The 57,671-nt window shown below is 36.0% G+C and carries 40 protein-coding genes and 15 pseudogenes (2 of these 55 running past the window's edge); 48 read left to right on the forward strand and 7 right to left on the reverse strand.

All coding sequences use genetic code 11. From position 1 onward, the window contains the following. The 19 genes and pseudogenes from ACEWFJ_RS09770 to ACEWFJ_RS09860 form a co-directional block, all read left to right on the forward strand. Window positions 1–797, forward strand: the 3' portion of a protein-coding gene (locus tag ACEWFJ_RS09770; RefSeq protein WP_440602750.1) for a helix-turn-helix domain-containing protein. The gene continues 91 nt to the left of window position 1, outside the view; the window shows 797 of its 888 coding nt (coding positions 92–888); its start codon lies off the left edge, out of view; its stop codon occupies window positions 795–797. Window positions 798–861: 64 nt separating this feature from the next. Further along, entirely contained in the window at window positions 862–1,440 is a 579-nt protein-coding gene (gene pgsA, locus ACEWFJ_RS09775) for a CDP-diacylglycerol--glycerol-3-phosphate 3-phosphatidyltransferase (RefSeq protein ID WP_429714076.1), read from the forward strand. A 21-nt stretch (window positions 1,441–1,461) separates the two neighbouring features. Continuing rightward, entirely contained in the window at window positions 1,462–2,700 is a 1,239-nt protein-coding gene (locus ACEWFJ_RS09780) for a competence/damage-inducible protein A (protein WP_473691852.1), read from the forward strand. Window positions 2,701–3,000: 300 nt separating this feature from the next. Continuing rightward, on the forward strand, window positions 3,001–4,038 hold the full coding sequence (gene recA, locus ACEWFJ_RS09785) for a recombinase RecA (RefSeq protein WP_429707472.1): 1,038 nt from the start codon (window positions 3,001–3,003) through the stop codon (window positions 4,036–4,038). Between the two features lie 316 nt (window positions 4,039–4,354). Next, a pseudogene (gene rny, locus ACEWFJ_RS09790) lies at window positions 4,355–5,916 on the forward strand (ribonuclease Y). Between the two features lie 183 nt (window positions 5,917–6,099). Next, window positions 6,100–6,894 (forward strand): TIGR00282 family metallophosphoesterase, encoded by a 795-nt coding sequence (locus tag ACEWFJ_RS09795; RefSeq protein WP_429716043.1) that lies wholly within the window; start codon window positions 6,100–6,102, stop codon window positions 6,892–6,894. A 149-nt stretch (window positions 6,895–7,043) separates the two neighbouring features. Next, window positions 7,044–7,304, forward strand: coding sequence for a stage V sporulation protein SpoVS (gene spoVS / locus ACEWFJ_RS09800; protein WP_020059065.1), 261 nt, complete (start codon window positions 7,044–7,046; stop codon window positions 7,302–7,304). A 266-nt stretch (window positions 7,305–7,570) separates the two neighbouring features. Next, a pseudogene (locus ACEWFJ_RS09805) lies at window positions 7,571–8,493 on the forward strand (dipeptidase). Between the two features lie 256 nt (window positions 8,494–8,749). After that, window positions 8,750–10,507, forward strand: coding sequence for a 2-oxoacid:acceptor oxidoreductase subunit alpha (locus tag ACEWFJ_RS09810; RefSeq protein WP_473691854.1), 1,758 nt, complete (start codon window positions 8,750–8,752; stop codon window positions 10,505–10,507). Next, complete coding sequence (locus ACEWFJ_RS09815) at window positions 10,494–11,360, forward strand: 2-oxoacid:ferredoxin oxidoreductase subunit beta (protein ID WP_473691856.1); 867 nt, start codon at window positions 10,494–10,496, stop codon at window positions 11,358–11,360. The genes ACEWFJ_RS09810 and ACEWFJ_RS09815 overlap by 14 nt, the downstream gene beginning before the upstream one ends. 328 nt (window positions 11,361–11,688) lie before the next feature. Further along, window positions 11,689–13,218: a tRNA (N6-isopentenyl adenosine(37)-C2)-methylthiotransferase MiaB gene (gene miaB, locus ACEWFJ_RS09820; RefSeq protein WP_473691858.1), complete on the forward strand. Its 1,530-nt coding sequence runs from the start codon at window positions 11,689–11,691 to the stop codon at window positions 13,216–13,218. A 3-nt stretch (window positions 13,219–13,221) separates the two neighbouring features. After that, window positions 13,222–13,653, forward strand: a complete 432-nt coding sequence (locus ACEWFJ_RS09825; protein ID WP_098309735.1) for a YlbF/YmcA family competence regulator — start codon at window positions 13,222–13,224, stop codon at window positions 13,651–13,653. Window positions 13,654–13,859: 206 nt separating this feature from the next. Next, window positions 13,860–14,258, forward strand: a complete 399-nt coding sequence (tnpA, locus tag ACEWFJ_RS09830; RefSeq protein ID WP_230576261.1) for an IS200/IS605 family transposase — start codon at window positions 13,860–13,862, stop codon at window positions 14,256–14,258. An 11-nt stretch (window positions 14,259–14,269) separates the two neighbouring features. Then, window positions 14,270–15,382, forward strand: a complete 1,113-nt coding sequence (locus ACEWFJ_RS09835) for an RNA-guided endonuclease TnpB family protein (protein ID WP_473691860.1) — start codon at window positions 14,270–14,272, stop codon at window positions 15,380–15,382. A gap of 282 nt (window positions 15,383–15,664) precedes the next feature. Next, on the forward strand, window positions 15,665–16,216 hold the full coding sequence (gene cotE / locus ACEWFJ_RS09840; RefSeq protein ID WP_473691862.1) for an outer spore coat protein CotE: 552 nt from the start codon (window positions 15,665–15,667) through the stop codon (window positions 16,214–16,216). Between the two features lie 128 nt (window positions 16,217–16,344). Beyond that, window positions 16,345–19,013 (forward strand): annotated as a pseudogene (gene mutS / locus ACEWFJ_RS09845) (DNA mismatch repair protein MutS). 8 nt (window positions 19,014–19,021) lie between these two features. Then, a pseudogene (gene mutL / locus ACEWFJ_RS09850) lies at window positions 19,022–20,943 on the forward strand (DNA mismatch repair endonuclease MutL). A gap of 277 nt (window positions 20,944–21,220) precedes the next feature. Beyond that, window positions 21,221–21,773, forward strand: a pseudogene (locus ACEWFJ_RS09855) (IS6 family transposase); the annotation flags it as partial. Between the two features lie 240 nt (window positions 21,774–22,013). Beyond that, window positions 22,014–23,563: pseudogene (locus tag ACEWFJ_RS09860) on the forward strand (class I adenylate-forming enzyme family protein). 449 nt (window positions 23,564–24,012) lie between these two features. On the opposite strand, the pseudogene ACEWFJ_RS09865 reads toward ACEWFJ_RS09860, so the two are convergent. Further along, window positions 24,013–24,719, reverse strand: a pseudogene (locus ACEWFJ_RS09865) (IS6 family transposase). Between the two features lie 195 nt (window positions 24,720–24,914). Here ACEWFJ_RS09865 and ACEWFJ_RS09870 point away from each other — a divergent pair. Continuing rightward, a pseudogene (locus ACEWFJ_RS09870) lies at window positions 24,915–25,486 on the forward strand (hypothetical protein). Window positions 25,487–25,607: 121 nt separating this feature from the next. Here ACEWFJ_RS09870 and ACEWFJ_RS09875 read toward each other — a convergent pair. Beyond that, complete coding sequence (locus ACEWFJ_RS09875) at window positions 25,608–26,630, reverse strand: endonuclease/exonuclease/phosphatase family protein (RefSeq protein WP_473691864.1); 1,023 nt, start codon at window positions 26,628–26,630, stop codon at window positions 25,608–25,610. Between the two features lie 519 nt (window positions 26,631–27,149). Between ACEWFJ_RS09875 and ACEWFJ_RS09880 the strand changes: the two are divergent. The 3 genes and pseudogenes from ACEWFJ_RS09880 to ACEWFJ_RS09890 all read left to right on the forward strand — a co-directional run. Continuing rightward, window positions 27,150–27,551: pseudogene (locus ACEWFJ_RS09880) on the forward strand (LytS/YhcK type 5TM receptor domain-containing protein); the annotation flags it as partial. After that, window positions 27,549–28,403: pseudogene (locus ACEWFJ_RS09885) on the forward strand (ATP-binding protein); the annotation flags it as partial. The pseudogenes ACEWFJ_RS09880 and ACEWFJ_RS09885, both read left to right, overlap by 3 nt. 34 nt (window positions 28,404–28,437) lie before the next feature. Continuing rightward, the gene (locus ACEWFJ_RS09890; protein WP_473691867.1) at window positions 28,438–29,025 is read left to right on the forward strand and encodes a DinB family protein; all 588 of its coding nucleotides are present in this window, start codon (window positions 28,438–28,440) and stop codon (window positions 29,023–29,025) included. 255 nt (window positions 29,026–29,280) lie between these two features. On the opposite strand, the gene ACEWFJ_RS09895 is transcribed toward ACEWFJ_RS09890, so the two are convergent. Continuing rightward, window positions 29,281–30,630, reverse strand: coding sequence for an APC family permease (locus tag ACEWFJ_RS09895; RefSeq protein ID WP_473691869.1), 1,350 nt, complete (start codon window positions 30,628–30,630; stop codon window positions 29,281–29,283). Window positions 30,631–31,134: 504 nt separating this feature from the next. Here ACEWFJ_RS09895 and ald point away from each other — a divergent pair. The 21 genes and pseudogenes from ald (at window position 31,135) to modB (ending at window position 49,667) form a co-directional block, all read left to right on the forward strand. Next, complete coding sequence (ald, locus tag ACEWFJ_RS09900; RefSeq protein WP_473691871.1) at window positions 31,135–32,247, forward strand: alanine dehydrogenase; 1,113 nt, start codon at window positions 31,135–31,137, stop codon at window positions 32,245–32,247. Further along, window positions 32,244–33,242 carry a bifunctional threonine ammonia-lyase/L-serine ammonia-lyase TdcB gene (tdcB, locus tag ACEWFJ_RS09905; RefSeq protein WP_473691873.1) on the forward strand — a complete coding sequence of 333 codons (999 nt, stop codon included), beginning with the start codon at window positions 32,244–32,246 and terminating at the stop codon, window positions 33,240–33,242. The genes ald and tdcB overlap by 4 nt, the downstream gene beginning before the upstream one ends. Window positions 33,243–33,584: 342 nt before the next feature. Further along, window positions 33,585–34,304 (forward strand): YebC/PmpR family DNA-binding transcriptional regulator, encoded by a 720-nt coding sequence (locus tag ACEWFJ_RS09910; RefSeq protein ID WP_440603750.1) that lies wholly within the window; start codon window positions 33,585–33,587, stop codon window positions 34,302–34,304. Window positions 34,305–34,796: 492 nt separating this feature from the next. Further along, a pseudogene (locus ACEWFJ_RS09915) lies at window positions 34,797–35,009 on the forward strand (hypothetical protein). Continuing rightward, window positions 34,957–37,896, forward strand: coding sequence for a formate dehydrogenase subunit alpha (gene fdhF / locus ACEWFJ_RS09920; protein WP_473691876.1), 2,940 nt, complete (start codon window positions 34,957–34,959; stop codon window positions 37,894–37,896). Before ACEWFJ_RS09915 ends, fdhF begins: the two are co-directional and overlap by 53 nt. Window positions 37,897–37,910: 14 nt before the next feature. Then, entirely contained in the window at window positions 37,911–38,393 is a 483-nt protein-coding gene (locus ACEWFJ_RS09925) for a helical membrane plugin domain-containing protein (RefSeq protein ID WP_473691878.1), read from the forward strand. Between the two features lie 181 nt (window positions 38,394–38,574). Further along, window positions 38,575–38,919: a Na-translocating system protein MpsC family protein gene (locus ACEWFJ_RS09930; RefSeq protein ID WP_002168730.1), complete on the forward strand. Its 345-nt coding sequence runs from the start codon at window positions 38,575–38,577 to the stop codon at window positions 38,917–38,919. Between the two features lie 16 nt (window positions 38,920–38,935). Beyond that, window positions 38,936–39,733, forward strand: coding sequence for a formate dehydrogenase accessory sulfurtransferase FdhD (gene fdhD / locus ACEWFJ_RS09935; protein ID WP_473691881.1), 798 nt, complete (start codon window positions 38,936–38,938; stop codon window positions 39,731–39,733). Between the two features lie 65 nt (window positions 39,734–39,798). Continuing rightward, complete coding sequence (gene moaA / locus ACEWFJ_RS09940) at window positions 39,799–40,815, forward strand: GTP 3',8-cyclase MoaA (protein WP_473691883.1); 1,017 nt, start codon at window positions 39,799–39,801, stop codon at window positions 40,813–40,815. Between the two features lie 261 nt (window positions 40,816–41,076). After that, entirely contained in the window at window positions 41,077–41,859 is a 783-nt protein-coding gene (locus ACEWFJ_RS09945) for a formate/nitrite transporter family protein (protein WP_473691885.1), read from the forward strand. Window positions 41,860–41,944: 85 nt separating this feature from the next. Next, the gene (locus tag ACEWFJ_RS09950; protein ID WP_473691887.1) at window positions 41,945–42,961 is read left to right on the forward strand and encodes a molybdopterin-synthase adenylyltransferase MoeB; all 1,017 of its coding nucleotides are present in this window, start codon (window positions 41,945–41,947) and stop codon (window positions 42,959–42,961) included. Window positions 42,962–42,981: 20 nt separating this feature from the next. Further along, a complete protein-coding gene (locus tag ACEWFJ_RS09955) occupies window positions 42,982–44,268 on the forward strand; it encodes a molybdopterin molybdotransferase MoeA (RefSeq protein WP_473692417.1) in 1,287 nt (428 codons plus the stop codon). A gap of 32 nt (window positions 44,269–44,300) precedes the next feature. After that, window positions 44,301–44,764: pseudogene (locus ACEWFJ_RS09960) on the forward strand (molybdenum cofactor biosynthesis protein MoaE). 4 nt (window positions 44,765–44,768) lie between these two features. Next, window positions 44,769–45,004: pseudogene (moaD, locus tag ACEWFJ_RS09965) on the forward strand (molybdopterin converting factor subunit 1). 71 nt (window positions 45,005–45,075) lie between these two features. After that, on the forward strand, window positions 45,076–45,561 hold the full coding sequence (gene moaC, locus ACEWFJ_RS09970; RefSeq protein ID WP_473691889.1) for a cyclic pyranopterin monophosphate synthase MoaC: 486 nt from the start codon (window positions 45,076–45,078) through the stop codon (window positions 45,559–45,561). 193 nt (window positions 45,562–45,754) lie between these two features. Then, window positions 45,755–46,804 (forward strand): P-loop NTPase, encoded by a 1,050-nt coding sequence (locus tag ACEWFJ_RS09975; protein ID WP_473691891.1) that lies wholly within the window; start codon window positions 45,755–45,757, stop codon window positions 46,802–46,804. A gap of 136 nt (window positions 46,805–46,940) precedes the next feature. Continuing rightward, on the forward strand, window positions 46,941–47,468 hold the full coding sequence (gene mobB / locus ACEWFJ_RS09980) for a molybdopterin-guanine dinucleotide biosynthesis protein B (RefSeq protein WP_473691893.1): 528 nt from the start codon (window positions 46,941–46,943) through the stop codon (window positions 47,466–47,468). Next, window positions 47,461–47,682, forward strand: coding sequence for a hypothetical protein (locus tag ACEWFJ_RS09985; protein WP_473692419.1), 222 nt, complete (start codon window positions 47,461–47,463; stop codon window positions 47,680–47,682). Before mobB ends, ACEWFJ_RS09985 begins: the two co-directional genes overlap by 8 nt. A gap of 68 nt (window positions 47,683–47,750) precedes the next feature. Then, entirely contained in the window at window positions 47,751–48,116 is a 366-nt protein-coding gene (locus ACEWFJ_RS09990) for a hypothetical protein (RefSeq protein ID WP_098309762.1), read from the forward strand. A 67-nt stretch (window positions 48,117–48,183) separates the two neighbouring features. After that, window positions 48,184–49,001, forward strand: a pseudogene (modA, locus tag ACEWFJ_RS09995) (molybdate ABC transporter substrate-binding protein). 9 nt (window positions 49,002–49,010) lie between these two features. After that, on the forward strand, window positions 49,011–49,667 hold the full coding sequence (modB, locus tag ACEWFJ_RS10000) for a molybdate ABC transporter permease subunit (protein ID WP_473691895.1): 657 nt from the start codon (window positions 49,011–49,013) through the stop codon (window positions 49,665–49,667). 253 nt (window positions 49,668–49,920) lie between these two features. Here modB and ACEWFJ_RS10005 read toward each other — a convergent pair. Beyond that, window positions 49,921–50,396: pseudogene (locus tag ACEWFJ_RS10005) on the reverse strand (hypothetical protein). 330 nt (window positions 50,397–50,726) lie between these two features. On the opposite strand from ACEWFJ_RS10005, the gene pepT reads away from it, so the two are divergent. The 3 genes from pepT to ACEWFJ_RS10020 all read left to right on the forward strand — a co-directional run bounded on the left by pepT (window position 50,727) and on the right by ACEWFJ_RS10020 (window position 53,816). Continuing rightward, window positions 50,727–51,959, forward strand: a complete 1,233-nt coding sequence (pepT, locus tag ACEWFJ_RS10010) for a peptidase T (RefSeq protein WP_473691897.1) — start codon at window positions 50,727–50,729, stop codon at window positions 51,957–51,959. A gap of 614 nt (window positions 51,960–52,573) precedes the next feature. Beyond that, window positions 52,574–53,020, forward strand: a complete 447-nt coding sequence (locus ACEWFJ_RS10015; RefSeq protein ID WP_429719601.1) for a GNAT family N-acetyltransferase — start codon at window positions 52,574–52,576, stop codon at window positions 53,018–53,020. A gap of 370 nt (window positions 53,021–53,390) precedes the next feature. Beyond that, the gene (locus ACEWFJ_RS10020; protein WP_473691899.1) at window positions 53,391–53,816 is read left to right on the forward strand and encodes a GNAT family N-acetyltransferase; all 426 of its coding nucleotides are present in this window, start codon (window positions 53,391–53,393) and stop codon (window positions 53,814–53,816) included. 272 nt (window positions 53,817–54,088) lie between these two features. Here ACEWFJ_RS10020 and ACEWFJ_RS10025 read toward each other — a convergent pair whose 3' ends face one another. Then, window positions 54,089–54,994 carry a DMT family transporter gene (locus ACEWFJ_RS10025; protein ID WP_336480803.1) on the reverse strand — a complete coding sequence of 302 codons (906 nt, stop codon included), beginning with the start codon at window positions 54,992–54,994 and terminating at the stop codon, window positions 54,089–54,091. A gap of 110 nt (window positions 54,995–55,104) precedes the next feature. Between ACEWFJ_RS10025 and pdxR the strand changes: the two genes are divergently transcribed. After that, a complete protein-coding gene (pdxR, locus tag ACEWFJ_RS10030) occupies window positions 55,105–56,496 on the forward strand; it encodes a MocR-like pyridoxine biosynthesis transcription factor PdxR (RefSeq protein WP_473692421.1) in 1,392 nt (463 codons plus the stop codon). A 268-nt stretch (window positions 56,497–56,764) separates the two neighbouring features. Here pdxR and ACEWFJ_RS10035 read toward each other — a convergent pair whose 3' ends face one another. Next, a complete protein-coding gene (locus tag ACEWFJ_RS10035) occupies window positions 56,765–57,277 on the reverse strand; it encodes a methylated-DNA--[protein]-cysteine S-methyltransferase (protein ID WP_473691902.1) in 513 nt (170 codons plus the stop codon). A 1-nt stretch (window position 57,278) separates the two neighbouring features. Beyond that, window positions 57,279–57,671 carry the 3' portion of a bifunctional transcriptional activator/DNA repair enzyme AdaA gene (locus ACEWFJ_RS10040; RefSeq protein WP_473692423.1) on the reverse strand. It continues 162 nt past the right edge of the window, so only the last 393 of its 555 coding nucleotides appear in the window; its start codon lies off the right edge, out of view — the gene reads right to left on this strand; it ends in the stop codon at window positions 57,279–57,281.

Raw genomic sequence — 57,671 nt, forward strand, 5'->3', positions numbered from 1 at the left:
GCTATTTGATTAGTATCGAAGAAGGAAATTACAGCATATTGCCTGGGGATTTTTACGCACGTGCCTTTATAAAGCAATATGCAGAAGCGGTTGGTCTAAATGGAGAGGCAGTGTTAGAAGAGTATAAACATGAGTTACCGCAGTCAGTTTCTCAAGATGTTCCGCAAATTTCAAGAGGACAAAAAACGCAGGAAACTGTACAAAGAGCAACTTCATCACCGATTGCAGATCATATGCCTAAAATTTTAATTACAGTGCTTATTATTGCGATTGGTGTTGCAATTTGGTTTGTTTTTCAATTTGTGCTAGGGAAAGATGACGGCCATGTAAAGCAAACAGAAAGTGCACAAACAGAAGTAGAGAAAGCGAAAAATTCACCTCTTGATCAAAAGAAAGAAGAAAAGAAAGAAGATAAAAAAGAAGAAGCACCTCAACAACCTCAGTCACAACCAACTGCATCTCAAGAAGATGTTAAATTTGTTGAGACAAATAAGAACGTATCTACATTGGAAATTCACAATAACAAAGAGTTCAAATTAGAAGTTATTGCAAAAGGTACAAGTTATGTAGATATTAAAGACGAAAATAATAATGTACTCTATACGGGTACTTTAACGGAAGGGCAAACACAACAACAGGATTTAGGGTCAAAAAATGTTGTGCGGTTAAACATTGGTAGTGCGCCAAATGTTGAAATTAAAATTAATGGGCAAACTGTTGCTTTCCCAGTTAATCCAGAAGAAATGTATCATCAAATTTGGGTGATTAAAAACTTAGGAGAACAACCTGCGCAATAATAGTCATCGTTCCGATGACTTTTTTCAATGCACAAACCGTTTTTGACATGATGGAGGAATAGCTGTGAATTTACCAAATAAAATTACTGTATCAAGAATTTGCTTAATTCCTATATTTTTAATTATTATGCTCGTTCCATTTGATTGGGGTGCATACACAATTGGAAATGTAGAATTACCAATTCAGCACTTAGCTGGAGCTATCGTTTTTATTATTGCTTCTGCTACAGATTGGATTGATGGGCATTTAGCAAGAAAACATAATCTTGTAACGAACCTAGGAAAATTTTTAGATCCTTTGGCGGATAAATTATTGGTATCTGCAGCATTAATTACGCTTGTAGATTTACATTTTGTATCAACTTGGATAGCAGTTGTTATTATTAGTAGAGAATTTGCCGTTACAGGCTTGCGTCTCGTATTAGCTGGCACTGGGGAAGTGGCGGCTGCAAAAATGCCTGGGAAAATTAAAATGTGGATGCAAGTTATTGCAATTTCTGCGTACTTATTACATGATGTTCCATTCAATTTAATTCATATTCCAATTGCAGAAATTTCAATATGGATTGCGCTTATTTTTACGATTATTTCAGGATGGGATTATTTCTGGAAAAATAGAGAGGTTTTTGTCAATTCGAAATAACGGCTTATGGGGGAATGGCAGATGAATGCAGAGATTATCGCGGTTGGTACAGAGTTATTGCTTGGACAAATTGCGAATACGAATGCCAAATTTTTATCAGAAAAGCTGGCAGCTATCGGAATTGATGTATACTATCACACTGTTGTAGGAGATAACAATAATCGCTTGCGTCAGGCAATTGAAATTGCTCAAAAACGCGCGGATATATTGATTTTCACAGGTGGATTAGGACCAACAAAAGACGATTTAACGAAAGAAACAATTGCTTCTTCTCTGCAGGAAGAGCTTGTATATGATGAAGTAGCGCTCGCTTCAATTGCTGACTATTATAAACGAACAGGAAGAGAGTTTACGGAAAATAATAAAAAACAAGCTCTTGTTTTAAAGGGTTCAACTGTGTTTGCCAATGATCATGGTATGGCTCCAGGGATGGGATTATGTAAAGATAACAAGGTGTATATTTTACTTCCGGGACCACCTAAAGAAATGAATCCAATGTATATAAGTTATGTAGAGAATTGGCTACTCCCTTTCACATCTGGTGAGAATCTATATTCTCGTACTCTTCGATTCTTTGGAATTGGGGAATCGCAATTAGAAGCAACGATTCAAGACTTAATAGATGCTCAAACGAATCCAACGATTGCTCCCCTTGCTTCTGAAGGAGAAGTAACGCTTCGTTTAACTGCAAAGCACCATGATGCAAAAGAGGCGGAAACGCTAATAAATGACATAGAAGAATTGATTTTACAAAGAGTAGGACAATTTTTTTACGGATATAATCAAGATCTTCTTCATAAAAAAGCAATTACCTTGTTAAAACAAAAAAGTTTGACGATTGCATGTGCTGAAAGTTTAACAGGCGGATTATTTGGTGATCGTATTACCGAAGTTGCTGGTGCGTCTTCTGTGTTTACAGGCGGCATAATTTGTTATAACAACGATGTAAAGCAACATATTTTACATGTTCCAGAAGAGATTTTACAAACGGATGGAGCCGTTAGTGAAGCCTGTGCTCGCTATCTTGCAGAAAATGTGAAAAAACTTATGCAAGCCAATATCGGAATTAGTTTTACTGGAGTAGCTGGGCCAGATGCCTCCGAAGGGAAAGAGCCAGGGACAGTATTTATTGGATTAGCAATAGATGAACAGCAAACGATTGTTATTCCGCTTGCATTAAGTGGAAGTCGCCAGCAAATTCGTGAACGAACTGTCAAATATGGATTTTATCATCTGTATAAGAAGCTAGAAGAGATATAAGTCTCTTCTAGCTTCTGCTATTTTATCCCGCTATTTGTGGACAGTAAGACCTCACCTCAAGATTCAGAGAAAGCGAAGAAGATAGGCGGGGTCTCACTGTCCGTAAAAGCACGATTGGATGTGCTTTCCATCAGTGGGGGATGAAGAAAAAACATTGATGGAAGTCTCACTTTATATAGAAAAATAAAGGTTTTCATCTACTGGAAAATAAAAAAACGAATAAACGTTCGATTTTTGTTGGCATAATGAAAAGAAACTATTATAATAAGGTTAGCATTTAAGTTAAGGAGGAATTTTTGAATGAGTGATCGTCAAGCGGCATTAGATATGGCGTTAAAACAAATAGAAAAACAATTCGGTAAAGGCTCTATTATGAAACTAGGAGAGCAAGCGGAACGAAAGATTTCTACTATATCAAGTGGTTCGTTAGCACTTGATGTTGCCCTTGGAGTTGGTGGTTATCCACGTGGCCGTGTTATTGAAATTTACGGACCTGAAAGTTCAGGTAAAACGACGGTTTCCTTACATGCAATTGCAGAAGTACAACGTAAAGGCGGACAAGCGGCATTTATTGATGCAGAACATGCAATGGATCCTGTATATGCCCAAAAATTAGGTGTTAACATTGATGAATTACTATTATCTCAGCCAGACACAGGAGAACAAGGATTAGAAATTGCAGAGGCATTAGTACGAAGCGGTGCGATTGATATTATTGTTATTGACTCTGTAGCAGCACTTGTTCCAAAAGCAGAGATTGAAGGAGAAATGGGTGACTCTCACGTCGGTTTACAAGCACGTTTAATGTCACAAGCTCTTCGTAAATTATCTGGTGCGATTAACAAGTCAAAAACAATTGCAATCTTTATTAACCAAATTCGTGAAAAAGTTGGGGTTATGTTTGGAAATCCAGAAACAACTCCAGGTGGTCGTGCGTTGAAATTCTATTCAACAGTACGTCTTGAAGTGCGTCGTGCTGAGCAGTTAAAGCAAGGTAATGACATTGTTGGTAATAAAACAAAAGTGAAAGTAGTAAAAAATAAAGTAGCACCTCCTTTCCGCGTAGCAGAAGTTGATATTATGTACGGAGAAGGGATTTCAAGAGAAGGCGAAATTTTAGATATGGCTTCTGAACTTGATATCGTTCAAAAGAGCGGAGCTTGGTATTCTTATAATGAAGAACGCTTAGGACAAGGCCGTGAAAATGCGAAGCAATTCCTAAAAGAAAATCCAGAAGTTACAGATGAAATTGCATTCTTTATTCGTGAGCATCATGGCATTGGTGAAGAAGCGGCATCTGGAAGTGGAGAAGATATGAATCTTCTTGATGAAAAATAAAAGACACGGTTTCGTGTCTTTTATTTTTTCATAGGTAAAGAAAGTAAAAGTAGACAACGCTTGACAATGAAAATAGCGGTAGATACAATGATAATGTATATTTTTTCTTATATTATATACGATACACTCTTCTCAAGAAGAGAAGTGACATTCGGATAGGACTGATACTTTCCGAAATAAGCATATGTCTATTTTAATTGTGAAATGAAGAAAGTCCCTTGAAAAGGCGGGACGACAGTCATTGCTGTACGTTGCAAGCGCAAACAATGTACATCCATGCAGTCTTTTTTCATTCATAGCAAGAGGAGGTGAAATTATGAGTAATGTAGTTTGGATACTCATCTCCATTTTGCTGGCCATCATCAGTGCAGTTGTTGGATTTTTTGTTCGAAAGTCCATTGCAGAAGCGAAGATTAACGGTGCGGCCAATGAAGCGAAGCGTATTGTAGAAGATGCAAATCGTCAAGCAGAAGCACTGAAAAAGAAGCGCTGTTAGAAGCAAAGGATGAAATTCATACACTTCGTACAGAAGCGGAATTAGAAATTCGTGACCGAAGAAACGAGTTACAAAAACAAGAAAATCGTTTAATGCAAAAAGAAGAGAACCTTGATCGAAAAGACGAATCGCTTGAGAAAAGTCAACAATTGTTAGAGAAGAAAGAGGAATCTCTTGTAGTAAGACAACAGCAGATTGAAGATTTGGAAAGCAAAGTGGGAGAGTTAGTACAAAAACAGCAAGATGAATTAGAGCGTATTTCTAGCCTAACACGTGATCAAGCAAGAGCCATTATCCTAGAAAAAGTTGAAAATGAAGTTTCGCATGAAATCGCTGTTATGGTAAAAGAAACTGAAGTACGTGCAAAAGAAGAAGCAGACAAGAAAGCGAAAGAGATTTTATCTTTAGCTATGCAAAGATGTGCTGCTGATCACGTTGCTGAAACTACGGTTTCAGTTGTAAATCTTCCAAATGACGAGATGAAGGGACGTATTATCGGACGTGAAGGTCGTAATATTCGTACGCTAGAAACGTTAACAGGTATTGATTTAATCATCGATGATACACCAGAAGCGGTAATCTTATCAGGCTTTGACCCAATTCGTCGTGAAACTGCTCGTATTGCTCTTGATAAACTTGTACAAGACGGACGTATTCACCCAGCACGTATTGAAGAAATGGTTGAAAAATCAAGACGTGAAGTGGATGAGTATATTCGTGAAGTTGGAGAACAAACGACTTTTGAAGTAGGAGTACACGGGTTACATCCAGATTTAATTAAGATTTTAGGTCGTTTGAAATTTAGAACAAGCTACGGTCAAAATGTCTTAAAGCACTCTATGGAAGTTGCTTATTTAGCTGGACTAATGGCAGCTGAACTTGGTGAAGACGAAAAGCTTGCTCGTCGTGCTGGCTTATTACATGACATCGGAAAAGCAATCGACCATGAGGTTGAGGGCAGCCACGTTGAAATTGGTGTTGAGCTGGCGACAAAATATAAAGAGCATCCTGTTGTTATCAATAGTATTGCATCTCACCATGGCGATACTGAACCGACTTCTATCATCGCAGTTCTTGTGGCAGCGGCAGATGCACTGTCAGCAGCAAGGCCTGGAGCGCGAAGTGAGACGCTTGAAAATTATATTCGTCGTCTTGAAAAGCTTGAAGAGATTTCTGAGTCTTATGAAGGTGTTGAGAAATCCTATGCAATTCAAGCTGGACGTGAAGTTCGTATCTTAGTGAAACCAGATACAATTGATGATTTAGAGGCTCATCGTTTAGCGCGTGATATTCGAAAACGTATTGAAAATGAACTTGATTATCCAGGTCATATTAAAGTTACTGTTATTCGTGAAACACGTGCAGTTGAATACGCAAAATAAAGTGGTGGTGTTACACCACTTTATTTTTTTGTGCCGGGAATGGACACAATATAGAAAAGCATGTAGAATCGGAAACGATTCATGAAATAGAATAATGTAAGTAAATTCGTATTTTTCATAAGTAGAGATTGCTACTTATAAAACTAAACTACGAGGAAAGCATAGATGGAAAGGGTAAACACAATGAGAATTTTATTTGTTGGGGATGTAGTAGGCTCGCCAGGAAGAAGTATGATTCAAGATTACGTGCCTGCATTAAAGAAAAAATATACACCTACAGTTACGATTATTAATGGAGAAAATGCTGCAGGTGGACGTGGAATTACAGAGAAAATTTATCGTAACTTCTTAGAGTGCGGTGCACAGGCAGTTACACTTGGAAACCATGCATGGGATAACCGCGAAATTTTTGAGTTTATTGATGATGCAAAGTACCTTGCAAGACCAGCAAATTTCCCGGAAGGAACACCAGGAAAAGGGCTTATTTTTGTAAATTGTAATGGTATAGAAGTTGCAGTGATTAATTTACAAGGTCGCACATTCCTTCCACCAATTGATTGTCCATTCCGTAAAGTGGATGAATTGATTAAGATTGCGAAAAAGCGTACGAATATTATTTTTATTGATTTTCATGCTGAAACAACGAGTGAAAAGCAAGCGCTTGGCTGGTATGTAGATGGACGCGCTACAGCGGTTGTTGGAACGCATACGCATGTTCCAACTGCGGATAATCGTATTTTACCAAAGGGAACAGCTTATATTACGGATGTTGGTATGACAGGTCCATATGATGGGATTTTAGGGATGGATCGCGAAGCGGTATTGAAAAAGTTTTTAACAAATCTTCCAGTACGATTTGAAGTAACGAATGGAAGAACACAGTTAAGCGCTGTGTTAATTGATGTGGATCCAAATACAGGAAAAGCTAAAAAAATTAATCGTATTTTAATTAATGATGACCAGCCATTTTTTGAATAAAAAACAAAAAAGTTAGAAAAGAAAATATATTTTAATTTTTAGAAAAATTACAGAATTTTAGCAGGAATATGAATCATTGCTCGTGAATATAAGTTAAAAGTGAATTCAATCGCTAATACTTTTTTTAAGAAACGAGGAGGAAACGAGCAATGGAAATATTAAAAGTTAAAGCAACTTCGGTACCTAACTCTGTAGCTGGTGCACTTGCTGGAGTTATTCGTGAGCGTGGTTCAGCAGAAATGCAAGCAATCGGTGCTGGTGCATTGAATCAAGCCGTGAAGGCAGTAGCAATTGCGAGAGGATTTGTAGCGCCGAGTGGTGTGGACTTGATTTGTATCCCAGCTTTCACAGATATTATGATTGATGGTGAAGAACGCACAGCGATTAAATTAATTGTAGAACCTCGTTAAATTGGATGACCTGTTTGCATTTGCAAACAGGTCATTTTTATCCCACATTAACGGGCGGTAAGACGCCCACCTCAAGATTCAGAGAAAATCGAAGAAGATAGATGGGGGATAACTGCTGGCATGCGCCCGATTGGTTTAACTAATAATCAGTGGGGCTGAAAAAATCCTCACTGATTAAAGTTTCACTTTATCATTTTCTGTAAGAAGAGCTTCGCTTCAAATTGAATAGTAAATGAGGCTGGTTCTAGAAGAAGGGATGAAGAACATTGAAAATTTTTGATGCGCATTGTGATGTATTATGGCAGTTATGGATGGGAAAAGGAAAAAAATCTTTTCAAAATGATTCATCTTTACATATTACGTACGATCAGTTAAAACAAAATGGCGGCAGTGTTCAATGTTTTGCGATTTATGTGCCGGAAGAAGTGCCATATGGAAAACGATTTGCAGTTGCATTAGAGATGATAAATATATTTCACGAACAAATCTTGGCACTGCCGAATATAAAATGGATCAGGACAAAAGAAGATATTCAGCAATTAGGAAAAGATGAAATTGGAGCGCTTTTAACTTTAGAAGGATGCGATGCAATTGGAAATGAATTAGAGAAGCTGAAAACGTTGTATTATCTTGGGGTTCGTTCTGTTGGACTTACTTGGAACTATGCGAATTTAGTTGCTGACGGAGCATTAGAGTCTCGAGGCGGTGGTCTAACACTGTTTGGAAAAAAGCAGTGGACGAGTTAAACCGTTACAAAGTATGGACAGATGTTTCACATCTGTCAGAGAAAGGATTTTGGGATGTGATAGAACTTGCAAATCATCTCATTGCTTCTCATTCGAATAGCTACGAGTTATGTCAGCATCCAAGAAACTTAACGAATGAACAAATAAAAGCATTAATCCAAAAAGATGGAATGATTGGGATAACATTTGTACCGATGTTTTTAGCTGCAAATAAGTCTGTTTGTATGGATGATATATTGCGCCATGTTGAGCATGTATGTATGCTTGGTGGAGAAAAGAATGTTGGATTTGGATCAGATTTTGATGGAATAACAGAAACAGTGGTACATGTAGAACGGTATGAACATTATGAATATGTTATAAATGAACTATTAAAACGATATAAAGAAGAACAAGTAAACAATTTCACATATCGTAATTTTATACACCACATTTCATTCTAAGTCATCCTTATACAAGAGGTTATAGAGGAAAATTAAATATTAGAAAATTTGAAAAATATTCGATAAAATTGTATCAAATTCTTGCATTTTTACAGTGGTAGAGCTAGAATTGTAAACGAATTAAGATTATGCAAAACATTTACTGAAATCAGAAGAGGTATAATTTGTGTCCATTGTAGTTTCTTGGCTCAAAAAGTGCTAAACTAGTACTGTAAAAAAATACACTACAATGTATGAAGCTAAAGGGGTGTAGGAGATGATTAGTCAACTTTCATGGAAAGTTGGAGGACAACAAGGTGAAGGAATTGAAAGTACAGGAGAAATCTTTTGTATTGCATTAAACCGATTAGGTTATTATCTATATGGTTATCGCCACTTTTCATCACGAATTAAAGGTGGTCATACAAACAATAAAATTCGCGTAAGTACAACAGAAGTACGCGCAATATCAGATGATTTAGATATCTTAATTGCGTTTGATCAAGAAACAATTGACTTTAACTTCCACGAACTACGTCCAGGTGGGATTGTTGTTGCAGATGCAAAATTCAATCCAAGCATTCCAGAGGGAGCAGATGCAACTTTATATGCGATTCCGTTTACGGATATTGCTTCTGAACTTGGTACATCTTTAATGAAAAACATGGTTGCGGTAGGAGCGTCTAGTGCTGTATTAGGATTAGACGAAAATGTATATTTAGAAGTTGTTGATGAGATTTTTGGTCGTAAAGGAGAGCAAGTTGTTGAGAAAAACATGGAAGCAATTAAACGCGGCTCTCAATATATGAAAGAATTGCTAGGCGAAAAAGTAAATATGATGCAACTTGAAAAAGCAGATGGAAAACAACGCATGTTTATGATTGGAAACGATGCAATCGCATTTGGCGCAGTAGCTGGTGGTGCTCGTTTTATGTCTGCTTATCCAATTACGCCTGCTTCTGAGATTATGGAATACTTAATTAAGAAGCTTCCAAAAGTAGGAGGAACTGTTATTCAAACTGAAGATGAAATCGCTGCTTGTACGATGGCAATCGGTGCAAACTATGCTGGTGTACGTACATTAACAGCGTCAGCAGGTCCTGGTTTATCTCTAATGATGGAAGCAATTGGTTTAGCTGGGATTACAGAAACACCTCTTGTTATCATTGATACACAACGTGGTGGGCCAAGTACTGGTTTGCCAACAAAACAAGAACAATCTGATTTAATGGCAATGATTTACGGTACGCATGGCGAGATTCCGAAAATCGTCATGGCACCAAGTACTGCTGAAGAAGCGTTCTATGATATTGTAGAAGCATTTAACTTAGCGGAAGAATATCAAGTTCCTGTAATCTTTTTAACAGATTTACAACTTTCTTTAGGCAAACAAACAGTAGAACCACTTCAATTAGAACAGGTTGAAATTCGCCGTGGTAAACTTGATTTACATGCGGAGTTACCAGAGCGTGAAAATAAAGCATACTTCAAACGTTATGAAGTAACAGAAGATGGCATTTCACCACGTGTTGTACCTGGTATGAAAAATGGTATTCACCATGTAACAGGCGTAGAGCACGATGAAACAGGTAAACCATCAGAGTCAGCACTTAATCGCAATGCACAAATGGATAAACGTTTCCGAAAAGTGGAAAATATTAAATTCAATACCCCTGTATATAAAAATGCTAAATATGATGACGCTGATGTATTATTAGTAGGCTTTAACTCAACTCGTGGTGCAATTGAAGAAGCGATGGAACGTTTAGAGCAAGAAGGGTTAAAAGTAAACCATGCTCATGTTCGCCTAATTCATCCGTTCCCAACAGCTGAAATGCTGCCACTTGTGAAGAGTGCAAAACGTGTTGTCGTTGTAGAAAACAATGCAACTGGACAGCTTGCTAATATTATGAAGATGAATCTTGGCCACGGTGAGAAAATTTCTAACCTATTGAAATATGACGGAAATCCATTCTTACCGAAAGAAATTTACAACGAATGCAAAAAAGGGGTTGTTTTAAATGGCAACATTTAAGGACTTTCGTAATAGTGTAAAGCCAAACTGGTGTCCAGGTTGTGGGGACTTCTCAGTGCAAGCGGCAATTCAACGTGCGGCTGCAAATGTAGGCTTGAATCCTGATGAATTAGCGGTTATTTCTGGTATCGGATGTTCCGGTCGTATCTCTGGTTATATTAACTCTTACGGTGTTCATAGTATTCATGGACGTGCCCTTCCAATTGCACAAGGTGTAAAAATGGCAAATCGTGATTTAACAGTTATTGCCTCTGGTGGTGACGGTGACGGTTTTGCAATCGGTATGGGACATACAATTCATTCTATTCGTCGTAATATTGATATTACGTACATTGTTATGGATAACCAAATTTACGGTTTAACAAAAGGCCAAACTTCTCCTCGTAGTGAAGCGGGCTTTAAAACAAAAAGTACGCCGCAAGGGTCGATTGAGCCAGCACTATCTGTAATGGAAATGGCATTAACTGCTGGAGCAACGTTCGTAGCACAAAGTTTCTCTAGTGACTTAAAAGAATTAACACAGCTAATTGAAGCTGGTATTCAACATAAAGGGTTCTCACTTATTAACGTATATAGCCCATGTGTAACTTACAACAAGGTAAATACGTATGATTGGTTTAAAGAGAATTTAACAAAGCTTAGCGAAGTAGAAGGATATGATCCATCTAATCGTATGGTTGCTATGCAAACATTAATGGAAAACAAAGGTTTAGTAACAGGTTTAATTTATCAAAATACAGAGCAACCTTCTTACCAAGAGCTTGTAAAAGGATATAGTGAAAAACCATTAGTTCATGCTGATTTGCAAATGGACCAAAAAATGTTTGATGAACTTGTAGCAGAATTTATGTAATATATGAAGGCTATCGGAATTTCGATAGCCTTTTCTAATGCAAAGTTATGATAAAGTATCTTTGTGATGGGGTATACTTCCTTTACTAAGAAAATTCAGAATGATAAAATAATAAATAAGAGTTACATTATATACGAGCTCTTCACCTCCCTTTAGTATCAGGTAAAATCGTTCATGAATGCAAGGCCTCTCTATTGTTTAATTTGACTGAACGCTTTATACTATAATAATGTGTATAGGAATGAAGCGATAGGCTTTTTATAAAGACAAAATAAACAACAACTAAAAGTCAAAACTGTGTATATGTAAGGTTGAAAGGAGATTATTCATGAACGAAGAGCAACGATTAGCAGGTCAACAAGCAACTTCAACTACTAAAAAAGCAGAAAAAGATTACAGTAAATATTTTGAAAGTGTATATCAGCCACCTTCTTTAAAGGATGCGAAAACACGCGGAAAAGAAGAAATTAAAATTGAGCGTGATTTTGGCTTACCTGAAGAGTTTCGCAATTTTGGTACAGGAAGAAAGTTCTATATCCGTACTTATGGATGTCAAATGAATGAGCATGATACGGAAGTAATGGCCGGTATCTTTACAACTCTTGGATATGAACCAACATTCTCTACAGAAGATGCAGATGTGATTTTATTAAATACATGTGCAATTCGTGAAAACGCTGAAAATAAAGTATTCGGGGAACTTGGTCATTTAAAATCTTTAAAACAAAGAAATCCTGATCTTTTAGTCGGTGTTTGCGGTTGTATGTCACAAGAAGAATCTGTCGTAAACAAAATTATGCAAAAACATCAGCATGTAGATATGGTATTCGGTACACATAACATTCACCGTTTACCATACATTTTAAAAGATGCTATGTTCTCGAAAGCGACAGTTGTTGAAGTATGGTCAAAAGAAGGAGATGTCATTGAGAATCTTCCGAAAGTACGCCGTGGGGATATTAAAGCGTGGGTAAACATTATGTACGGATGTGACAAATTCTGCACATATTGTATTGTACCGTATACTCGCGGTAAAGAGCGTAGCCGTCGTCCAGAGGACATTATTAAAGAAGTGCGTCATTTAGCAGCAAATGGTTATAAAGAAATTACACTACTTGGTCAAAACGTAAATGCATACGGAAAAGACTTTGAAGATATGGAATATGGTTTAGGAGATCTTATGGATGAACTTCGTAAGATTGACGTAGCACGTATTCGTTTTACAACAAGCCATCCGCGCGACTTTGATGATCGTTTAATTGAAGTACTTGGAAAAGGCGGCAATTTAGTTGAACACATTCACTTACCAGTACAATCTGGAAGTACGGATATGTTGAAAATTATGGCACGTAAATACTCACGTGAGCATTATTTAGAACTTGTACGTAAAATTAAAGAAGCGATTCCAAATGTAGTACTAACGACTGATATTATCGTCGGTTTCCCAAATGAAACAGATGAACAATTTGAAGAAACGATGTCGTTATATCACGAAGTAGGTTTCGATAGTGCATATACATTTATTTATTCACCACGTGAAGGCACACCAGCTGCTAAAATGCAGGATAATGTACCGATGGAAGTGAAAAAAGAACGCTTGCAACGTTTAAATGCGTTAGTAAATGAATTTTCTGCGAAGAAGAATAAAGGGTATGAAGGACAAATTGTTGAAGTGCTTGTTGATGGAGAGAGTAAAAATAATCCTGATGTACTTGCAGGTTATACACGTGCCAATAAACTTGTAAACTTCGTAGCTCCAAAATCTGTAATCGGTCAGCTTGTAAAAGTGAAAATAACAGAAGCAAAAACTTGGTCTCTAAACGGGGAATTGGTTGAGGAGCCGATCGAGGTGAAATAATAGATGAAAATCTTTACAAAAGATGAAATTGTAGAGCAAGCGAAGGAATTAGCAAAAATGATTTCTGAAACAGAAGAAGTTGATTTCTTTAAACGTGCAGAAGCGCAGATTCATAAAAATGAGAATGTAAAACGCACGATTGATGAAATTAAAGCTTTGCAAAAACAAGCAGTGAATCTACAACATTATGGGAAATGGGAAGCGCTAAAAAAAGTAGAATCAGAAATTGATGCGTTGCAAGATAAACTGGATGAAATTCCAGTTGTACAGCAGTTTAAATCTTCTCAAACATATGTAAATGATTTATTGCAGCTTGTCGCAAGTACAATTTCAAACAAGGTCACAGATGAAATTTTAATTTCAACTGGCGGCGATGTATTAAAAGGAGAAACAGGTGCTGAAGTAGCAAATAAAAAAGGCACATGTGGCTGTTAAAAGAGATGTCGAATTCGACATCTCTTTTTGTTTCATTTTAACGCTTTACCCGAAAGAATTCTCCTTCCTCAAGCGTGTGCAGGGCGATGGCTCAACGGTAGGTGGGAGATGAATTTCGGTTTGGCATTAGCCAAAAAGTACTTGCTATTATTTTTATTTTCACTCTGATATAATCAGCCTTATAAAGCATAAAGGTTGGTATATCAATGAAGTTAGATAGTAATAACCATTCAGTATTCTCACTTTATTATCATCTTATATTAGTTGTGAAATATAGAAGAAATGTATTTGATGATGATATGTCTAACTATGCAAAAGATATGTTTATAAGGCTTTCAGAAAGCTATAACATAACTTTAGTTGAGTGGAATCATGACAATGACCATGTTCATATTTTATTCAAAGCACATCCAAATACAGAAATAACAAAGTTCATCAATGCGTATAAAAGTGCCAGTTCTCGACTAATCAAGAGAGACTTTCCACAAGTGAAAAAGAAACTTTGGAAAGAGATGTTTTGGTCAAGAAGTTTTTGCTTACTCACTACTGGTGGTTCACCAATAGAAGTAGTAAAAAAGTATATCGAAAATCAAGGTGAAAAGTGAGGTGAAATGATATGACAATACATAATAAAGCGTACAAATTTCGTTTGTATCCAACAGAACAACAAGCACATCTTATAAATAAAACTTTTGGGTGTGTGCGATTTGTATACAATAAGATGTTAGCTGAACGAAAAGAAGTGTATGAGAAGCACAAAGGGAATAAAGAAGAACTAAAGAAACAAAAATTTCCTACTCCTGCAAAGTACAAGGCAGAGTTTGAATGGTTGAAAGAAGTGGATTCATTAGCATTAGCGAATGCTCAATTAAACTTGCAAACTGCTTATAAAAATTTCTTTAGTGGTCAAAATGACTTCCCAACGTTCAAAAGCAAAAAGGATAGAAAATCTTATACAACGAATATGGTCAACGGAAATATTATGTTGCTGAATGGTCATATCAAATTACCGAAATTGAAGCTTGTAAAGATCAAACAACATAGAGGAATACCCCAAGACCATGTGATTAAATCATGCACGATTTCCATGACACCCACTGGGAAATACTATGTATCTATCTTGACTGAGTATGAAAAAGAAATCGTGCAGAAAAAAGTGGAAACTGTTGTTGGATTAGACTTTGCTATGTCTGAATTATATGTTAGTAGTGAGAATGAGAAAGCCAATTATCCTCGCTTCTACCGTCAAGTATTAGAAAGATTAGCAGAGGCCCAACGAGTATTATCAAGACGTACAAAAGGCTCAGAGCGTTGGAATAGGCAACGTATTCGTGTAGCTAAATTGCATGAAAAAGTAGCAAATCAACGTAAGAACTTCCTTCATCATAAGTCGAAAGAATTAGTTAACAACTTTGATGTTGTAGCAATCGAAGACTTGAACATGAAACGAATGTCACGAGCACTTAGCTTTGGAAAAAGTGTTACTGATAATGGGTGGGGGATGTTCACGGCTTTTTTAGCCTATAAGTTACAAGAACAAGGCAAACAACTTGTGAAAATTGATAAATGGTTTCCTTCTACAAAGACATGTAGTAGTTGTGGAAGCGTAAAGGATTTAGCACTATCTGAACGAGTGTATGTTTGTGATTGTGGTACATCAATAGATAGAGATTATAATTCTGCAATCAACATCAAAAATGAAGCGATACGCTTGTTAGCATTATCATAAATCGTATCAAAAAACCTATGGAACATGGGAGATAGCTCGCGGTCTTACGACTAATTCGTTAGCTAATAAAAGTAACGACTAACCGAGAAGCCCCCACTTCAAACAGCTCGTAAGAGCATTAAGTGGCGGGTAGTTCACTAGGCAATAATGTATTATCTCCTTCTAGAAAGTAGAAGTTTCACGTTACATAATGAGCAGGACAGAGCATTTGCAAAAAAGAATAACACATTCCGCATTTGTCCCGCATATAATGAATTGAACATTCATTGAGGAGGGGTTCGTATGTCTGAATTTAGAGAAATTATTACGAAAGCAGTTGTGGGAAAAGGGCGTAAGTATATGAAAACAACCCACACTGTTACACCGAATCATCCGCCGACAAGTATTTTGGGGTGTTGGGTTATTAACCATGCATATGAAGCAAATAAAAATGGAAAGCATGTAGAAATCGAAGGATTCTACGATATTAACACATGGTATTCGTATGAAGAAAATACGAAAACAGAAGTCGTGACAGAGCGTGTGCATTACACAGATGATGTGAACATTGGTTATCGTGATAAGAACTTTTCTGGGGAAGATTTAGAAATTGTTGCACGTGTCGTACAACATCCAAATTGTTTAGAAGCTGTTATTTCACCAAATGGAAACAAAATGGCTGTCACTGTGGAACGGGAATTTGTAATAGAAGTCGTGGGTGAAACAAAAATTTGTGTGAGTGTGAATCCGGAGGGCTGTCAAGAAGATGATCAGCAATTTGAAGTTGAAGTTGAAGTAGATGATGATGAGTTTGAAGAACTTGATCCGAACTTTATCATAGAGGAAGAAGAATAAGTTGAAGCTAGGGAGAATCTCTTCCTAGCTTTTTGTATATGTTTCAGATGATGGAACAAAATCATTCGTGTATAATTGTGTTATAATATATTTTTAAAGTGAAAAAGAAAGACGTATGGGGGATCAAAATGGCACAGTACACGCCGATGATGCAGCAATATTTAAAGATCAAGGCAGATTATCAAGATGCCTTTTTATTTTTTCGATTAGGCGATTTTTATGAGATGTTTTTTGAGGATGCTGTAAAAGCAGCACATGAACTTGAAATTACATTGACGAGTCGTGATGGGGGCGGGAGCGAACGGATTCCGATGTGCGGTGTACCGTATCACGCTGCGAAAAACTACATTGAACAACTGATTGAAAAAGGATATAAAGTAGCAATTTGTGAACAAGTTGAAGATCCAAAAACAGCAAAAGGTGTTGTGCGCCGTGAAGTTGTTCAGTTAATTACGCCAGGAACGATGATGGAAGGTCGTACAATAGATGAAAAGGAAAATAATTTTCTCGCAGCACTAGCACATTTTGAAGATGGTTCCTATGCATTAGCATGTAATGACTTAACAACAGGTCAAAATACAGTAACATTGTTAACTGGAACACTTGAAGATGTATTACTAGAAGTATATGCAACGGGTGCGAAAGAGATTGTCGTATCTTCCACGTTCTCTAAGGAAGAATTGGACAAGATGTTAGCAACATTAAAAATGACAGTTTCATATGAGGAAGAAACGAAAATTCCAGAGAGTCTTATACACCTCGTTCAAAATGTAACGCAAACGAAATTAATTGCAGCAGTTGGACGTTTATTTAACTATGTTTTACGAACACAAAAACGTTCACTAGATCACCTGCAACCGGTTGAAATTTATTATACAAATCAATTTATGAAGATTGATGTTCACTCTAAACGTAATTTGGAGCTAACAGAAACCATTCGAACAAAAGAAAAAACAGGCTCCCTATTATGGTTGTTAGATAAAACAAAAACAGCAATGGGTGGACGAATGTTAAAACAGTGGATGGAACGTCCACTCATTCAAAAAGAAAAATTGAAGAACGTTTAGAGATGGTTGAAACGTTTGTGAACGATTATTTCTTACGTGAAGATTTAAAAGAAAAATTAAAAGAAGTATACGACTTAGAACGGTTAGCAGGAAAAGTTTCATATGGAAATGTCAATGCGCGTGATTTACTGCAATTAAAGCGTTCCTTAATGCAAGTTCCGGCTATTTTAGAGGCAGTTAGTCTGTTAGATAATTCTTATGCTGCAAACTTAATTCAAGGTGCTGATCCTTGTGAAAGCTTAACGGCGTTATTAGATAGAAGTATTCAAGAAAATCCGCCACTTTCTATAAAAGATGGTGACATTATAAAAGACGGTTATAGTGAGAAATTAGATCAATATCGCTATGTAAGTAAAAACGGAAAAACATGGATTGCAGAGCTTGAAAAACGTGAGCGTGATATAACAGGAATTAAATCATTAAAGATTGGTTACAACCGTATTTTTGGTTATTATATTGAAGTTACAAAAGCAAACCTTACCGCACTTCCAGAAGGACGCTATGAACGAAAACAAACACTTGCGAATGCAGAGCGTTTTATTACAGACGAATTAAAAGAAAAAGAAACATTGATTTTAGAAGCAGAAGAAAAAATCGTTCAGTTAGAATATGATTTATTCACGGCTCTTCGCGAAGAAGTGAAAGTGTTTATTCCGAAGTTACAGCAATTAGCGAAAATTATTAGTGAACTAGATGTCCTTCAAAGCTTTGCAACTGTAAGTGAAGAAGAACAATTTGTAAAACCAATATTAACGAGTAAACGAGAAATCTTTATTAAAGATGGCCGTCATCCGGTCGTTGAAAAAGTATTAAACGGCAAGTTGTATGTTCCAAATGATTGTATAATGCCTGAAAATATGGATGTTTTTTTAATTACTGGTCCAAATATGTCCGGTAAAAGTACGTATATGCGTCAATTAGCACTTATTACTGTTATGTCGCAAATCGGTTGCTTTGTACCAGCAGCAGAAGCTGTACTCCCTGTGTTTGACCAAATCTTTACGAGAATTGGGGCAGCAGATGATTTAATTTCAGGCCAAAGTACGTTTATGGTTGAAATGTTAGAAGCAAAAAATGCGATTGCGAATGCATCGGAAAGAAGCTTAATTTTATTTGATGAAATTGGTCGTGGTACATCTACGTATGACGGTATGGCATTAGCGCAAGCAATCATTGAGCATATTCATGATCAAATTGGTGCGAAAACGTTATTTTCAACACACTATCATGAATTAACAGTGTTAGAAGAAAGTTTAGATCAACTAAAAAATGTACATGTTTCAGCAATTGAGGAAAACGGAAAAGTTGTCTTCTTGCATAAAATTCAAGAAGGAGCAGCAGATAAGAGTTACGGAATTCACGTTGCTCAGCTTGCAGAGCTGCCAGATAGCTTAATCGCTCGTGCCAAAGAAGTATTAGCGCAGCTTGAAGGTCAAGAGGAAGTAACCATTCCAAAACGAACGGAAGTCAAAGTTCCAGAAGAAATCGTACAAGAACCTGTAGTCGTGAAAGAAGAACTAGAGGCATTGCCGCAAGAAGAAGTGGAAGAAGAATCACAGCTATCCTTCTTTGCGGTGGAACAAACAGCGGAAAAAGAAGACAAGTTTGTACTCGATTCAAAAGAAGCGGCAGTATTAACACAAATCAAAAAAATAGATTTACTAGATATGACACCGCTAGAAGCATTAAATGAACTGTACCGTTTACAGAAAAAGTTGAAGAAAGGATGAGTAAGTAGATGGGGAAAATTCGCAAACTCGATGATCAACTTTCTAACTTAATTGCAGCGGGAGAAGTAGTAGAACGACCTGCTTCAGTTGTAAAAGAACTTGTCGAAAATTCCATCGATGCGAATAGTACATCTATTGAAATCCACTTAGAAGAAGCTGGATTATCGAAAATTCGCATCATCGATAATGGAGATGGAATTGCTGAAGAAGACTGTATCGTTGCTTTTGAACGACATGCAACAAGTAAAATTAAAGATGAAAATGATTTGTTTCGTATTCGGACGCTTGGTTTTCGCGGTGAAGCATTGCCGAGTATTGCATCTGTTAGTGAATTAGAGTTAGTAACGAGCACAGGGGATGCGCCAGGAACACACCTTGTTATTAAAGGTGGCGAGATTTTGAAACAAGAAAAAACAGCGAGCCGTAAAGGAACAGATATTACGGTTCAAAACCTGTTTTTTAACACACCAGCACGTTTAAAATATATGAAAACGATTCATACAGAGCTTGGAAACATAACGGATATTGTATACCGCATTGCTCTATCACATCCAGAGGTCTCTCTGCGTTTGTTTCACAATGAGAAAAACTGCTTCATACATCAGGAAATGGTGATGTAAGACAAGTTCTTGCTGCAATTTACAGCATTCAAGTCGCGAAAAAACTAATTCCAATTGAAGCAGAATCGCTAGACTTTACGATTCGTGGTTATGTAACGTTGCCAGAAGTAACGCGTGCATCTCGTAACTATATGTCAACGATTGTAAATGGTCGTTACGTTCGAAATTATGTCTTAATGAAAGCTGTGCAGCAAGGCTATCACACATTGCTACCTGTCGGACGCTATCCAATTGGCTTTTTATCAATTGAAATGGATCCGATGTTAGTTGATGTGAACGTTCATCCAGCAAAACTAGAGGTTCGATTTAGTAAAGAGCAGGAGCTATTACAGCTTATTGAAAAAACATTGCAAGATGCTTTTAAAAAGATTCAACTCATTCCTGATGCTGGTGTTACGACAAAGAAAAAAGAAAAAGATGAAAGTGTTCAGGAACAGTTTCAATTTGAGCATACAAAACCGAAAGAACCATCGATGCCAAATATTGTTTTACCAAGTGGAATGGATGAGCAAGAAGAAGAAAAGCCAAAGCAACAGTCACCGCTTTGGAATCCACCAAAGCAAGAATGGCAGCCACCACAATCTCTCGTAAAAGAAGAAAACAATTGGCAACCGTCCAAGCCAATTGTAGAAGAACCGCTTCCACAAGAGAATGAGTGGGAAGAGCGTAAGGAAGATTTTGAGTTGGAAGAACTGGAAGAAGTGCAAGAAATCGAAATGAACGGAAACGATTTACCACCGCTTTATCCAATTGGACAAATGCACGGAACATATATTTTTGCTCAAAACGATAAAGGGTTATATATGATTGATCAGCATGCAGCTCAGGAGCGCATTAACTATGAATATTTCCGTGATAAGGTAGGACAAGTTGCACCAGAGGTACAAGAATTACTTGTTCCATATAGAATTGATCTATCACTCAATGAATTTTTACGAGTAGAAGAACAACTAGAAGAACTGAAAAAAGTAGGATTATTCCTAGAACAATTCGGCCATCAATCGTTCATTGTACGTTCACATCCAACATGGTTTCCAAAAGGACAAGAAATGGAAATCATTGATGAAATGATGCAGCAAGTATTGAAATTGAAAAAAGTTGATATTAAAAAACTGCGCGAAGAAGCAGCCATTATGATGAGCTGCAAGGCATCTATTAAAGCAAATCAATATTTAACGAACGATCAAATTTTCGCCTTATTAGAAGAACTGCGAACAACAACAAATCCTTATACATGTCCGCATGGCAGACCGATTATTGTGCATCATTCGACTTATGAACTGGAGAAGATGTTTAAGAGGGTAATGTAGGGGATTTGTTCAAATGGAGAAAAGTCCGCTACTAGGTGTTGATAAGATAAATTTGAATCCATATAATGAAAAAACGCTTCAGACTACTGAAGCGTTTTTTATTTGAATCCAGATAGTTATTTAGTACTACTGAATCATCATTTAAATAAATTTGTTATAGGAGAGGCTAATGCTTCATTAATAAACCAAGAATTAGAGGATAATTCTTCATAAAGTGAATATTGCCAAGTGTTTTTAGCTAGCCTTTTGAAGTTATTAGCTTCTTTTTCTAATTCTGTCTTTAAAGCGTTGGGTTCATCAGTATGGTCCTGAGTTGGACAAACGAATCCGTCGTCACCTCAAACAAACAAATGACTCTTGGAGAGTCGATGAAACATATATCAAAGTAAAAGGATCTGTATCGTGCTGTTGATTCGAAAGGAAACACAATCGATTTTTGCCTAGGCAAAACAAGAGACCAGAAGGCTGCAAAGCGCTTTTTCAAGAAAGCTTTGCGTTCTTTTCATGTTTCGCAGCCTCGTTTTATAACAGTCGATAAGAATCCAGCTTATCCTATAGCAATTGAACAGTTGAAAAAAGAGAAAAGCATACCTGATGGTATGCAACTTAGACAACAAAAATACTTGAATAACATAGTAGAACAAGATCATCGCTTTATAAAGAAGCGAATCCGTTCTATGCTAGGGTTCAAATGTTTTGACACAGCTACATCCATTCTTTCTGGAGTAGAAGCCATGCATATGATTAAAAAAGAACAGATTGATTTACGGGACCAGTCTGTCCAAAATCAGAAAGAATTCATCCATCAATTGTTTGGACTTGCAGCATAAGATACGATTCCGTTAGGAATATATGCGCTTTATTCTCTTTTATTTTATTTTATTTTATTTTTGCACCAGAACCCTTTTTAATGTGTTTTTAAATTAAAGCAAGGGTCTCAGTCAATAACTAATGCTGGGCATAAGATGCACGATAATAGATATGAGGTAAAATTAATTTTTACCAGATTGTTTTAAAATGATATAATTTTCTTAAAATTATATTTATTTAAGTGAGGACTGGTGAAGAGTATGCTGACATTTGGTACAGTTATAAAGCAAAATGCAAGTAAGTACAAAAATAAGCCTGCTGTTATTTTTCAAGATACAATCAAGACATATGAAGAGTTAAACATTCGCGCTAACAAAATCGGAAACGCTTTCTTGGATCGTGGCTTTCGAAAAGGCGATAAAGTAGCTGTCATGTTAAAGAATCATGCTGCTTATGTCGAGATCATGGCCGGGCTGTCCAAAATCGGAGTCATCATTGTACCGATAAACTATCGCCTGGTTGAACCGGAAGTAGAATATATACTAAGAAACTCTGAAAGCCGGGGATTCATTATTTCAAAAGAATATGAAGGGATTGCCCAAGAGTTGCTTCCAAAAAACTCTCAATTAGACACTATACTGGTAGTGGGTGGTGCGTCCAATGAAAATATGGAAGGGTATGTAGATTTTCTTGCTTCAGGCTGTGATGCGGAACCGAACATTGAGGTTCATGAGAAAGATACTTTCTATCTGGGCTACACTTCCGGTACGACCGGAAAGCCAAAAGGAGTGGTCATTTCCCATCGATCCCGAATACTGACAGGAATGGCCGCAGCTTATGAATACAAGATCGACGAATCAGATATTCACCTTGTTGCCGGGCCCGTTTATCATGCAGCCCCATGGATTTTTCTTGTTATGCAGCTGCTCGTGGGCGGCACCCTTGTCATTCATGAATCATTTAATGCAGAACAAGTGCTTGAAGACATTGAGCGATACCAGATCACAAACACGTTCCTTGCACCAACGATGTACAATTTCTTGATCAACACGAAGGAAGAAACAAAAGCAAAGCATGACATTTCTTCTATGCGTGTGTTGATTTCAGCAGGCTCGCCGCTGCCGACACAAACAAAACTGGATATTCTGGACTTTTTCAAAAAGGCCGATTTGAACGAATTTTACGGTTCGACAGAAAGTGCGATTACACTGAACATTAAACCGGGTGACATTTGCCGGAAAGAACGTTCAGTGGGACATCCTTTCCCGCTTGTGGAATGTGTAATTTTGGATGACGAGAAGAACCCGATTTCGAACGGTGAAGTAGGGGAGCTGTATTTTAAATCACCGTACAACTTAGACGGCTATTATAACAATCCGGATGCTGACGCCGCTTCGTTTTATCATGGTTTTTTTACAGTGGGAGATATGGCGCTGCAGGATGAAGATGGATTTTACTATATTGTAGACCGAAAGAAAGACATGCTGATCAGCGGCGGTGTTAATATTTATCCGCGTGAAATTGAGGAAGTCCTTTATTCACATCCCGGGATTCTCGATGTTGCGGTGATCGGTGTACCGGATGCCGTGTGGGGGAATCGGTTAAAGCCATTGTTGTACAAAGAGAAGGGGCTAATCTCATAGCAGAAGATATCATTGGTTACTGCGAAGGGAAATTAGCCGGCTATAAGAAACCAAAATCGGTAGACTTTGTCCATGAACTCCCACGCAACCCATCGGGGAAAATATTAAAAACAACATTGCGGGATTCCTTTGCAAATGATAGAAAAGGAATCTTTCATATTAATTAATTTTTTCTATTACGGAAACAAGTTGAAAAGCAACTGCGTTGATTAAGCAGTTGCTATTTTTTTATAAAATGGCTCTGTTAAATTTTAATGTTGAAAAATTGCCTTATATTAAGGAAAACCCCATTTATCAGGGTTTTCCCCAATCTTGTTAAAACCAACGTACCTGTTTGTTTAATAATTTCTATCCAAAATTTCTATCTAAAAAAAGGAGTAGATAACTACCCGCCCAAAGAAAATATGCAAGTTTAATTATTATAAACATCGAAAATTCAAATGAAGAAAGTTTTCTTTCACGCTTGGTCTTTTTCAAGTGCCAATAATAAAAGAATGAACATAGAAGTAGCAATAACATAGATAATTCGTTTATGTTTTCTAATAGGTTAATAATGGTTCTGGTGCAAAAATGTTAGTTAGAAACATAGAGTAGCAATTTCTTCTACATTTCTAGCTTATGAAGCTAAACCAAACAATTTATGAATAAATTGTTTTTGATTTTGGGCAGACTTGTCCAGTAAAACAAGTTGTCCTTTTTTCATCATATGCATGGCTTCAACACCACTCAATATAGAAATTGCTGTTTTAAATGACTTGAATCCTAACATAGAGCGAACTCGCCTTTTAATAAACCGGTGATCTTGTTCCACTATATTATTGAGATACTTCACTTGCCTAATTTGGATGCCTTCTGGCATCTTTTTTCTTCTTTTAACTCCTCAATTGCTACTGGATAAGCTGGATTCTTGTCTACAGTAATGACACGAGGAGTGGACACATGCGAAAAAGCCAAGGCCTTTTTGAAAAAGCGCTTGGCTGATTTAGCATTTCTATTCTTGCTCAGATAAAAATCAATCGTGTTTCCTTCTGAATCGACTGCACGGTATAAATACATCCATTGCCCTTTTACCTTAATATAGGTTTCATCGACTCTCCACGAATCATTTGTTGATTTAAGATGATGTCGTACTTTCTCTTCTAATTGAGATTCATATTGATGAACCCAGCGCATAATCGTTGTGTGAGCAATGGATACACCTCTTTCTTCCATCATTTCCACTAGGTTTCGAAAGCTCAAATTGTACCGTAGGTACCACCTTACTATTAATAAGATGAGTTCAGGCTGATAATGCTTCCATTTGAACAAATTTTCCTTTTCCATACTGGTCACGCACCTTTTCTAGAGTAGTAATATCAGTATGTCCAAGTTTAAGAGATTTTTTGCACCAGAACCCTATTTTTAATTATTCATAGAGGAGTAGTCCTCATTCCGACTGATTGACAAGTAATACTGCATAAAACACAAGGCAATGAATAGTATAGGAAGTGGCAAATGGGATATTTGAGGGGGATTTCAATGAAACGGTTTGTTCGTTATTGGTGTCAATCAATGATAGGGACAGGTTCACATTTTCTTCATGTAAGAAAGATGGCCCTTGCAACTCAGTTGGTAATCATAGCCTTATTAAGTACATTTGCTACCATATTTCAATCAGCAGGGGGCATTATGCCGGGGATAGGATTTCTAATTAGTTGTCTAGCGACATTACCTATTTTTTAGCTACTTGCTTTTCTATCCGTCAAGGAATCCTTTCTTATATCCTTACGATTTTCCTCTTATTTATTATCCAGCCGAGTGAACTTATTATCTTTCCCTTTACAACAGGTTTATTAGGTGTAACGCTGAGTGTGGCTTTTTTACAATTAAAGAGGAGAATGATGGTCGTTTCTTTTTCAGCAGCATGTTTACTCGTGGGGATTATGATTATCCTGTACGTATTCCGTTTTCCGGTGTTAGGTCCTACGGTTGATACAACTATGGATCCAAAGGTTATTGCATTAATATTTATATTAAGTTTTCTTTACTGCTGGATGTTCGCAGAGATTTGTAGAATGTTCATAAATAGGTTGTATCAGGTGCTGTCTTGAAATTGGGGTGGAGGTCTTTTCAAATGAATAAGCGTTGTAATAACTTAGAAAAGTCCCTTCAGAAATCTGAGGGGACTTTTCATTCACGTAATCAATGTTATCGGTAGTTCCTTATTAGAGGTTAGTTTTTGCCTACTCCATTATTAAACGGCGTTTTTTTTGTCAGTACGAGCTCTGCAGTGATTGGTAAATGATCAGATGCAAGAGTGTCTATGACTTCCCCAGTACGAATTTTGACATCTTCAGAAGTAAAAATATAGTCGATGCGACTTGTTGGTTTATCTGCAGGAATAGTATAGTCCTCATTTTGACCGAGTTCGGCAAATACGTCTTTATATTGTGCAGTCATCTTCAGAATTTCCGTGCTTTTAGGGGCGGCATTGAAGTCTCCCGCAAAGATTTTTGTTCCTTCTTTTTGTTTTGCAATGTCGAGTATTTCTCTTATCTGCAGATCCCTTTGTTCTGATCTCCTATGATCAAGGTGAGTGTTGTAGAAATGAATGTGGTTTCCTTTCACGTTAATCACAGTTTCCAAAAGACCGCGCTGCTCTGTCGGGTTTACTGGATATGGAATATTAGTGAGCAGATGATTTTGAGAAGAAAGGATAGGATATTTGCTTAACACGGCCGTTCCATATTGCCGACGGTGTTCTCCTTCCTGTAAAGGTTCATAGTCAAGATTTGCAGCATATGCATAGTGCATTCCTAAATAATTTGCTAACCATTTTGCTTGATCTTCGAAATTACTGCGCTTCGAAAAATGATTATCTATTTCTTGCAAACCGATAATATCAGCATCTGATTGTTTAATAACTTCTGCAATTCTTTTCAAGTCCAAAATAGCATCTGTACCTTCTCCATGATGAATATTATAAGACATGACTTTAATTCCAACCTCGTTGCCTCTTTCAAATACGGGCGGTTCTGCCGCAAGCGTTTTACTGTTGTACGAGAACATAGGAATCAGCAATAAAATAAAAGCAAAAATAAATGATTTCTTAAACAAGTCTAACACCCTCTCAAAGTTTTCTATTAACTTACTTTTAAAGAGTAAAATATTTTTATTGTCAAAATATAAGAATTTTGTAAAAACTACGTAAAAATCCCTTGAATTTGAGAGACTGAAAAACTCATATGTAAACAAAAACAATATTATCCTTTAACAGAAATTTTCATAATGAATACTATATACATGTGAGATTTACATAGCATTTCATTATCAGTAGTCAATCTATCTAGAAAAATAGAAAATCCCCCTCAGAAAATCTGAAGGGAATTTCTATTTTTTATATGAAAAATAAAATATTCTACAATTTAATACAAAAAACGACTAAAAAGATAGAATTTTCTGTTTTTTTGTTGCAACATGACGATTTTCATGTTATTATAAGAGCAATCACAAGATAGGTGGTGATATCCTCTTAAAATTAACAGAATATTCAAAAAGTGCGTGATTGTCGGTCGTTATCGTTATTTGCTTCTTCTTGCATTTCCCTACAAAAAGAGTATTTTTAAGGTTATTTTTGTAGGGAAATAAAAACATTCCCTTTAGAGAATGTTTTACTACCATCAATTCTAATATAAGCAGTAAAAAAGCACTTGAAAGAGTGCTTTTTTACCTTTTCTTTCACTTTTTTTACAAAGAATTAGGGAGGGATAAAACATGTGGATCTCTACACTACTATTAAATGCATTTATTATTATAATTTGTATCCTTAGTTATCAAGTGTTTTGGTTAGACAAAACTGAAAAAAAAGCACGCAACAATATATTAATTTCTTTTCTTGCATCCATTGCAATTATTCTTTGTATGACCTTCCCAATTCATTTTCACGCTGGGTATATTTATGATCTGCGCTTTATTCCTATTCTTTTAGTTTTACTATATGGAAACACAAGAAGTATAATTTTTATCAGTATTGTATATTTTTCATATAGATTTTACTTAGGTGGAACTGGCTTTTTTTCATCAGTTATTATATATGGTATTTTTATAATTACTATTACAATATTTCATCATTTTCTCCGCATTCATTTCGAAAGAAAAAAAACAGTATTCAACATACTACTTATTTTAATTTGTACCAGTTTTCTTTCGGTTTTTGCTGTAATAAATCAAATTGAAATAATTGGTAAAATACAATTTGATTTTATTAAATTATTAGCTAATTATATAATAATTAATATTTTCACAGGATTATTATCTATTTATTTGGTAGAAGGAATGATAGAAAAGTTTAAGATGAAAGAAAAAATTCAAAGAGCAGAGAAATTTTGTCTAATTAGTGAGTTAGCTGCATCTATTGCACATGAAATCAACAACCCAATCACTACTGTATACGGATTCGCTCAATTACTTCATAGAAGTGAAACCTTAAAAGCATCTCAAGATAACTACTTGGAAATTATGTTAGTCGAACTAGAAAAAGTACAGTGCATTATTAATAATTATTTATCTTTAACAAAACCACAAAATATAATAAAAGAATCGATAAATATTAAGCAACTTTTTCATCAAGTAAAAAATAGTATTTTACCACTTGCACTCTCACATAATGTTGAAATAAAAAGCAATATCACAAATTCTGTATACATAAATGCTAATCCAGAAAAATTAAAACAATGTTTAATTAACATTGCACAAAACGGAATTGAAGCTATGCAAAATGGTGGAGTATTACAAATTAATATACAAAAAATAAAAAATAATATTGTAATTGATATTATTGATTCAGGAATAGGAATGTCTTCTCAAGAAATTAAAAGAATTGCCATGCCATTTTATTCAACTAAAGAAAAAGGAACCGGACTTGGCACTATGGTCGCTTATAGCATCATTAAAGAATTAAACGGAGATATAGAAATAAAGAGTAAAAAAGGAAAAGGAACACATTTTTCTATCATTATACCTTGCTAATAATTCTTATGAAATAAAATGGAGGAGTTAATAGATGAAATCTGAAAGTATGACACACCATTTTCAAACATTAAGACAGCAACGACATTGTTTTTTTCAAAAAATACAATTTATCTCAAATGATAAACTATGGGATCAAAAAGAAGGAAAATGGTCTATTGGCGAGCACATATACCATCTATATTTAATTTTAAGAATGGTTAAAGTTGCAACAAAATTTTCTTTTGTTCTTATTCCGTATGCAAAAATGAGAAGAAAGAAATCATTTGCTAATCAAATACATGATATTTATGCAGAATATAAAGAGAAGCATGGAAGAGGGATGAGAGCGCCTTTCATTTTAGTGCCACGGAAAAAAGTGATTCATACTATGGATAAAGAAGAGTTAAAGAGATTGCTGTTAAATGAGACGGATAAATTGAGAGAATTAGTTATAAATATTGAAGAAGATATTGCTGGACATATTGTGTTCTTGGATCCAATGGCCAACTATCCTAACTTAATTCAGGCTATTCAACTTTTAGCAATACATGAAGAGCACCATTATAAAATTATCGAAAAATATTATAGCGACATGATTAATGAATCTGGTGCTGAAGATAAGAAAAAGGTACAATTTTGAGATGTTCCCCAAGAAGTAACATAAGTGACGTATGTGTATGACGTCAATTGCGAAAGCGAATTTTTTTGCACCAGCTTTTTTAATTGCTTTAGAAAAATGATTGTGCACATAACTTGGATTGAGAGGATTACTTTTTTTATTTGTTGTAAAATATACAAAACAGCATGACAGTAAAATGTCATGCTGTTTTGTATGTTCTTTAATTGTATGTCTCTACATATTTTTCTAGATGATTTTGTATGAGATAAAGCACTACTAGTCATTATTTTTAACTTGAACGTGCTTGTTCCGCATTGCAAAGTAAATTGGAAGACCTAAAGCAGTTAAGCCTATACCACATAATGCTAGCGACGTTTGTGTGAAAAGAGTATTAATAACGATAAATGATCCGCCGATAATAGATATTAACGGTATAATGGGATATAGAGGTACTTTGTAAGGACGCACAAGTTCTGGTTCTCTTTTACGCAAAATGAATACTGCTATAAATGTCATTGTATAGAATATCCATATAACAAACACTAGCATATCTGTTAAAGTATTAAATCCACCGATCACCATCATGATGATAGAAACGCATAAGATAAATAATCCAGAATTATAAGGAACTCGACTATTGCTAGATAATGTAGCAAACCATTTACTAAAAGGTAGTTTGTTTTCTAATGCCATTGCATAAGGAATGCGCATTCCTGTCATGATATATCCATTGATTGTTCCAAATACGGAAATTAAAATACCGATTGTAACTAATTTTCCTCCCATTGCTCCAAACAGAATTGTCGCTACTTCAGATGCAGGTGTATCAGTTCCTGCAAGCGATGTTGCAGACATAACCATAAGGAAAGCAATATTAATAAGTAAGTAAACAACCATAACAGTAGATAATCCGATTACGATTGCTTTAGGCAAGTCTTTTTTAGGATTTTTCATTTCCCCAGCGATATTTCCTACATGAATCCATCCATCATAAGCAAACATTGTTGCAAGTAAGCCAGACCCAAGCGCGGATATAACTGATTTACCTGGTCCTGCTTCCACTGGAAACAGTTGAAGAGTCACGTCGCCTTTGTGTAGTAACCCAAAAATAATAAGTAATGCTAAAGGTAGTAGTTTACATATAGTCGATACGGTTTGAATTCCTCCAGCTGCTTTCGCACCTAAGAAGTTCATCAGCGTTACAAATGTTGCGGTAACAACAGCAATTCCAATAATCATCATTTTATGTTCATTTGCATTTAATCCAAATAAACTAACTGCTTGTGTTCCAAATATAATAGCAAGTGCTGCAATATTGGCTGGGAAGTAAATGACTGTTTGTGCCCAGCCTAGTAGGAAAGCAGTTAAGTTTCCATAAGTACGCTTTAAATATGCCATCATTCCACCTGTTTCAGGAATAGCTGCCGATAATTCAGCAGCAGTTAAACCTGCGCAAACAGTGAGTATTCCACCGATTACCCATGCGAGTAATCCTAAACTCGCTGTTCCGGTTGCACCGTATAATGCAGTAGGCTTAAAAAATACACCTGCCCCAATAACGGTACCAATAACAGTGGTTAATGCTGCAAAGAAGCCAATTTCTTTTTTTAGTTGTGCTTGTGACATAATAATCACTCCTGTTTGGAAAAATACATACAATCTCTGATGAATTCATTTTTATTTCAATTTTAATAGTATATCCTCTCATTTTTTTAATAGTGCTTTATAAAAATTTAATTTCGTTTGTGATATAATTCACAATTTTATAGAAATTAATACAAAGTATTTCTATATTTATATGTGAAAAAATTCACAAAAATAATTAAAAAAATAAAATTGCATTTCATTTGAATTCATAAGAGATGTTACTCGTGACAAAGTCTAGCACAGGTTGAAAACGGATTCAATGCCTATTTGAATGAAAAAAATTATTTCAAAATAAATAAAAACATTTTGTGAAATATTTCACAAAATGTTGACTCATCATTTTTCTGAGTGCTATCTTGTAGGTGTAAACAGGCGATTCAGACAAATGAGGAAATATAGAAACGTTTGATATATTCCGCAATTTTATTTGGGTCGTATAACAAATAATGTAATTTACATTACATTTAATAAGGATGTGTCAACATGAAAATTGGCGTAGTAAAAGAAATTAAAAAAGGTGAAGCACGTGTTGGGATGACACCAGAAAATGCCCAGAAATTAATTAAAGCTGGACATAAAGTCTTAGTCGAAAAAGATGCTGGTGTGGGATCAGGTTATACAAATGAAGAATATACGAATGCAGGTGCTACTTTAGTAAATCAAGAGCAGGCCTGGGATGTTGATATGGTAGTAAAAGTAAAAGAACCTTTAGCGGAGGAATATAAATATTTTAAGAAAGATTTAATTGTTTGGGGATTTTTACATCTAGCAGCTTCAAAAGAATGTGTTGAAGCGATGAGAAAGGCGGGAACAACCGCAATTGCTGGAGAAACAATTAGTGAAAATGGAGTTTTAACGTTATTAAAACCGATGAGTGCCATTGCTGGGCGCCGGGCAGTATTTATGGGAGCTTATTATTTAGAAAAACAACATCAGGGAGAAGGTATTTTATTATCAGGAATAGATGGTATTCCTGCTGGTAATGTTGTCATTTTAGGCGGAGGCAATGCGGCAATTAATGCTTGTGATATGGCTGTTGGAATTGGTTGTCATGTAACGATTTTAGAGTTAAATAAAACACAGATTACTTATTTACAAGAAAAATATGCAAATGCTCCAGTTGAAATCATGGAATCTAATACTGAGAACTTAGAGAAAACAATTAAAAATGCAGACTTATTTATTTCAACCATTTTAATTCCAGGTTCTAGACCACCAAAAATTGTGAAAGAGTATATGGTTCAGTCTATGAAACCGGGAAGTATTATTGTTGATATTGCAATCGATCAAGGCGGGACAGTTGAAACGATTGATCACTATACAACACATAATGATCCTATATTTATTAAGCACGATGTCATACACTATGCTGTGCCAAATATGCCTGGAGCGACTCCACGTACTTCTACTATGGCATTAGCGAATGGAAATATTGATTATTTATTAGCGATTGCTAACAATGGTTTAGAAGAGACAATCCAAAACAAACCTGCATTAGCATATGGTATCAATATTTATAAAGGAACCATTACTTATGAGAATTTAGGAACAACGTTAGGGTTAGATTATAAACAATTGAAAGAAGTGTTAATATGATTACTAAAACTTTACCACTAACCATTGTTGATATAAAAAAAGCCAAACAAGTTCTTGATAGAAATGCTCGTAAAACACCGCTTGTTAAATCGTTTTATTTAACAAGCAAAACAGGTGGGGAAATATATTTAAAATTAGAAAATATGCAATTAACAGGATCATTTAAATTTCGCGGGGCGTTTAATAAAATTTCTAATTTAACAGAAGAAGAAAAAGCTCGTGGAGTTATTGCTTGTTCAGCTGGAAACCATGCACAAGGTGTTGCACTATCTTCACACTTACTTGGAATTAAAAGTAAAATTGTGATGCCAACTTCTGCTCCAAAGGCGAAAGTTGAAGCGACGAAAGGATATGGTTCAGAAGTCATTTTATATGGTGATACGTTTGATGATGCGAAAGCGAAATGTGAAGAAATTATAAAAGAAACGGGAGAAACATATTTACATCCATATGATGATGTAGAAGTAATGGCAGGTCAAGGAACAATTGGCTTGGATATTCTTGATGATATGTGGGATGTTGATACAGTACTTGTACCGATTGGCGGCGGCGGAATTATTGCTGGAATCGCGGTAGCACTTAAATCTTTTAATCCTTCTATCAATATAATTGGTGTTCAAGCTGATAATGTTCATGGAATGAAAGCTTCGTATGATAAAGGCGAAATCGTAGAGCACTATGAAGCACCTACTATAGCTGATGGGTGCGCAGTAAAAATTCCAGGAACCTTAACTTTTAAAATTGTGAGAGAGTTAGTAGATGATATTGTAACTGTATCAGAAGAAGAATTAGAAGTAGCTATGAAAGATTTATTACAACGTGGAAAAGCTGTTGTAGAAGGTGCTGGAGCATTAGCGACAGCTGCTCTCCTTGCAGGGAAAGTTGATCCATATATAAAAGGGAAAAAAGTAGCTGCGATTATTTCTGGTGGAAATGTTGATTTAACTCGTATTTCTAGTGTTTGTGAGCATTTCTTTGCAAATGAAGTAAAGTAGTGGTACGAAAATTGTAAAATACAAAATGAGACTGAACGATAGGTTCATAGAATACGAGAAGAGCTAAGAGATAGAACCTCTTAGCTCTTCTTCGTAAAAGGGGCACGTTCAATGTTTTTACATCAACGGATGAGAACTATCTGTCTTTCTTTGATTATTAAACTTGTAATGAGGTATAATACAATATAGTGAATAAATGCGACTTCTTCAATTCATATTGTTTGTCAGTAATGTGAAATATAAATAACTTTTTATATTTAGTTTGAAAAAGTGTTGAAGAAGCAGCATATTTCATATTACTATTTTTATGTAGATTCAAAGCTGAAAGAGAGTGAAACAAGTATGGGCCGTAAGTGGAACAATATTAAAGACAAAAAAGCGTCAAAGGATGCAAATACAAGTCGTATCTATGCAAAATTTGGACGTGAAATTTATGTAGCAGCAAAACAAGGTGAACCAGATCCAGAATCCAATCAGAATTTAAGAGTGGTACTTGAGCGTGCAAAAACGTACAGCGTACCGAAAACAATTATTGACCGTGCGATTGAAAAAGCAAAAGGTGGTTCAGAAGAAAGCTATGACGAACTTCGTTATGAAGGCTTTGGACCAAATGGATCAATGGTAATTGTAGATACATTAACAAATAACGTAAATCGTACTGCAGCAGATGTGCGTGCTGCGTTTAGTAAAAACGCTGGTAACATGGGAGTAAACGGATCAGTAGCGTATATGTTTGATGCAACAGCTGTAATTGGTCTTGAAGGCAAAACAGCAGATGAAGCGCTTGAACTTTTAATGGAAGCAGATGTAGATGTGCGTGATATTTTAGAAGAAGAGGAAGCAGTTATCGTTTATGCAGAACCGGATCAGTTCCATGCGGTACAAGAAGTATTTAAAAATGCTGGTATAACGGAATTTACAGTTGCAGAACTAACAATGCTTGCGCAAAATGAAGTAACACTTCCAGAAGATGCACAAGTGAAATTTGAGAAAATGGTTGATGCATTAGAAGATTTAGAAGATGTTCAGCAAGTGTACCACAATGTTGATTTAGGTGAATAATATAGAAAAACAGACCTTTGTTTTGTAACAAAGGTCTGTTTTTTTAGAGTGTTCATTGAAATTTAAAGGCTCTTTTCGTATAGATTGTTGTTTTTTTGCGATAAAAATAAGACTTCAGATTAAATCCAGTTCTTAGGTATTTATGAATGCTTTCTTCGTATGGCTGTTCAAGAATAATAAAGTTATTTAAAAGATAATAAAATAGCAGTGCACATTGATTTTGATATAAAACAACGTGTGATATGAAGTATAACTTTGCATAAAATGCAGATTTATGCTTTCTTTCTCCTATGTTGAAACGGATGGAGGCTGCAAAGTTAATTAACCAAAAGCTCAGCAGCATGCGGTGCAATTATGCTTGTCAACGCATAGTTTCGTGATTAAACGAATATATCCAAAAAAGTATTAAGTACTGTGACTCTTTTATGATTTTTATATTGTGTATTTTTGGATTAAACGCTATAATTACAGTGTTAAAGATGGAAACGTGATATGACCTGTTACGACTCTATCATTTTATTTACAAATAAATGGATTGGTATTTTAGCAAGATGTGCTAATGAACTACTCCACCATGATGATAGCGTACCTATTAATTCGGTGCGTATATTTTCGTGGTGGAGTTTTTTTATTCTCAAAAGGGGGAACGACCATGAACGACAGCATGGTTCATATTACAATCGACGGCAAAGAATATACAGCTGAGCCCGGTTCAACTATATTGGGTATCATTAATCAGAACGGGATTGAACATCCACAAATCTGTCACGTGCCTGAAGTGGATCCTATTCAAACGTGTGATACTTGTATTGTAGAAGTTGATGGAAAACTTGTGCGATCCTGCGGGGCAGTAGCGACGAACGGTATGAATATTGAGTTGTCCTCTATTAGTGCAAAGGCAGCACAAACGGAGGCGATGGACCGCTTATTGGAAAATCATTTACTTTATTGTACGGTCTGTGACAACAATAATGGGAACTGCAAATTGCATAATACGGCAGAATTAATGGAAATTGAGCATCAAAAATATCCTTACAAACCAAAAGTAGATGTAGGCGAGGTTGATATGTCTCATCCATTCTATCGCTATGACCCTAATCAGTGTATCGCGTGCGGTCAATGTGTAGAGGTCTGTCAGAACTTGCAAGTAAATGAAACATTGTCTATTGATTGGGAGGCAGAGCGTCCTCGTGTTATTTGGGACGACGGAGTGGATATTAACGATTCTTCATGTGTTAGTTGCGGTCAATGTGTAACTATTTGTCCTTGTAATGCTTTGATGGAGAAATCAATGCTTGGAGAAGCTGGATTTATGACTGGGCTGAAGCCGGACATTCTTGAGCCTATGGTTGATCTTATAAAAGAAGTTGAACCTGGATACAGCGGTATTTTCGCTATATCAGAAGTAGAAGCTGCCATGCGTGAAACTCGTACGAAGAAAACGAAAACTGTATGTACGTTCTGTGGTGTAGGGTGCTCATTTGAAGTGTGGACGAAGGGACGTAAAATTCTTAAAGTACAACCAACTTCTGAGGCACCGGTTAATGCAATTTCTACTTGCGTAAAAGGAAAATTTGGTTGGGATTTCGTAAATTCTGAAGAACGACTCACTAAGCCTTTAATTCGTAAAAATGGAACATTTGTTGAATCAACTTGGGAAGAAGCACTTGAATTAGTGGCAAATAAATTAGGATCCATTAAAGAACAATACGGTAAAGGATCTGTAGGCTTTATTTCTTCTTCTAAAATTACGAATGAAGACAACTATGTCATTCAAAAATTAGCTCGACAAGTGTTCGAAACGAACAACGTGGATAACTGCTCTCGTTATTGTCAATCACCAGCAACAGATGGATTGTTCCGTACAATTGGTATGGGTGGAGATGCAGGAACGATTAAAGATATTGCACAAGCAGGTCTTGTTATTATCGTTGGTTCAAATCCAACAGAAGGTCACCCGGTTTTAGCTACTCGCGTGAAACGTGCGCATAAACTTCACGGTCAAAAACTAATTGTTGCAGATCTTCGTAAAACCGAAATGGCAGAGCGCTCAGATATCTTTATCAGTCCAAAGCAAGGAACAGACCAAGTATGGTTAATGGCTGTTACGAAATATATGATTGATCAAGGTTGGCATGATCAACAGTTCATCGACGAGAATGTAAACTTCTTTGAAGATTTCAAAGATAGTCTTGCAGAATATACGCTTGAATATGCAGAAGAGATTACAGGCATTTCAAAAGAAACTCTCGTTCAAATGGCAGAAATGATTCGTGATGCAGATGGTACTTGTATTCTTTGGGGAATGGGTGTAACTCAAAATACTGGTGGTTCAGATACTTCCGCTGCGATTTCAAACTTACTTCTTGCAACAGGAAATTATCGTCGCCCAGGTGCTGGTGCATATCCGCTTCGAGGTCATAATAACGTACAAGGTGCTTGTGATATGGGAACTCTCCCAGGCTGGCTTCCAGGATATCAGCACGTTACTGACGATGTGGAACGTGCGAAATTTGAAATAGCTTACGGGGTAAAAATTGATAACAAACCAGGTCTTAACAACATTCAAATGCTTCACGCAATTGAGGAAGGGAAAATGAAAGCCATGTATCTTGTTGGAGAGGATATGGCTCTTGTAGACTCTAACGCAAATCATGTACATGAAGTTCTATCAAGCCTTGATTTCTTTGTCGTTCAAGATGTATTCCTTTCTAGAACTGCTCAATACGCCGATGTAGTGTTACCAGCAGTGCCATCTCTTGAAAAAGAAGGTACTTTTACAAATACAGAACGTCGTGTACAAAGACTATATCAAGTACTTCCTACACTAGAAGATGCGAAACCAGACTGGTGGATCGTACAAGCGATTGCAAATAAATTAGACGCAAACTGGAACTATAGTCATCCAAGTGAAATCTTTGCTGAAATGGCAAGTTTATCGCCACTTTTCGCAAAAGCAAACTATGAAGTGCTTGAAGGTTGGAACAGTTTCCATTGGGGAAGCTTTGAAGGAACGAATACGCCGCTCCTTTTCCTAGATGGATTTAACTTCCCAGACAAAAAAGCTCGTTTCGCCATAGCTGACTGGGTACGTCCTGCTGAATTCCCAGCGGAATACGATCTTCACATTAATAATGGTCGTATGCTTGAACATTTCCATGAAGGTAACATGACAAATAAATCAAATGGTATTCAAACTAAAGTGCCTGGTGTCTTCGTTGAAGTTTCTCCAAAACTTGCACAAGAACGTGGAGTTAAAACTGGTTCGTTAGTGCGCCTTGTTTCTCCTTTTGGAGCACTTAAATTACGTGTGCTTGTAACGGATCGTGTAAAAGCAAATGAGCTTTATTTACCGATGAACTCGACGGACAAAGAATCGGCGATTAATTTCTTAACTGGTCCTGCGGTCGATCAACGTACGAATACACCTGCATATAAACAAACGAAAGTTCGTATGGAAGTGTTACAAGTAGAAGGTGAAAATCCGATGCCAAAAGCGAATCCACGTAACAAAAAGCGTCACCCTCAAAATGGGATTGAGGTAAGTCGTAAGTGGGCTCGTCCAGGATACGTGCACTTAACGGATAACTAGGGAGGAGAAAAAATATGGCAGCACCTATTAGAGCTATCCAAAAGCAGGAGCTAACTGAGGAAGAACAAAAACAACAAAAGCTAGAAGATTTAAAAGCACTTCTAGCTAATAATGAAGAAGCTTTAAATCAAATGTTTAATATTGTAGGTGAACTGAATGACATTGGGATGCTAGAAGCTGCAAATTCGATGCTTAAAGCGAAAGAACAAATCGCAAAAATTGTTCTAGGACAAGTCACTCGCGAACCAGTTACGAATTTAATTAATAATATGATGGGCGCTGCAGGAGCTTTAACAGAACTTGATCCGGATCTTACTAAAAAACTTGTAAGTAGTGTATTAACAGGTATGGATGAAGGAAACCAACATCTGCAAAGTAATAAAAAAGTAGGAATACTGGACCTTATGAAAGTACTTAAGGATCCAGATATTAACCGTGCTATCGGATTCGGTCTTCATTTCTTAAAAGGTATGGGTAAAGGGTTAAAAGACGAATAGGTAAGCAACAATAACATTATTTCATATGTTGTATACATGTTTGAAATAATTCTAAAAGATGAGCCTTTTCGTCTAATTATTTGAGTGGAATAATTTAGACGAGAAGGTCATTTTGTTAAAATGTTTATGATGAAGTAATATTTGAAAACGTATTATTGATTAACTGGGGAGGAATGAGAGAATGTCAAAAATGGTACATGAATTTAATGATATGATACGAAAGCTTCGAAAGGATTTGTTCGGAAAAGGGCCGGAACGAATTCATACTGTATTTGCTGAGAATATGGCTATTGCCACACTTTATGGGAATTTGACACCTACTGAGAAATTCATTTCGGGAACTATGGATGGTGCGGAAATGGTTCATATGGCTCGAACGAAAATGATTCAGGAGGTTTATGCTGTCAATTCTCGTGAACATTTGGAGGAACTTGTTGGTGCGAAATTAGTTCATCTGTTTTCGGATATGAAAGTGGACGAAGATATTGCAGTTTCAGTGTTTGTATTTGATAAAAATATAACGTGAGAGAAGGATACTGATCGTGAAATCGATACAGGTGGAACGGGAAATTTTCCGTTATGAGCAAGGGGAGTTTAAACATATAGAGGACAGCATTGTAACAGAGTTTCCAGTTACAGTTAAAATTAACGGACAGGAATTTGTTACAATGGTTAGTACTCCAGAATATATTGAAGATATGGTAATAGGCTTTTTAGCATCTGAAGGTATTATCCGAAAGTATGAAGATATTGATGAAATATGGGTACAGGAGAAAGAAGGATATGTACATGTAACAACGACAAAAATCAATCCTTATTATCGTGACATCCAAAATAAACGTTATATTACTTCATGCTGTGGAATGAGTAGACAAGGATTTGTTTTCGCAAACGATGCGCTGACTGCGAAGAAGATGAATGATATTCGCGTAAAGATCTTTGCCCAGGATTGTTTTCGATTAATGAATGATATGCAGCAATCTGCGGCTACTTTTCAGCATACGGGCGGAGTTCATAATGCTGCTTTATGCGATGTGAATGGGATTGTTTTAAGCCGAATGGATATAGGAAGACATAACGCTTTAGATAAAATTTACGGCCATTGTTTAAAAAATAACATTTCTATTGGTGATAAAATTATTGTTTTTAGTGGCCGTATATCTTCAGAAATTCTATTGAAAGTTGCGAAAATTGGCTGTGAAGTAATATTGTCAAAATCCGCTCCAACTGAGTTAGCACTACAGCTAGCAGAACAGTTAGGGATTACTACAATAGGCTTTATTCGTAATCAATCCTTAAATGTATATACTCATCCAGAGCGGGTTGTAAATATTAAGTAAATCAAAATGGCTAACAAATAAAACTTGTACGGAATTATAAAATATGTAGAAGCGAGGCAATAAACATGAAATCTGTCACATTAGACAAATTGCATCGTCCTTTAAAGGATTTGCGTATTTCTGTTACCGATCGCTGTAATTTTCGCTGTCGATATTGTATGCCAGAGGAAATATTTGGTCCTGACTATTCTTTTTTGTCTAATGATAAAATTTTATCTTTTGATGAAATTGAAAGGGTAACACGTATTTTCGTTTCTTTAGGTGTAAGAAAGTTGCGTATTACTGGGGGAGAGCCTTTACTTCGGAAAAACCTTCCTGAGCTAATCGAGCGACTTAACAAAATTGATGGAGTAGAGGATATTGGTTTAACTACAAATGGGTCCTTACTCAAGAAGTTTGCTGCTGATTTGTATAAGGCGGGTTTATCACGTGTGACAGTTAGTTTGGATTCTTTGGAAGAAGAGCGTTTTGCTTATTTAAATGGTAATAGAAGTAAAGTGAAAACGGTTCTTGGAGGAATACAGGCTGCAGCGGAAGTCGGGATGAAAATCAAAATGAACATGGTTGTCCAAAAAGGAAAAAATGAACAGGACATCATTCAGATGGCGCAATACTTTAAAGAGAATAAGCATATTCTTCGATTTATTGAATATATGGATGTCGGGAATTATAACGGCTGGGAATTAGACGAAGTAATCTCTAAACAAGAGATATTAGAGACTATTCATAAAGTTATGCCGCTTGAACGAATTGAAGCAAACTATTCTGGCGAAGTCGCCACGCGCTATCGTTATATCGATAGCGATGAGGAAATAGGAATTATTTCATCTGTAACAGATTCTTTTTGTTCATCATGTACAAGAGCTCGTATTTCCGCGGAAGGAAAGCTATATACTTGTTTGTTTGCTTCCAAAGGAAATGATCTTAGAGAATTACTTCGTTCCGGGTATACCGATGAGGAGATTACCGATGTTATTCGTGACATTTGGAATAATCGTTCAGATCGCTATTCAGATGAACGGTTGAGCGATACAAATAAAAAAACATTGCCAAAAATTGAAATGTCGCATATTGGTGGTTGAGAAATAAGTGATATGTTAGGATGACATTCAAAACACCATGAAAGAAGGTTATATGTAGCTTCTTTTTGTTATAGCAGATAACGCTTGAATATACGAAGTGGAAAGTGTGCAAGTCCTGCAGATTTTCTATTTTATAGTAAAAGTGATGATTGATATCTCTGTAAGAGAAGTGCAGGGAGATTAAGCAGCATTCAAAAATCCTTACTATGTTAAGGGTTTCTTGAAGCTGTTTTTTTATTTGAAAAAATGGAGGAATTGGTTATGGCATTTCATAAACCGGAAAAAATCGCTGAGCTTGTGATTGAAGCCGGTGTCCAAAAGGTAAGGCAATCGCTATCCGCCATGCTTATTCTTGGTTTTTTAGGAGGAGCATTCATTTCGTTAGGGTTTTTGCTTAATATTCGAGTTCTTGGTAATTTACCGGAGCAATGGGGAAGTCTAGTGAATTTTTTGGGAGGAGCAGTTTTTCCTATAGGACTTATGCTCGTTGTCCTGGCAGGAGGAGAATTAATTACGGGAAACATGATGTCAGTGTCCATGGCCCTGTATGCACGAAGAATTTCATTGAAAAGTGTGTTAAATAATTGGGTTTGGATAACTTTAACTAATTTTGTTGGTGCACTTTTCGTAGCTTATTTTTTCGGTCACCTTGGCGGGTTGACGGAGGGGGCATATTTAAATAAAACAGTAGCAATAGCCCAAGAGAAATTACATGAATCGTTTGGGAAAACATTAATTTCAGCAATCGGTTGTAACTGGCTTGTTTGTCTTGCAATTTGGTTGGCTCATGGAACTAACGATTTTGTTGGGAAAATTATCGGAATTTGGATTCCTATTATGACATTTGTGGTAATTGGATTTCAGCAAGTGGTAGCAAATATGTTTGTAATCTCAGCAGCTATTTTTGCGGGTCACCTTTCATGGATAGATCTTGCAGAGAATTTTGTTCCTGTTTTTATAGGAAATGTAATTGGTGGAGCTGGATTTGTTGGATTTGCTTACTTTTCTTGTTATCAGAAACAAAGTCATATAGAGAAAGAGTAAAAAAACAACCTCATATGAAGCAGATTTTTTAAATTAATGGGGTGTTTTAGAACAAGAATTATCTAAAAGAAAGGAAGACTTTCTAATGATAGAGCGGTATTCACGACAACAGTTCTTCACTCCTATTGGGAGTAAAGGACAAGAGAAGATTAGAAATAAGCATGTGTTGATTGTGGGGGCAGGTGCATTAGGAAGTGCAAGCGCAGAAGCGTTGGTTCGTGCAGGTATCGGAAAGTTAACGATCATTGATCGTGATTACGTAGAATGGAGTAATTTACAGCGACAACAACTTTACGTTGAACAAGATGCAACAGAAAAATTACCAAAAGCAATTGCAGCTCAGAATCGTTTAAAACAAATCAATTCAGAGGTACAAATTGATGCTTTCGTGATGGATGCAAGGATAGAGAATATGGAAGTTTTGTTAGGCGACGTCGATATAATCATTGATGCAACAGATAATTTTGATATTCGATTTGTGATAAATGATCTATCACAAAAATATGATATTCCCTGGATTTATGGTTCTTGTGTGGGGGGATATGGCATGAGCTATACCATTATTCCAAGGAAAACACCGTGCTTACATTGTGTACTTAAAAGTGTTCCGGTTACAGGAGCGACGTGTGACACGGTTGGAATCATTAGTCCAGCTGTCCAAATGGTGGCAGCGTATCAAGTGGTGGAAGCATTCAAAATTCTAGTAGAAGATTTTTCAGCAATTAGAAACACCTTTTTAATGTTTGATATATGGAGTAATCAACACCATTCTGTCAAACTAGAAAAGATTAAAACGGACAATTGTCCTTCGTGCGGAACGCATAGAACTTATCCTTATTTATCTTATGAAAACCAAACAAAGACAGCTGTTTTATGTGGGAGAAATACGGTTCAAATTAGACCCCCGCATAATAGTCGTTACAATTTTGACCATTTAGAAAAACAACTAAAAAAACATGGGAAAGTAGATCGAAACCCGTATTTGCTATCTTGCCAACTAGATGATTATCGTTTGGTCATGTTTCAGGATGGGCGTGTATTTATCCACGGGACAAATGAAATTCAAAAGGCGAAAAAAATATACTATCGTTTATTAGGGTAACAGAAGGAGTGAGGAAAATGATAGAAAAACGAATACCGATTGCAGTTGGAGAGGCCGTCCATAAAGTAATGGAATTTGCCAACCATGGTTTAAAAGAACTGGTACCACTTGAATTAGCATACGGACGTATATTAGCTGAGGATTTAGTAGCTGATCATGATGTTCCCTCCTTCGATCGCTCACCCTATGATGGATTTGCTATTAGGGCAGAAGATACTGCCTGGGCAAGTTATGAGAATCCAACTATATTCGAAGTAATCGGCGAAATTGGGGCAGGTTCCATATTTCCTCAAGAGGTAGGGCCATTTCAAGCGGTTCGAATCATGACGGGGGCACAAATTCCGGAAGGATGTAACGCGGTTGTGATGCTGGAACTGACCCGTCAATATGAGGGTGTCGGTAAAATCTATATGGAAGTGAAACGCTCATTCAAAAAAGGAGAAAATATTTCCTTTCAAGGTGAAGATACACGTAAAGGGACGATTCTTGCGAAGAGAGGAGTTTACATTAATCCAGGTATTTCAGCTCTCCTTGCTACATTTGGTTACAGCGAAGTGCCAGTTGCTAAAAAACCTATGATTGGAGTATTAGCGACTGGGAGTGAGCTTCTTGATGTAAATGAATCGCTAAAACCCGGGAAAATTCGAAATAGTAATACGTACATGATATTGTCCCAAATTCAAAGAGCGGGGGGAAGAGTGAAATACTTTGGGAAGTTTAGTGACGATTTTGATACGTGCTTCACAGCCGTAAAAGAAGCGTTAAGTCAAGTAGATATATTAATTACAACCGGTGGTGTTTCGGTAGGGGATTATGATCATTTGCCAGCTATCTACGAAAAACTAGGGGCATCGGTTCTTTTTAACAAAGTTGCAATGCGGCCGGGCAGCGTAACTACCGTAGCGCAATTAAATAAAAAATTATTATTTGGATTATCAGGTAATCCCTCTGCTTGTTATGTAGGCTTTGAGTTATTCGTAAGACCTAGCATTCGTACCTATATGTTTAGTGAAAAGCCACATTTAAAAAGAGAAAAAGCATTACTGGGAGAAAATTTTTTAAAACCTAATCCATTTACAAGATTTGTACGAGCAAAGCTCATATATAATGAAGGACAATTAATCGTCTATCCATCAGGATTTGATAAGTCTAGTGCGGTTTCTTCATTAGCAGAATCAAACGCATTTATCGTACTCCCAGGCGGTACAAGAGGATATAAAAAAGGGATGTTTGTAGATATTCTCTTATTAGAAGATAGTCAAGGAAGTGAATGGCCTTGGAGCAATATTATTCCATCTTATAAATAATGGAGCTTTAAAACAAGAGGAGGATCATGTTGATGGGACAAGTATTATTTGAAATTGTAGATACTCCTATTTTAGTCGAAGAAGTAACGAATAAGGTAGCAAGAAGAGAAGCAGGTGCCATTACAACCTTTATTGGAACAGTAAGAGAATTGACAAAAGGAAAACGAACTTTACATCTAGAGTATCAAGCATACGAATCAATGGCAGTAAAAATGCTTACTCAAATTGGTGAAGAAATCAAGAAAAAGTGGCCGGATGCAAAAATAGCAATTACACACCGGGTGGGACGACTAGAAATAATGGATATTGCAGTTGTAATTGCAGTTTCGTCGCCTCATCGTAAAGTGGCCTACGAAGCGAATGAATACGCAATTGAACGCATTAAGCAAATCGTCCCAATTTGGAAAAAGAATTTTGGGAAGATGGAACAATGTGGATTGGAGATCAGCTCGAAAATACGCCGTACCCAGAAGGAGAACCAAAGAAGGAAGAGTGAGAAGATGATTACAATTTTATTGTTCGCCAATTTGCGAGAGGAAGTCGGCTCTGATCAATTATTAATAATAGAAAAAAAGAGATAAGTATTCAGCAATTAAAAGAATGGCTCAAGGATAGCTACCGTTTACAATCTTTGGATCAAGTCATGACGGCTATCAACGAAGAATTTGCAATTGACGAGGATATTGTAAAAGATGGAGATACAGTTGCGTTTATCCCTCCTGTAAGTGGAGGATAATATTGTTTGGTTTTTGTCTTAAATATAGCATCTTTCAAAGTCATTTACGCAGTACATTAAGGAGAATAACTATGAATAATTTTTTACACTGGAACGAAGATGGAAGGCCCAAAATGGTTGATATCTCTCAAAAGGATATTTCAATACGGACAGCTGTTGCACAGAGTACAATTTCTTTATCTGATGAATTATTTCAAGCGATTCAAAGTGGGGTACTGAAAAAAGGTGATCCACTTCAAGTAGCACAAGTTGCTGGAATTATGGGTGCTAAAAAAACAGCTGATGTAATTCCTATGTGTCATCCTATATTCATACAAGGAACAGACTTTACGTTCAATTATGAAAAGAAAATCGATGGATATGATTTAATTATACAAGCTACAGTAAAATGTAGTGGTAAAACAGGGGTGGAAATGGAGGCGTTAACCGCTGTATCTATCGCTGCTCTTACCTTTTATGATATGTGCAAAGCCGTTGATAAAACAATGGTCATTAAAGAAACATATTTGGTTCAAAAAACAGGTGGTAAAAGCGGGGATTTTTTTCATAAATTGTAATGATTAGAATAGATGGAATGGTAATAATGGATTGTTATCATTTTATTTATGTTATAAATGGTTGGATTGGTATATTAGTAAGTATTGCTAGTAATCTATTCCACGATGAGTACACAAGCCTATTTCATTAGGATCGAGTACTCGTGGTGGTTTTTTTGTATACAAATTAAGGAGACAGGAAGGACTGAGATTTATGCTTACTCATGAACAAATTATGAAAGCTCTAAACCATGTTCAAGATCCAGAGTTGCACAAAAGTATCGTGGAATTAAACATGGTAAGAAATATTCAAATTGATGGTACACAGATTCAACTTGAAGTTGTTTTAACTATTCAAGGTTGTCCTTTAAAGGCAAAAATTCAACAAGATATTGAAGACTCTCTTCGAAACATTGGAGCCTCTAAGGTTTCTTTGGCCTTCGGCTCCATGACACCGGAAGAACGAGCTGCATTAACACAGACTTTAAAGAAAAATTCTAGAACGGAAACCGGCATGCCTAGTATGCTGCGACCTGATTCAGGTGTGCGCTTTATTGCTGTGACAAGTGGAAAAGGTGGAGTCGGGAAATCAACTGTGACAATTAACCTTGCTACTGCTTTAGCCCGTATGGGGAAAAAGGTTGGGATTTTAGATGCAGATATATATGGTTTCAGTATCCCAGCTATGATGGAAGCTAATCAAAAGCCAACAATGATAGATCAGACAGCGATCCCGGTCGTTAGTCACGGCGTTAAAATCATGTCAATGGGATTTTTTACAGAGAGTAATAACCCAGTTATGTGGCGAGGACCAATGCTAAACAAATGGATTCAAAATTTCCTTGCCAACACTCACTGGGGAGAATTAGATTATCTTCTTCTTGATTTGCCTCCTGGTACAGGAGATGTTGCGATTGATGTGGCTGCGATGATTCCTCACGCGAAGGAAATTATAGTCACTACTCCTCATAATGTAGCTTCGTTTGTTGCTTCCAGAGTAGGGGTAATGGCAAAGTATACAAAACACGATATTTTAGGTATCGTTGAGAATATGGCATATTATGAGGAACAAGATGGTTCAAGGAACTATCTCTTTGGGAAAGGTGGCGGCGAAATGTTAGCAGAACAACTGCAAACAGAAGTGATAGCACAAATCCCTTTTGCAAAGCCTGAAGAAAATAAAGGTTCGTCCGTATATGACGAAGATTCGCTTGTTGGAGAGATGTTTACATCTTTAGCTCAAGATCTTATCTACAAAGGGTAATCTATCAGAAAAAAATAGTAGGAAATTTCTTTATGCTAATCTTCTAGTAAGCTAAAATAACTTTTCGTTTCTTATGAATGGAATCGGCGATTATTTCTTATGAAGATAAAACGAAAACAGAAATTTAAGGAAGTGAATGACCGTGGGGGAAAATTGTCCCATCCTACAGATTGTAGGATTCCAAAACAGTGGCAAAACAACGCTCACAGAAAAATTAATTTTTAGAGCTAGTAAAGACGGATTAAAGGCTGCATCAATCAAACATCATGGTCATGGAGGAACCCCAGATCATGAATTAAGCTCGAAAGACAGTATGCGTCATCATGTAGCAGGTGCTGTAGTTTCTAGTGTGGAAGGAGATGGAGTCTTACAGCTACGTGCTAAGTTTGATAATTGGAATCTCGAGGAAATGATTAAGCTATATCATTTTTTTTCAGTAGATGTCATTTTCGTAGAGGGATATAAGAAAAAGCCTTATCCCAAAGTTGTTTTAATCCGAGATGAGGACGATCTTTCGTTACTTAATTCACTAATTAATGTCCGATGTGTAATAAGTCATGTGAAATTGGATAGTAAGGAACTCAAGCATTATCAGGTTTTTCAGCTAGAAGATGATGATTTGTATATAGATTTTTTAAGGAGGGATTTTAATGGGAATGTGTAATGTAGATCATTCTTCTGAAGATGTAATCAATAAACTTGAAACTCAACAATGCTTTTTATCCGAATTTTTTGTTAAAGACTTACATGAATTTCTAAAGAACAATCATTCACAGCAAATATTAAATGAGCTATTTCACCTTTTAAAAAAGTACGACCTAGCATCTAAAGAAGAGCGGGAGAAAAGAAATGAACAATTAATGTTACTTATAAGTTAATTAATAGAATTAACAGCAGTATGTAACTTGCATTTTCCTTAGTTAGCTTTTCGGAAAGGGTGAATCTCATGGATATCAAAAAGATGATAGATACAATAGAGACAAAAGGAATTGATGCAGAGTCATTTGTTCCTGAGCTACATGATAAACTGGTAAAACTCTATAATGAAAAAGATATTGAATGGTATATTGAGATTTTAAAAGATATGCTATCGTTGGCTGTTCATCTTAAATTTGATCTTGTTTTGAAATATTTTGGAGTACGCCCAATTGTTACTTCAGATGAACGAAAACAATTTCAGGAAATATTTAAGTGCCTGGCTACGAGGAATAATAATAAAGATTGGTTTTTGAATTTATTTGCTTTATATCTAGGATTAATCGTTGTTTTTCAATTTGATGCCAAAATTATTGAGAGAAACTTTTTTGGTTAGTGTAATCGTGGAACATTATAATATGACATGTTATAACGAAAAGTAGGTGAAAGAAATGAAAAAGGGATTGAAAAGGTTACTTATAATAGTGTTCTTTTTGGTAGCAGTAGTCGCAATCGTCGTTGGTTGTTCTGGTAATTTAGATACAAGCAGTAAGTCAAATAATCAAAAAGTTACTGGAGAGGAAAAAGAAAAAGTAGAGTTAACTATATCTGCTGCTACGAGCTTGCAAGACGCTCTTATAGAACTTCAAAAAACGTTTGAAAAAGATCATTCCAATATAAAGTTAAAGTTTAATTTTGGAGCTTCCGGAGCATTGCAACAACAAATTGCACAGGGAGCGCCAGTAGATATATTTTTCTCAGCTGCAAAAGATAAATTTGATGCGCTAGTTAAGGATGGATTAATTTCTAAAGAAGATGGTGTTGATTTAGTTGGAAATGAGCTTGTGTTAGTTGTTCCTAAGGATACAGCTTCTGGTGTGAAAAACTTTGGGGATTTAACAAAAAAGAAGTTAAAAGGATTTCAATTGGGACGCCTGAATCAGTACCCGCTGGTCAGTACGCAAAAGAGTCGTTTATAAATACGAAAATATGGACGGGCATTGAATCAAAGGTTGTATACGCAAAAGATGTACGTCAGGTTCTTTCATATGTAGAAACAGGAAATGTAGATGCTGGAGTCGTTTATAAAACAGATGCTCTTTCTTCGAATAAAGTAAACATTGTAGCAACAGCAGATAAACAAACTCACATACCTATCATTTATCCTGTTGGCATCATTAAGGATACGAAGCATCGTACGGAAGCGATGGAGTTTTACAAGTTTCTTCAAGGTAAATATGCTATGAAGACTTTAGAGAAATATGGTTTTACATCGAATTGAGGGGATTAAATGATTCAAGAATTCCTAACACCGCTGCAGTTGTCCTTTAAAGTTGCCATCATATCTGGACTCGTTGTTATTATTTTAGGAACTGTGGTGGGGCGAGTATTATCTCAAAAGTCATTTAAAGGAAAAGTAATAGTAGAAACTATCCTAATGCTTCCTCTAGTTCTCCCTCCTACTGTGGTGGGATTCTTTTTGATTATTATCTTTGGTAAGCAAAGTATACTTGGAAAAGTTATTGAATGGATTTTTAAGCAACCTATTATTTTTACATGGTGGGCAGCTGTTCTCGCGTCGATTGTTGTAGCCTTCCCACTTATGTATCAATCAGCAAAGACTGGTTTCCAAGGGATAGATCACGATATTGAAGATGCAGCTCGAGTGTGTGGGGCTAATGAATGGCAAGTCTTTTTCTTTATTTCTATCCCTTTATCTTTAAAAGCTATTGTCTCAGGAAGTATCTTAAGTTTTGCCAGGATTCTCGGTGAATTTGGCGCAACATTAATGTTTGCAGGTAATATTCCAGGAGAGACCCAGACGATTCCAACAGCGATTTATCTAGCTATTGATTCTGGAAATATGCAAATGGCCTGGCTATGGGTTCTTTCAATTGTTTTACTTTCCTTTATTATGTTGTTCATTATGCAAGTAAAACAGAATTAATCAACTTTATTATTCGCTCAAAAACCCATTCTTATCACACAACTAGATTTTTAAACGACTTGAATAGCCTTTTGTCATTTACATAGACAGAAGGCTACTGTATTTTGGGCGGCAAAATTAAATAGCTTTAATATTACTGTACAATGGCGATATTAATCTTCATCATGATTTCCAAGTCCAAATAATAACCCAAATAGATGCATAAGATAAAATCCGAAAATCAGCTTCATAAATGTGAATATTTACTAAAATTCTATTTTTTGTGCACACTCGCACTTAGAATATTCTTGCATTTTCTAATAGTTCGTTTGATTTGCCGATTTTCAAAAAAATAAACCTCTGTACCTGCCCAAATAAAAACCCAACACACAATGCTTAATACTCCTGCAGTATAAGCATGAGTGCTTGAAAGCTTCAAGTATATCACCCCAACAATAATCCCAATCACAAACAAAACAATAGCCTTTTTGACATTTCTAGCATATGTATATTCCTCTTCGTTCAAGAGGTTAGAAAAAGTGTTAAATGTGGCAGTCTTCAATGACTTTTCGTCAAAATCATTCTGACCTAAAAAAATATTTCTACTTCTTTTCTTTTGCCACTGTGTAGCTTTGACAAGAGAAAATCTTCAAGGTCAGAGCTTAGGTGAACATCATCAGAGCTATAATATTTTGAAAACGGAGTATCAGTTTCATCTAAATAGATATTTATACTTAATTCATCTTTCATGTTAACCCTCCTTTAACTCCAGTTTACTAGTTGAAAGTCAACCTTTTATCCTGCTATTCGCGGGCAGTAAGACCCCCACCTCAAGATTCAAAGAGAAACGAGGAAGATAGGTGGGGGGCAACTGCTGGCATGCGCCCGATTGGTTCAACTAACCATCAGTGGGGAATGAAAAAAAACCCCACTGATGGAAGTTTCACTTTATCAGTATGGTCAAGATAGCAACAATTCTTACGAAAACAGCGAATTTAAAAGATAAAGTCAAAAGAAATAAAAAAATGTGTAATAAGGGCGTATAATAAATAAAGATGTATAAAAAAGGAGTGTAGTAGAATGAAACAGGAAATTATAGAGCGCTTTACAAGATATGTTCAGGTGGATACACAATCTGATGCAGAAAGTCATACTGTACCATCAACGCCTGGTCAAATTGAGTTTGCAAAGCAACTAGTAGAAGAGTTGAAGTCGATTGGATTATCAGAAGTAACGATGGATGAGAATGGCTACGTAATGGCAACGCTTCCTGCTAATACGGACAAGCAGGTTCCTGTAATGGGTTTTTTAGCTCATTTAGATACAGCTACAGATTTTACAGGGAAAAATGTCAAGCCGCAAATTCATGAAAATTTTGATGGTAAGGCAATTACATTAAATAAGGAACTTAGTGTTGTTTTAACACCAGAATTATTTCCAGAGCTCCCATCTTACCAAGGGCATACATTAATTACAACTGATGGAACAACACTTCTTGGTGCAGATGATAAAGCGGGAATTACAGAAATTATGACAGCAATGAATTATTTATTACATAACCCACAAATTAAACATGGGAAAATTAGAGTAGCATTTACACCTGATGAAGAGATTGGTCGCGGTCCATCCCACTTTGATGTAGAAGCTTTCGGAGCTTCATTTGCTTATACAATGGATGGAGGCCCACTAGGTGGATTAGAATATGAAAGCTTTAACGCTGCTGGTGCTAAGCTAATTTTTAAAGGGAATAGCACTCATCCTGGTACAGCTAAAAATAAAATGGTTAATGCAACCAAATTGGCAATGGAATTCCATAGACAACTACCAGTAGAAGAAGCCCCAGAACATACAGAGGGATATGAAGGCTTCTACCATCTTATTTCTCTAAATGGTGATGTTGAGCGAAGTCAATCTAACTATATTATTCGTGATTTTGACCGCGCTCATTTTAATACTAGAAAAGAGAATATAACAGCTATTACAAAACAGATGCAAGAGAAATATGGTGAGGAAAATATCATTCTTGAGATGAATGATCAGTATTACAATATGCTTGAAAAAATTGAACCAGTGAAAGAAATCGTTGATATTGCTTATGAAGCAATGAAAAATCTAGATATCGCGCCGATTATCCAACCAATTCGCGGTGGAACTGACGGTTCCCAATTATCATATATGGGTCTGCCGACACCAAATATTTTTACGGGTGGAGAAAACTACCACGGTAAATTTGAATATATTTCTGTAGATAATATGGAAAAAGCTGTTCAAGTTATTATCGAAATCGCACGATTATTTGAAGAGAAAGCTTAAGAGAAATAAAGTGAAACTTCCGTCAGTGGGGGGCTTCATCCCCCAACTATCTTCTTTGCTTCTCTCTGAATCTTGAGGTGAGGGTCTTACTGCCCGTTAATAAGGAATAAACCCGGATAGCGATGTTTTTTATTTAGATTCAAGAAATTTGAATCAATCTTTGGTTTAACAAAAATAGACATATAATGTTACACATTATATAAGAATAAAAGAAGCGGATAGTGACAGGCAGAATAATTCTGTATGTTCTATCCTTTTTTTGTACCACAAATGACCTCATTTACCACAACATTTGTATTGGCTGTCCACTTGTTATCAAGTTAATGCTTTCATTGGCTTTTATAAGCCTTTTAATGACTTCATCGACCTTTTTGTCTGAAAAATAAACGAAATCACCTCTCGTGATAGAACTAATGTTCTGTGAAACGGAACAAAAAAACGGGATAGTATTAAATAATATATTCGAATATCATAAAAAAGGAGGAATTAACATCACAGAAGATATCTTGACACTCTCACTCATAAAAGGGCAAGTTGGCTAACATCAGTGGGATGAAAGTATCGCAAAATCTGTAATAGAGGTAGCAACAACAAAAAATGTGGAGGGGTCCTTAGTGGAGATAAGAAAATATAATTCTGATGATATCAAACAATTTACAGATTTAATGCCAGATTTAGGTTATCCTAGTTCATTAGATGAAATGAAAGTAAGAATGGAACGTATCGAATCTAATCCAAATTATTACACTTTTGTTGCAATAAATAATAATAACTTAGTAGGGATGATAGGAATAACAATTCATACAACGTACACAAACAACGATGAAAAGATTCAAATAACATCGCTAGTTACAAAGAAAGAATATCGCGGTCAAGGTATTGCGAAAGCGTTGATTAAATATGTGGAAGAATGGTCTTTGAAAAGAGGATCTGATTTTATTTATCTTCTAAGTGGAAAAAGTGAAAGAAGGGTAAAAGCACACGAACTATATAAATTCCTTGGTTACGAAGTAACTGGTTATAGGTTTGTAAAGCGTTTGCGAAAAATGAATACTATTTAACAATTGGAGCGAAATTGTTAAATAATTAAATCCCAACCCCAAAAAACTTTTCGACTTCGTCAGTCGTCAGCAGGGGAATAAATTGTCATTCCCAACCCGTTAGCGTGGAACATAGATGATTATCTGTCGATATATTGAAATTATATCATGATATGTAAATGATGAACGAGGTGTATATGGGATGATCCCCCTATAAGCTCATCCTTTTTTAAATTTTTTTACGCTTCCTAGCATAGATGTTCCTTCTACTTCAATGAGGGATTATGTTAACTTTTGCATGAATATAATATATACTTAAATCTGAACATTCGGAAGAAAAAGAAGTACAAAAATGCTAACTTGAAATTATAGAGAGATAGGGGGAGGATTTATGGAAAGACAATATACAATCTCAAATTATGCACCAACATTAGAAGAATATAAATATTTATGTTCAGTTGTGGGTTGGGAAGATTATATGAACTTTGATGTTGCCGAAATATCATTAAAAAATTCTGTTTTTGCCGTTACAGTTAAGGATGAGAGTAAGGCCATAGGAATGGGAAGAATTGTTGGGGATGGAGCTATTTACTTTTACATTCAAGATGTGGTAGTTCATCCAGATTATCAAGGAATGGGTATTGGCAAAAAAATTATGAATGCGTTAGTAGAGTATCTAAAAGAAAACGCACCAAATAAAGCGTTTGTAGGATTATTTGCATCAGAGGGAAAAGAAAAATTTTATGAAAAATATGATTTTAAGGATTACTCACCTAGTATGACAGGAATGTTTACTGTAATAACGAAATGTGATTAAAAAATTTATATCGGGGTCCCGCCCCGTCGCTATCAAGCTAACAAAACAAAATTCCCCTAAAATGAAAAAAACGCCATCCTTTCTGTATATTTCTACAAAAAGAATAACGCTTTCTATGAATTATGGATATAAATTCCTCTTAGGTTGATAGTAATGTATGGTGCCCCCTATAGTCTATATTCCATTTGTTTAAGTGTTCAGGCATTCTTGGTCAACAACCTGAGAACCAAATAAATGAGCTCTATTTTCAAGTTCACAAGACTTATTCCTTCTTAATTAGCTCTTTTTAGAGGTAATTTCGCATTTTGCTTCCGAGTTCCAAACCCTAATGCGATGGCAGCGCCAATACAGCTAGAAAAGCAACCAGCAAACAAATACAATGATGGATCTGACTCACCGATTAAAACGGAAGCTATTCCTCCAATTACCGGGAAAAGTGCAACCATATAGCCACTTTGAGCTCCTCCAATTTTTTCTACAAGCTTCAAATAGAATAACCATGCTACAAATGAAGCAACCAGAGTTAAATATAGCAACACAGATAAGTATGAAAACGATGTTGGAAATATAAATTCTTGTCCTTGAAATAATACAATTACTCCCATCAATATACTGCCCACTGTAAATCCAATGGCATTTGCATAGATAGGATTCACCTTGTGACTTGCATTTCGTGCTGAGCTGGCATCACCTACTGCTGTAAGAAGCGTACCTAAGATCGCAACCATAATTCCTTTTATGTCATTGGACCCCTGAAAGTTGTTCAAATTCGGATAGATGAGAATACATACGCCTAATACACCCAAAATCCCCCCAAACAAAACGCGTGAATGTAACTTTTCTTTTAAAAAAATCCGGAGAGTAATCGGGGTCAAAATCACCTTTAATGAAAAAACTAATGTTACGATTGCTGCAGAACTCAAAATTGTGGCGTAATAAAGGCATAAGTAGCTTAATGCAAAGTTACATACACCAAAAACTATTACAAATGGGATATCTTTTCTTGTTGGCCTCCCTCTTGGTTGAAGGAACCAAACAAGAATCAAAAATAAAAAGGCTGTCATAACTAAACGATAAGTTAAGGATAATTCCAAGCTGACAGGAGTTCCTTGAATTTTTACTGCTATAAAGTTGAGTCCCCATACAATCAAACAAAATATGTACATAAATATTGTCATAAGTTATCTCCCAGATCAAAATTTTTTCTAAATTCATTATTCATTTATACTGTCATTTCTAAAAGGTACAGTTTACAATAAACACAAATGACAGATGAGGTATTTCAATGATGAATGAACTAATATTTAATATCAATCGAGAAAGTAACACTCCTATGTACCAACAAGTTTATCAATACATACGTACTCAGATTTTATCTGGTAAATTAGAAAGGAATACAAAGTTGCCATCGATTAGACAACTTGCTCTCCAATTAGAGGTCAGCAGAAACACAACTCAGGTAGCCTATGAACAATTGCAATCGGAAGGATATATTCGAAGTGAGAACAAAAAGGGATTTTTTGTAGAGGCAACTATATCGGATGAGACGCTTAATTATGAACCCATTAGAGAACAGCATCATGAAAAAAATCAAACTGACATAAAAACTATTGACTTTAAGATTGGGACAGTGGATCAAGAGAACTTCCCTTTGAAAAAATGGAGAATGCTTACAAACAAAATCGTTAAAGACTCTAGCATGTTTTCATACGGAGAAAAACAAGGCGATATTAAATTAAGAAAGGTACTAGCAGATTACTTGTTTCAATCAAGAGGGGTTAATACTTCTGCTGAACAGATTATTATTGGCAGTAGCACACAACACTTGTTATTACTTTTGTCGCTGTTGCTAAAGCAAGACTATCATTATCTGGCAGTAGAAGACCCTGGATATAATGTGGCAAGGGAACTATTTGCTCTTCAGTCATTTATCATTGATCCAATCCCGGTAAAAGAACAAGGCATCCAAGTCGATCGCCTTTTAAAGTCGCCTTCTAGACTTTTATATGTCACTCCTACTCACCACTTTCCATATGGAGTAACTATCCCCGTCAATGAAAGATTAAAGTTAATTCAATGGGCAAAAAGGGTGGAAGGATATATTATTGAGGATGATTACGATAGTGAATTTCGATACATCCATCAACCTATACCGTCTCTTCAAAGTTTAGATTCTAATGATAGGGTGGTTTATTTAGGGACTTTTTCAAAAGCACTGCTACCTTCTATCCGTGTCAGTTATATGGTTTTGCCTAGGAGGCTAGTAAGTGAATATAAAAAGATACTCCCTTTGCTTGAGCAAACATCCTCATCTATTCATCAGAGAACACTGGCGACCTTTATGAATGAAGGATATTGGTACTCACACTTAAGGAAGATGAAAGCTTTGTATAAACGTAAAATGAATCTATTGAATAGGGAATTACTAAAACACTTTAAGAATTATGTTGAAATAAAAGGTGGTAGCTCCGGAATTTTCGTTATTATTGAAGTTAAAACAAAAATGAGTGAAAAAATGCTAATTGAAAGGGCATATGAACACGGAATTGCAGTTTATCCTTGCTCAAAATATTTCTCGAAATATGTACCACAATATCCGCATATTCAACTTGGATTGGGTAATTTATGTGAAGAAAAGATAATAAAAGGAGTATCTCAACTAGCAAAAATTTGGTTGTAATCTTGATTTTTTCCCTAAAAAAGTTTTTTCGTTTTTCCTATTAGGGGTAGCACCACATCGCTATCAAGCTAAGATTTTAAAGTACCCCCTAAACGAAAATTTTGTGTTTTTTATAGCACCGAAGTTCATTTTTATCGTTTTGAGACAACCTGTTCTGTTAGGTTGATAGGCATGTGGCGAGACCCCTAATACAAATTTGAAAATATTCGGGTTTTTACACTTATATAATACGGGTATCTCTTTTATTGGTATTTTTATCATTTTTCATTTACTTTTCAAGCATTAGTAGCTGCTTCTTCATTTCTAAGCCACCTCTAAATCCAGTTAAATTTCCATTCTTTCCAATGACGCGGTGACAAGGAATTACAATTAAAACGGGATTAGTTCCGATTGCGGTACCTACTGCACGTACTGATTTTGGTTTTTGGATTAACTCTGCAATATCCGAATATGAATAAGTTTGTCCATAAGGAATGTCACATAATGCGTTCCAAACTGTTAATTGGAATGGTGTTCCGATAATATGAACAGGACATGAAAAAGCCTTGCGTTGTCCCTTAAAATACTCTATTAATTCATCAACATATGGCTGTGATTTTTGGTCGTTTTGTACCAAAGTATATTGCGGTAATCGTTTATTAACCCAATTTGATAACTCTTCAAAAGATTGATTTTGAGAGCCTATATAACATAGTCCTTTTGATGTCGCTGCAATATACATACTCCATTTTCCATAAACAAATGATGTCCAATAGATTGTTTGATTTGTTTTTGATGTCATTTTATTTCACCTCTTTTGTGCGATTCATTCTTCGATAATCTGTAGGTGTATATCCTGTTTTCTTTTTAAATAGGGTTGCAAAATGTGTAGTATTCGATATACCTACAGCAAAACTGATTTCCTTAAGTGTATGATTCGTATGAACAAGGTGTTGCATAGCTTTGGAAATACGTGTTTGTTGTATATATTCAATTGGAGTTATTCCTTTAATCTTCTTAAATGTGCGCTGTAAATGATAAGGGCTACCGTGACACGTATTTGCTAGTATTGTAAGCGTTAATTTTTCGCAGTAATGGTTATCAATGTATTCCGTAATTTGCTCTATCCAGTCTTCTTCAGGTAGCCTTAGTCTATTTGGCTTACATCGTTTACAAGGACGAAATTTTTCTGAGAG

Source organism: Bacillus sp. EA-CB0995 (assembly GCF_055814245.1).

Coding starts and splice junctions, on each gene's coding strand:
- miaB (WP_473691858.1), top strand. CDS start 11,689: ATGAACGAAGAGCAACGATTAGCAGGTCAACAAGCAACTTCAACTACT.
- ACEWFJ_RS09975 (WP_473691891.1), top strand. CDS start 45,755: ATGCTTACTCATGAACAAATTATGAAAGCTCTAAACCATGTTCAAGAT.
- cotE (WP_473691862.1), top strand. CDS start 15,665: ATGTCTGAATTTAGAGAAATTATTACGAAAGCAGTTGTGGGAAAAGGG.
- ACEWFJ_RS09895 (WP_473691869.1), bottom strand. CDS start 30,630: ATGTCACAAGCACAACTAAAAAAAGAAATTGGCTTCTTTGCAGCATTA.
- ACEWFJ_RS09810 (WP_473691854.1), top strand. CDS start 8,750: ATGATTAGTCAACTTTCATGGAAAGTTGGAGGACAACAAGGTGAAGGA.
- ACEWFJ_RS09925 (WP_473691878.1), top strand. CDS start 37,911: ATGGCAGCACCTATTAGAGCTATCCAAAAGCAGGAGCTAACTGAGGAA.
- moaA (WP_473691883.1), top strand. CDS start 39,799: ATGAAATCTGTCACATTAGACAAATTGCATCGTCCTTTAAAGGATTTG.
- ACEWFJ_RS10025 (WP_336480803.1), bottom strand. CDS start 54,994: ATGACAATATTTATGTACATATTTTGTTTGATTGTATGGGGACTCAAC.
- ald (WP_473691871.1), top strand. CDS start 31,135: ATGAAAATTGGCGTAGTAAAAGAAATTAAAAAAGGTGAAGCACGTGTT.
- ACEWFJ_RS09890 (WP_473691867.1), top strand. CDS start 28,438: ATGAAATCTGAAAGTATGACACACCATTTTCAAACATTAAGACAGCAA.
- ACEWFJ_RS09835 (WP_473691860.1), top strand. CDS start 14,270: ATGACAATACATAATAAAGCGTACAAATTTCGTTTGTATCCAACAGAA.
- ACEWFJ_RS09795 (WP_429716043.1), top strand. CDS start 6,100: ATGAGAATTTTATTTGTTGGGGATGTAGTAGGCTCGCCAGGAAGAAGT.
- ACEWFJ_RS09815 (WP_473691856.1), top strand. CDS start 10,494: ATGGCAACATTTAAGGACTTTCGTAATAGTGTAAAGCCAAACTGGTGT.
- tdcB (WP_473691873.1), top strand. CDS start 32,244: ATGATTACTAAAACTTTACCACTAACCATTGTTGATATAAAAAAAGCC.
- recA (WP_429707472.1), top strand. CDS start 3,001: ATGAGTGATCGTCAAGCGGCATTAGATATGGCGTTAAAACAAATAGAA.
- ACEWFJ_RS09910 (WP_440603750.1), top strand. CDS start 33,585: ATGGGCCGTAAGTGGAACAATATTAAAGACAAAAAAGCGTCAAAGGAT.
- moaC (WP_473691889.1), top strand. CDS start 45,076: ATGAATAATTTTTTACACTGGAACGAAGATGGAAGGCCCAAAATGGTT.
- ACEWFJ_RS09825 (WP_098309735.1), top strand. CDS start 13,222: ATGAAAATCTTTACAAAAGATGAAATTGTAGAGCAAGCGAAGGAATTA.
- ACEWFJ_RS09930 (WP_002168730.1), top strand. CDS start 38,575: ATGTCAAAAATGGTACATGAATTTAATGATATGATACGAAAGCTTCGA.
- pepT (WP_473691897.1), top strand. CDS start 50,727: ATGAAACAGGAAATTATAGAGCGCTTTACAAGATATGTTCAGGTGGAT.
- fdhF (WP_473691876.1), top strand. CDS start 34,957: ATGAACGACAGCATGGTTCATATTACAATCGACGGCAAAGAATATACA.
- mobB (WP_473691893.1), top strand. CDS start 46,941: ATGACCGTGGGGGAAAATTGTCCCATCCTACAGATTGTAGGATTCCAA.
- ACEWFJ_RS09950 (WP_473691887.1), top strand. CDS start 41,945: ATGATAGAGCGGTATTCACGACAACAGTTCTTCACTCCTATTGGGAGT.
- ACEWFJ_RS09780 (WP_473691852.1), top strand. CDS start 1,462: ATGAATGCAGAGATTATCGCGGTTGGTACAGAGTTATTGCTTGGACAA.
- ACEWFJ_RS10035 (WP_473691902.1), bottom strand. CDS start 57,277: ATGACATCAAAAACAAATCAAACAATCTATTGGACATCATTTGTTTAT.
- ACEWFJ_RS09945 (WP_473691885.1), top strand. CDS start 41,077: ATGGCATTTCATAAACCGGAAAAAATCGCTGAGCTTGTGATTGAAGCC.
- ACEWFJ_RS10020 (WP_473691899.1), top strand. CDS start 53,391: ATGGAAAGACAATATACAATCTCAAATTATGCACCAACATTAGAAGAA.
- ACEWFJ_RS09985 (WP_473692419.1), top strand. CDS start 47,461: ATGTGTAATGTAGATCATTCTTCTGAAGATGTAATCAATAAACTTGAA.
- pdxR (WP_473692421.1), top strand. CDS start 55,105: ATGAATGAACTAATATTTAATATCAATCGAGAAAGTAACACTCCTATG.
- tnpA (WP_230576261.1), top strand. CDS start 13,860: ATGAAGTTAGATAGTAATAACCATTCAGTATTCTCACTTTATTATCAT.
- modB (WP_473691895.1), top strand. CDS start 49,011: ATGATTCAAGAATTCCTAACACCGCTGCAGTTGTCCTTTAAAGTTGCC.
- spoVS (WP_020059065.1), top strand. CDS start 7,044: ATGGAAATATTAAAAGTTAAAGCAACTTCGGTACCTAACTCTGTAGCT.
- ACEWFJ_RS09990 (WP_098309762.1), top strand. CDS start 47,751: ATGGATATCAAAAAGATGATAGATACAATAGAGACAAAAGGAATTGAT.